Genomic DNA, 40,873 nt, shown 5'->3' on the forward strand with positions numbered 1-40,873 from the left:
GAGAGACGCCCTTACTTTGTTAAAAATATGTGAATAATTTTTTATTGTGCGGTCAGTATAGGAGGGTGTTTTTGCGCTACAATCAAAACATGCCTGGATGTGCACTTAGTGCACAACGTTGTTTTACCTGTAGATTTGTCAACGAATATGAAAAATGACGAGAGTACCGAATACAAAACCGTGCGCGGATTAACCCGCGGGTTAATGTTATTAAATATGTTAAACCGGCTCGACGGTGGGGCCAGCGTTGGTCTGCTGGCAGAGTTGAGCGGCCTGCACCGCACCACGGTCAGACGACTGCTGGAAACGTTGCAGGATGAGGGTTACGTCCGGCGCAGCCTGTCCGATGACAGCTTTCGCTTAACCATCAAAGTTCGCCAGCTCAGCGAGGGATTTCGTGACGAGCAGTGGATTTCCGCGCTGGCCGCACCGCTGCTGGGGGATTTACTGCGCGAGGTCATCTGGCCGACCGACGTTTCCACGCTCGACGTCGATGCCATGGTGGTGCGTGAAACCACCCACCGCTTCAGCCGCCTGTCATTTCACCGGGCGATGGTCGGGCGTCGTCTACCGCTTCTGAAAACCGCCTCCGGCCTGACCTGGCTGGCGTTTTGTCCGGAGAATGAACGTCAGAAGCTGATCGAAATACTGGCATCGCGACCGGGAGAAGAATTCCAGCTGGCGCGCGAACCGCTGAAGCTGGACGCCATCCTGACCCGCGCGCGCAAAGACGGTTTTGGACAGAACTATCGCGGCTGGGATCAGGAGGAGAAAATCGCCTCTATCGCCGTGCCAATCCGCAGCGAACAGCGGGTGATCGGCTGCCTGAACCTGGTGTATATGGCCAGTGCGATGACCATCGAACAGGCCGCGGAAAAACACCTTCCGGCCTTACAAAAAGTGGCGAAGCAGATCGAAGACGGCGTGGCGTCGCAGGAGATTTTGGTTGCCGGGAGGTGAGATGGATCACATTTCCCCTCCCCTTCTGATTAAGAGCCACGTTCACTGCGCAATGTGTCGTCGTTATCTGCCAGCAGAGACGTTCGCGATTTACCGTTTCTGATTTTTCCATCAATACCAGGTTGAGGTTTACCAAACAGATAGCCTTGTGCGAAATCGCAGCCCAGAGCCTGAAGACTTTCCAGTTGTTCCTGCGTTTCAACCCCTTCTGCAACCGCCTTCATATTGAGAGATTTCGCCATACCGGTGATAAGTTTGATGATGTTAAGGGCGTCTTCCTGTGTAGATATCGAATGCACAAAGGACTTGTCTATTTTGATTTTATCGAAGGCAAGCCTGCTCAGCCGCGAAAGCGAAGAGTATCCCGTACCAAAATCATCAATGGAGATTTTCACGCCCAGGGCTCTGAGCCTGTTAAGCGTATTCATCGGCGTATTGCTGTCAGTAAAGAGAGAGGATTCCGTCACTTCCAGTTCAAGACGGTCAGCCGGAAGTCCTGTTTCTTTCAGAATAGACAACACTATTCCGGCAAAGGCTTTGCTGCTTAGCTGGACAGGCGAGACATTGACTGAAATTTTAACCGGAACCGCCCAGGAAGCCGCTTCCCTGCAGGCCATTTCAAGCACCGATTTCCCCATCTCATTAATCATTCCTGTTTTTTCAGCAACAGGAATAAAGCTATCCGGCGACAACAGGCCTTTAAGAGGATGTATCCAGCGGATAAGGGCTTCATAGCTGTAAATTTCCCTGCTGAAAGAATCTACAATCGGCTGGTAATAAACCACAAATTCTTTATTCGCTATCGCCATCGCCATATCATGCTCAAGGGTTCTGCTTTCTTGCAACTTATCTAACATGCGTTGCCGAAAGACTTTTATCTTACCAGACCCTTCTTTTTTGGCTTCATATAGGGCGAGATCGGCAAATTTATAAAGATAGTCGGAGCGGCGTTCAGTTTCGGAAATAACAATGCCAACGCAGGTGGTAATGTTGATAATCGTGTTATAAATCGTGTAGGGCTGGTTGATAAAATCACATACTTTTTGCGCGCGAGAAACAGCATGACTCTCAGTCAGACCTGTCGAGAGAAACGCAAACTCATCCCCACCTAAGCGATAAAGCGTATCTGAAGTCAGGCTCATCGAAACCAGGCGATGGGATATCTGACGTAACAATGAATCACCGACATCATGACCATACGTATCATTGACCTCTTTGAATCGGTCTAAATCGAACAACATCACTGTCACAGAACTACTATTCTTTTCTGCCGTCTCGATGGTTTTATTTAAATCTTCCCAAAAAAGCTGGCGGTTATTCATCTCGGTAAGAGAATCATGGTAAACGTCATATTCCAGTTTTGTATTCTGGATTTGCAGTTTTTCTTTAGATTTCTGCAATTCTTCAGCAAGACGCTTAACCTGAAGATGCGCCTGCAAAATATTTCTGTTCTGATAGAATATCAGCACGCCCAGTATCGCACTCAGTATGATCAGCAGTACTGAGATCGCTGAATAAATATAGTACAGCGCTTGAATTTTGAGGTTTGTACTATTAATCGAGTTAACATCTTTATTTAGCGCACCGGATGAAAGACGACCTAGCGGCGCATCCAGCGCATGCATTTTTTTCAAGTATGTCTGGAGCTCTGGACGATTCATTTTCTCAAGATGAACATCCAGATAGTTAAGTGTGTTTTCCAGTTGTAAAGCCAGTTCACCATGCGCTTCATTATTTTGTATATAATGCCCCAACTCACCTTCTTTCATTAAATCATTCTGGCTGAGCATGATGTCGAGGCGCAGACGTACATCATCGAGGTTCATAGAATCATCGATAGTGTAAAGACCAAGCCATGACTCAAAACGGTAGTATTCTGATACCAGTTGTGCAGCGGACCATGAATCGGTGTAGTGAGTCAGTTTCTGTAACTCTTGTTGCCGTTCATGCACGAGGTAAGAGATATACCCGGTAGATATAAAAAGAGAAAATATGATGCCCGCCAGTATTCTGTTCATGATGTTCTTCTGAACTCCTACTCAATATTCATTCTGCTGACCTGCCATGCTGAGCGTGCATAAAAAACCTGATTATTCAGTTCAGGCATGCTGTCATAGGGGTACACAATGAATAAGGGACCTTTATCACGGACGCGAATGTATTTTTCGTTGATTTTTACAGCAAGGATAACATTATATTTTTTGAAATCACTGAGTGGGATAACCGTGGTGTAGTCATTGAGCGCGGTGACCTTAACCACAGAACCTTTCGCGCCAACATAATCCATCAGCTTTTGCAGTGGAATACCCGTAAAGGTAGTGCGTCCATTATACCAGGGCGAGGTGGTCTGGAAACTGACCATGCCCAGTTTCTCAAGGCTGGCAATATCAAAAACGGCTTTCCCGTCTTCATTTGTATTTTCTATATTACCGGACAACGTTAAAAGGGCTTTACCGGCAGGTTTAGAAAGTTCACCCGCCCAGAGCTGTGTGGAGACGACAAAGCTTAACAACATAACAATTAATCGCATTTTAACCTCGCCTGCCGACCGGATGTAAACGAATTATAATTTAGTTATAATGCTATTTACATATGCTGCCTGGATATTATTGGTGCAGTAAACCCATTCACATTTTAAATCATCAAAATCAACAGGTTAGCCATCACTCCATTTTTATACTAATTAATAGCTCAGACAATGTCCGCCTGCCACCATGCAGGCCAAAAAAAAACCGAAACCCCGCTCATAAAATGAGCAGGATTTCGGCACACGTTCAGCCTGGAGCGCTTTAGACTTTAAGCAGCTTTACCGTTTCTTCGATGTCTATCTCATCTTCCGAGAAGATCAGCGTCGTACCCTGGAAAGTAGTGATGGCCAGCTTTTTCAGCGAACGCATTTCGCCAGGCTTGACGTCTGACTTCGGCTTAATGCTGTTCATCAGCGCGCCCACGGACAGCACCGCATTTTCTTTATCAATGCGGGTTTCAACCGGCACTTCTTCGCTATACACCACCCAGGACTTGATCGCCGTGAGTTTCAGGCGCTCACCCGCGATATAGATGTATTTGCTGTCGGGCACCACTTTCACCGCATAGGCAGACAGGCCTTTGTTGTTAGTGGTCGGCTCGAAGGTCACCGCCGCGTCTTTCTTGATCAGCTCAGGATTAGCAACCTTAATCACATGAAAATAGCGGTTATCGCCGTTTTCATCTTTGATAAATCCAAAGCCTTTATCTTTAAACCACGTTGTGATTGTTCCGTTCATTGCTGTTTCCGCCTGATTAAAACGTCATACTCGTAAAATTTGCGCGCAGTGTAAAACATCGGCCACGTCTTTGGCTACTCGTTGCCCCAGCGGTTGAGGAACCCGGCGATATCATCGATACGCTGTACGTCGATCCCGGCCACGGTTGCCATCTCCTGCTGCGCGTCTTCGCCGATCTCTTCGTTGTTCATCAAACGGACGATCAGCTGCTGGAAGTAGTGCGCCAGCGCGTCGCGTTCTGCGTCGCTAACCTGCTTTGCGGCCTCGGTCGCGTACTCGTCGGCGATATCATAATATTTTAGCGGAATGTCGTTGTTCATCAGGTGCTCCGGGGTGAATGCGTGTGCCAGCAGTTGTCTGCCGCGTCTGGGGTGAATGATAGCATTCTTATTTCACCGTTAGCGATCTGTTTTATTGACTGCAATATGTTTCATATATCCGCAGGTAAAATAGTGTAGTAACGCAGGGACAATCAGATTATTTTAAGTCTAACACTCTCAATAATTCGAGTTGTACGAAGGTGATAAGTGGTCATCCAACGATGAGGCTATTGCGGAAATATCAATAGAACACCAGTAATGAAAGATTGCATTGTTATTATATCAAAATACACGAGAGAATTATCGGGTTACCTTATAGGAGTTAACGTGGTTAATATAAATAACGATTCCTCTGTAGGCCTGATAAGCGAAGCGCCATCAGGCCGTGGCTCGCAGCCTCTCGTTGCCGGATGACGGGCAAGCGCTGTATCCGGCCCGTACACAACTACGCATGTCAGAGATACTGTTTTTTCCCTAACAGATCTCGATTGTAGTTGCACTCCGGTAAAGATTTCATTTCCGGAGAGGCGTCTTTACTCAGATCAACAATTCGAACGTCGTTATTGTCATTACTAATTTCGTACGTATGACCTTTATTAGCAAGGAACGAACCTGAATAGGTTTGTCCCAGGTCGATACCATGCATGCTGCGCTCTTCCCGCTTCCACCATACTTTATAGGTGAACCCAGGTTGGATGGTATATTCCTGATAGCTTTTGGCCGCAAAATCAGCGGAAGGCGGCGCAATGCCATTAACAGCCTTAGAGGTTCTAACTTTAATACCAACAATGGCAACTTTCGATGTTATTCCATACGCTTTTTCTGACTTCCAACAGTTCCCGGCAGGGATCTGTTTTTCTATTCTGTACGGCGTAGGTTGCAACGTATTTTCAACACGTATGTAAGCCGCATCACTGCCGGTATAATCGGGTAGCGTATCAGAAAAATCAACGCTACATCCCGTCAGAACCATGGTCGTTAATAAAATACTTAAGCCTTTAATCATTCGTCATACTCCCTGTTTTTTGAGTACTTCTCTGTCAGTCCTGCAGAAATATACCGACTACAGATTATCGGCAGTAGCCGAAAAATAATTAATTATGATATCACCAGCAATAAGGGTCAGCGATTGGCCCAATCCCATCGCTAGTCGCCCATTTGCCCACATTCATCTTCTGGACAACACTCCAGGATGACACCACTGACCCAACACGTGGAGCAAACACCATGAACATCACGCAAATCCGTAATGCCACACTGCACATCACCTTTGGCGGCAAGACCTTCCTCGTTGATCCAATGCTGGCCCCGAAAGGTGCGTATCCGGGTTTTGCCGGAACGGCGCGCGCAGAGATCCGCAATCCGACCGTGGAGCTGCCCGTTGACATCGACACCCTGCTTAACGTCGATGCGCTGATCGTCACCCATCTGCATGAAGATCACTGGGACGAGGTTGCCGCGCGCGTTGTGCCGAAAGACAAGCCGATCTACGTACAAAATGATCAGGATGCGCAGGTGCTGCGAGGACAGGGGTTCACCCAACTGAGCGTATTGACAGAAAATACCGCGCTGGGGGACATCACCCTGCGTAAAACCGGCGGCCAGCACGGGTCGGATCGCGCCTACGCCGTGCCGCAAATGGCAGAACGCCTGGGTGACGCCTGCGGAGTTATCTTCCAGCATGCAGCAGAAAAAACGCTGTATCTGGTTGGCGATACTATCTGGCGCGATGAGGTAGAGGCCAATATGCAGACCTTCCAGCCTGATGTCGTGATACTGAACGCCGGTTTTGCCCACGTCATCGGCTTTGGGCCGATCATTATGGGCGCGGAAGATGTGCTAAAAACCCACTTTGTGCTGCCTGAAGCGCAGATTGTGGCGACCCATATGGAGGCCATTAACCACTGCCTGCTGACGCGCGCGGCGCTAAAAGAATATGCGTTCGACAACCAGATTGCGCAATTCGTCAACGTGCCTGAAGATGGGGAAACCCTGACCTTTTAATGCCAACAGAGGAATCGTATGCGCCCGCTTACCGTCGCCATTGTCGCCGTGGAAGATTTCAGCCCGTTTCATTTTTCGGTGCCGTGCATAGTTTTCAGTGACAAAATGGCGGCGAAAAAGCACTTTGAGGTGCAGATATGTGCCGAAAAGCCCGGTATCGTCTCTTCGCAGGATGGCTTCTCCGTCACCGCCTCTCACGGTTATGAGGCGGTGACGGCAGCCGATATTGTGGTGGTCCCCTACTGGGGCACTACCGGGCATCGCCCGCCGCAGGGTCTGCTCAATGCCCTCAATTGCGCGCGGCAAAACGGCGCACAGATTGTCGGGCTGTGTCTGGGCGCGTTTGTCCTCGGCTACGCGGGCCTGTTAGACGGAAAGCGGGCCGCGACGCACTGGGAATTTGAGCAAGATTTTCAGACGCGCTTCCCGGCGGCGCGTCTGGATGTCAACGCCCTGTACGTTGATGACGACGGTATTATTACCTCGGCTGGTACCGCCGCTGCACTGGATTGCTGCTTGTACGTCATCCGCCAGCACTTTGGCAGCACGGTAGCGAACCAGATTGCCCGACGGATGATTGTGCCACCGCACCGCGAAGGGGGACAGGCGCAGTTTATTGAGCAGCCGGTGGCGAAAAATACCCAGGATCAGCGCATTAACACCCTGCTCGATTATTTACGCCAGCACCTCCACGAGCATCATAACCTCGACACGCTGGCGCAGCGGGTGATGATGAGCCGTCGCACCCTAACCCGCCATTTTATGAAGGCCACCGGGTCAAGCGTGGCTGAATGGCTTATTACCGAGCGCCTGCGACGCAGCCAGGAGCTGCTGGAGTCCAGTTCGTTGCCCGTCGAACGTATTGCTGAACAGGTCGGTTTTCTCTCTCCGGTCACCTGGCGCCAGCATTTTAAAGCCCACTTCGGCGTCAGCCCGGCTGAATGGCGCAAGACCTTCCGCGGCGTAGCGTAAACAGGCTCAGCCTCTTTTTTGCGCCAGCCACACCGTATGCCCGGTGCACTGTGGGTCTTCCATGATCACGTCAATAACCTCAAAGCCGTGCGCGGACAACAATGCACGGTATTCGTCGGGCGCAAGGCTTGCATGAAACAGCGGCTCACCTTCAAATTGCCCCATTGCGATGCCGTTTCCGGTACCGCTGGTGAACATCAGCGCGCTGCCGGGATGACTGAGCTGGTCAAAGATCGGGAACATCCGGTGTTGGTCCTGCTGGGGTAAATGGAAAAAGCTGTCCCACGCAATCAGGCCATCAAAGGTGTCATCAAAGGTGTCATCAAGCGCGAGCTCGCGCATATCCTGCTCCAGCCAGCACTGGTCGGGAAAAGATTGCCGGGCGCGCGCCAGCATCGCCGCGGAACCATCCACTCCAGTTAGGTGAAAGCCTTGCCGGATAAAATACCCGGCAATCGGCTGACCGTTCCCACAGCCGATATCCACAATACTGCCCTTCCCGCCCAGTACCGCGATGAACTTATCCAGCCACGGTTTTTCAAACAGCGTGCGTGAACGCTGGCTGGCAAAGGCATCAGCATGGCGTCGGTAGATAGACAGAATGTTCTGGGCCGCAGAGTCGCTCACGATTTCCTCACTGTTTTACTCGTTCTGCCATCATGTTAAGCATAAAGACGCCATGCCCGCTATCACGCGTCACTGGCCCTGGAATGCGCCTCGCAGAACCCAACCACAAATACGCCAAAACCCTACGTGCTGTGGCATGATAGCGCGTAGATAACGTAATGAAGGGTGAAGAATGTGAAACCGGTAACGCTATACGATGTGGCAGACCATGCAGGTGTCTCTTACCAGACCGTCTCGCGCGTCGTGAATCAGGCCAGCCACGTTTCCGCCAAAACCCGTCAGAAAGTTGAGGCCGCGATGGCGGAGCTCAATTACATCCCCAACCGCGTTGCCCAGCAGTTGGCCGGTAAACAAACGCCATTGATTGGCGTGGCGACGGCGAACCTTGCCCTGCACGCGCCCTCGCAAATCGTTGCGGCTATAAAATCCCGTGCCGACCAGTCCGGGGCCAGCGTGGTGATCGCCATGGTCGAGCGTAGCGGCGTAGACGCCTGCAAAGCTGCGGTGCATAACCTGCTCTCCCAGCGGGTGACCGGGCTTATCATCAACTATCCGCTGGATGAAGACGACGCAATTGCCGTCGCCGCCGCCTGCGGTACGGTACCGGTGCTGTTTCTGGACGTCTCTGACCAGTCGCCGGTTAACAGCGTGATTTTCTCCCATGATGACGGCGCACGCCTCGGCGTTGAGCACCTGGTCCAGCACGGGCATCAGCGTATCGCCCTGCTGGCCGGACCGCACAGCTCAGTCTCGGCGCGGTTACGGCATGCGGGCTGGCATAAGTATCTGACGCACTATCAGCAGCAACCCGTCGCGGAACTGGAAGGCGACTGGAGCGCAATGTCCGGCTTTACACAAACCATGCAGATGCTGAACGACGGCGTCATCCCGACCGCCATGCTGGTTGCCAACGATCAAATGGCGCTGGGCGCGATGCGGGCCATCAGCGAGTCCGGCCTGCGGGTGGCGACCGATATCTCGGTGATTGGCTACGACGATACCGAAGACAGCTCCTGTTATATCCCGCCACTCACGACCATCAAGCAGGATTTTCCGACGCTCGGGCAAACCAGCGTCGATAAACTGCTGCAGCTTTCACAGGGGGGTGAGAGCCTCGGCAATCAACTCCTGCCGGTGACGCTGGTCGAGCGTAAAACGGTGCTGCCCCCGAACAGACAACAGGCAACGCCGCAGGCGCTGGCGGAGTCGCTGATGCAGCTGGCACGTCAGGTTTCTCGGCTGTAACGTCTCCACAGCGAGCGCTCACATCTGCTGTTACTGAGCTGAATTACTGTGAGTCAGCTCACTGATTACCCACCCCATCCTTTACAGGATAATCTCAATCCTCGTATGTTCAGTTAAATTGTGAGCGGATAACAAATTTACACAGGATACTGCCATGACCCTGAACACGGATTCACTCGCCGCCGTACTGGCACGTCGCGACTGGGAAAACCCCGGCGTCACTCAGCTTAATCGTCTTGAAGCGCACCCGCCGTTTTGCAGCTGGCGTTCTGCGCAGGACGCCCATAACAACCAGCGTTCGGCACAGTTACAGTCACTGAACGGTGAGTGGAAGTTTGCCTGGTTTGCCTCACCTGAAGCGGTGCCGGAAAGCTGGCTTGCGGGCGATTTGCCGCAGGCCGATAGCGTAACCGTACCGTCTAACTGGCAAATGGACGGTTACGACGCGCCGATCTACTCCAACATTACCTACCCGTTCCCGGTCAATCCACCGCACGTTCCAACGGAGAATCCGACAGGATGTTACTCGCTCACATTCAAAGTGGATGCCGCGTGGCGACAGACGGGACAGACGCGCATTATTTTTGACGGCGTGAACTCAGCGTTTCATCTGTGGTGCAATGGCCGCTGGGTCGGCTACGGGCAGGACAGCCGCCTGCCGTCCGAGTTTGATCTCAGTGATTTCCTGAGCGACGGCGAAAACCGTCTGGCGGTGATGGTGCTGCGCTGGAGCGACGGCAGCTATCTGGAAGATCAGGACATGTGGCGCATGAGCGGTATCTTCCGCGACGTCTCGCTGCTGCATAAGCCGGACACGCAGATCCGCGACCTGCGTATCCACACCCGTTTTAACGATGATTTCAGCCGCGCGGTGCTGGAAGCCGACGTCAGAATGGCGGGCGAGCCGCACGATGATTTACGCGTGACGCTGCAACTGTGGCAAGGCGATACGCTGACCGGTGAAGCCACTTCGCCTTTTGGTAGTGAGATTATTGATGAGCGCGGCGCGTATGCCGATCGTACCACTCTGCGCCTGAACGTTGAACGTCCGGCGCTGTGGAGTGCTGAAACCCCGAATCTGTACCGCGCGGTAGTGCTGCTACATACCGCCGACGGCACGTTGATTGAAGCCGAAGCCTGCGACGTTGGCTTCCGCCAGGTCAGCATTGAAAACGGTCTGCTGTTGCTCAATGGGCAGCCGCTGCTGATCCGCGGCGCCAACCGTCATGAACATCACCCACAAAACGGTCAGGTGATGGATGAAGAAACGATGGTGCAGGACATCGTCCTGATGAAGCAAAACAACTTTAACGCCGTGCGCTGCTCGCATTATCCAAACCATCCGTTGTGGTACACCTTGTGCGACCGCTACGGCCTGTACGTGGTGGATGAAGCCAATATCGAAACCCACGGCATGGTGCCGATGAACCGCCTGAGCGATGACCCCACCTGGCTACCGGCGATGAGCCAGCGCGTGACGCGCATGGTGCAGCGCGACCGCAACCATCCGAGCATTATTATCTGGTCACTGGGCAACGAATCCGGGCACGGCGCAAATCACGACGCTCTCTACCGTTGGCTGAAATCCGAAGACCCGTCCCGCCCGGTGCAGTACGAAGGCGGCGGGGCGGATACCGCTGCGACCGACATTATTTGCCCAATGTATGCCCGCGTTGACCAGGACCAACCCTTCCCGGCGGTACCGAAATGGTCTATCAAAAAATGGCTGTCGATGCCCGGCGAGCAGCGCCCGCTGATCCTCTGCGAATACGCTCACGCGATGGGGAACAGCCTCGGCGGTTACGCCAAATACTGGCAGGCGTTCCGTCAGTATCCGCGCCTGCAGGGTGGGTTTGTCTGGGACTGGGTCGATCAGTCGCTGACAAAATATGACGACAACGGCAACCCGTGGTCAGCCTACGGCGGCGATTTTGGCGACACGCCGAATGACCGTCAGTTCTGCATAGACGGGCTGGTGTTTGCCGATCGCACACCGCATCCGTCCCTGTATGAAGCCAAACACGCGCAGCAGTTTTTCCAGTTTACGCTGTTGTCAGGCAACGAGCGCCAGATTGAAGTGCGCAGCGAATACTTGTTCCGCCGCAGCGATAACGAAATCCTGCACTGGTCTCTCGCTCAGGACGGCAATCTGCTGGCCACCGGCGAGGTCACGCTGGATATCGCCCCACAGGGTTGTCAGCGGGTTACCCTGCCGGACCTCCCCATGCCGGACACCGCCGGTCATCTGTGGCTGACAGTGCGCGTGGAACAACCTCAGGCCACCACATGGTCAGACGCCGGGCATATCAGCGCCTGGCAGCAATGGAAGCTGGAAGAGAAACTCAGCCTGACGTTTCCCCCACGCGCCAGCGCCGCGCCACAGCTCACCGTCAGTGACGATACATTTGCGGTGACCGTCAGCGATAAACGTTGGGAATTCTGCCGCCAGTCGGGCCTACTGACGCAATACTGGATCGGCGGTGATACGCAGCTGTTAAGCCCGCTCATTGACCAGTTCACCCGTGCGCCGCTGGATAACGACATTGGCGTCAGCGAAGTGACGCGCATCGACCCTAACGCCTGGGTCGAACGCTGGAAAGCCGCCGGCCACTATCGCGCAGAGCCTCAGCGGGTGTTGTGCGAAGCCGAATCCCTGTCGGAAAGCGTGCTGATTACCACCGCGCACGCCTGGCAGTATCAGGGCGAAACGCTGTTTATCAGCCGCAAGTCCTACCGTATCGACGGCCATGGCAAGATGCATATCACGGTGGATGTCGATGTCGCCAACGGAACGCCGCACCCGGCACGTATCGGCCTCTGTTGCCAGCTGGCGCAGGTTGCCGAACGCGTAAACTGGTTAGGTCTCGGCCCGCATGAGAACTACCCGGATCGCCTGAGCGCGGCCTGTTTTGACCGTTGGGATCTGTCGCTGGATGAGATGTACACCCCTTACGTCTTCCCGAGCGAAAACGGCCTGCGCTGCGGTACGCACGAGCTGCGCTACGGGGCACATCAGTGGTGTGGTGACTTCCAGTTCAACATCAGCCGCTACAGCCAAAAACAGTTAATGGAAACCAGCCATCGCCATCTGCTGTCGCCGGAGGCGGGAACCTGGCTCAATATTGACGGCTTCCATATGGGCGTCGGCGGGGATGATTCGTGGAGCCCTTCCGTTTCCCCGGAGTTTCTGCTGAGCGCAGGGCGTTATCACTACCAGGTTATCTGGGGCTAAACATATTGCCGGATGGCGCGACACGTATCCGACCTACAGGGCATATATTTCCAGCCTTTGGACGGGTACTACTGGTTTAAGTTATGCGGGAAAAAACCGCTTTTATACCGCTATGGTAAAACAGGATGGTAAGCCAGGTCGTAATATGAGCAGAAAGACAAAGATGGTAATGGCGCTACTTATCAGCGTATTACTTTCAGGATGTGGCAGCATTAATGCACGCACGGAAGATGGGGATTCTAATACCTATTACGTCGGTACTCAGAGCGACATTGCGAAAATAAAAAATCCGGGCAGTTATGATTTTAACTATTTCGATTTAGCGCTGTTATTTGTCGATGTGCCGTTATCTTTTGTTGCCGATACGCTATATACGCCGTTTGATTATTATCACGGACCGTATAAGAAAACGCATTAAATCGTAGGCCCGGTAAGCATCGCGCTACCGGGCCGTTTAACGGGGATTATTCTTCGATTGCCTGGCGGATTTGCTGCAACGACGCGGGATCGTCGATGGTGGTCAGATCGCCGGGATCGCGGCCTTCACAGATCGCCTGGATCGTACGCCTCAGCATCTTGCCCGATCGCGTCTTCGGCAGTTGTGACACAAACCAGACATGTGCCGGACGGCCAAAGTTACCAATCTGGCTGTCCACCAGCGCCATAATCGCCTTCTCTTCTGAATGCGCAATGTCGCGGTCTTCCAGACTGTCACTCTGTTTCGGGATAACAAACGCCACCGCCACCTGCCCTTTCAGCGCATCTTTCACGCCGACCACCGCCACTTCCGCGACGTTCGGATAGCTGGAAATACTCTCCTCTATCTCACGGGTGCCTAGCCGGTGTCCGGCCACGTTTATCACATCATCGGTGCGGCCTAAGATGAAGTAATAGCCGTCGGCGTCGCGGATCCCCCAGTCGAAGGTGGCGTAAACCTGGCGGGAGAACAGCGACCAGTAGGTGTTCACAAACCGTTCGTCATCGCCCCAGATGGTCTGAATACAGCCCGGTGGCAGCGGCCCTTCAATCACCAGCATACCCTTTTCGTTCGCTTCGCAGGGTTCACCGGTCACTTCGTTGAGCAACTGCACGTTGTAGCCATACATCGGCACACCGGGGCTGCCCAGACGCGACGGCCTGTCGTCCACGCCACGGGCAATTGCCATAATCGGCCAACCGGATTCAGTCTGCCAGTAGTTGTCGATCACCGGCACGCCCAGCGTTTGGGTTACCCAACTCGCAGTCGGTTCATCCAGCGGCTCGCCCGCCAGATACAGCACCTCCAGCGAGGAGAGATCGTGATTGCGGATCTGCGCGGTCGGGAACTTCTTCAGCACGCGAATGGCGGTCGGCGCAGAGAACATTCTGCTGACCTGATATTTTTCGACAATCTTCCACCACACGCCGCAGTCCGGGTACGTCGGCAGCCCTTCGTACACCACCGTCGCCATCCCCGCCAGCAGCGGGGCATAAACGATGTAGGAGTGTCCGACCACCCAGCCGATATCCGAGGCACAGAAGAACACGCCGCCCGCTTTGCCGCCAAAGATGGTCTCCATCGACGTCGCCAGCGCCACCGCATAGCCGCCAACGTCACGCTGCACGCCCTTCGGCTTGCCGGTCGTACCGGAGGTGTAGAGTATGCAGGAGGTTTCGTTCGACTCCAGCCACACCACCGGCACGCGCGCCCCAAGATGCTGCTGGCGCAGCGCGGCAAAATCGAGATCGCGCCCCTCGACCCGCGCCATTTTCGCCAGCCCACGATCGACCAGTACCACGTGGTGCGGCTGATGCTGCGCCTGGTCAATAGCCTCATCGAGCAGCTTTTTATACGGCAGGATCTTGCCCCCGCGCGCCCCGGCATCCGCCGACACGATGACCTTCGGTCGGGCATCGTCGATTCGCGCCGCCACGCTGTGCGAGGCGAAGCCGCCGAACACCACCGAGTGGATCGCGCCAATGCGTGCACAGGCCAGCAGTGTAATGTGTGCCTCGGCGATCATCGGCATATATACCAGCACCCGATCGCCACGCTGCACGCCCAGCGACAGCAGCATAGCGGCCGTCACGTTGACTTCGTCATACAGCTGACGAAAGGTAAACGTGCGCTCTTCTTCGGTTTCCGAGGAAACAGCAATCAGCGCCAGCGCATCGGGCTGCTTCTCCAGCCAGCGGTCGATGGCGTTATGGCACAGATTGGTCGTCCCACCGCAAAACCAGCGCGCAAACGGCGGATGGCTATGGTCCAGCACCTGAGTGAACGGCTGCTGCCAGTCAATACGCTGGGCCTGCTCGGCCCAGAATGACTCAGGTTGAGTGATAGATCGTTGATAAAACTCGCTAAAAGACATAATGCTCTCCTGTTGAACTTACGCCTAATGAGTCAGGTTTTAGATAATGAACAAATCCATGTACTCATTAACCGGCATCTGTTCCAGGCGAGTTCTGTCCAGGGAAACATCCAGAATGCGCTGTTGTTGGCGGGTCGGGAACTGGCGCGCCAGGTTGATTTTGAATTTCTCAACCAGCTTCGGCATGCCGTCAGTCCGACGACGCGCGTGGCCGATCGGGTATTCCACCACCTCTTCGTCAAAACGGGAGCCGTCGGTAAACTCCAGGGTGATAGCGTTGGCGATGGCGCGTTTTTCCGGGTTGTGATAATCGGCGGTAAAGGCCGGATCTTCGAAGCAGTTAATCTTCTCTCGCAGCGCGTCGATGCGTTTATCCTGCGCCACACCGTCTTCATAATCAGCCGCCGTCAGGCGTCCGAACAGCAGCGGGACCGCCACCATGTACTGGATGCAGTGGTCGCGATCCGCCGGGTTATCCAGCGGGCCTTTTTTGTCGATGATGCGAATGCAGGCTTCGTGTGTACGAATCGTCACTTTTTCGATATCGGCAGCCGTCTTACCGGCAGCCAGCAGTTTTTCATGCAGCGTCATGGCGGCTTCTACTGCGGTCTGGGAGTGGAACTCAGCCGGGAAGGAGATTTTAAACAGCACGTTTTCCATCACGTAAGAGCCGTACGGACGCTGGAAGCGGAACGCTTCTCCTTTGAAGGAGACATCATAGAAGCCCCAGGTTTTCGCCGTCAGCGCAGACGGATACCCCATCTCGCCGGTTTTGGCCATCAGCGCCAGACGCACCGCCCGGGATGTGGCATCCCCCGCCGCCCAGGATTTACGCGTACCGGTATTCGGCGCATGACGATAGGTTCGCAGCGACTGTCCGTCGACCCACGCCAGCGAAACCGCGTTGAGGATCTCATCGCGGGTCAGTCCCAGCATCTCGGCGACTACGGCGGTCGAGGCCACTTTCACCAGCAGAACGTGGTCCAGGCCGACGCGGTTAAAGGAGTTTTCCAGCGCGATACAGCCCTGAATTTCATGGGCCTTGATCATACCGGTCAGCACGGTTTTCATCGTCAGCGGCGCTTTAGCCGCGGCTACCGCATTGCGCGACAGCCAGTCAGCGGTAGCCAAAATCCCGCCAAGGTTATCGGAAGGATGGCCCCATTCCGCGGCAAGCCAGGTGTCGTTGAAGTCCAGCCAGCGGATCATCGCGCCAATGTTAAACGCTGCCTGCACCGGGTCGAGCTGAAACTGGGTGCCCGGCACGCGAACACCGTTCGGCACCACCGTCCCCGGGACAATCGGCCCCAGCAGTTTTTTACAGGCCGGATATTCCAGCGCTTCCAGCCCGCAGCCGAGGGTGTCGAGCAGACAATAATGGGCGGTGTCATACGCCACCGTCGAGGTGATGGCGTAATTCATCACGTAATCAACGATATCAACGATTTCACGGTCAAATTCAGGGCGAACATTCGAAATATGAGCGGACATAGGGTACGTTTCCTGTTTTTATCTTTAGAGGTTTTGCATTAGCAACGCTTTTCAATAGCGACAAATACGCGATCTTCCGGGCCGGTGTAGTTGGCGGAAGGCCGGATGATTTTATTATCCTGGCGCTGTTCAATGATGTGCGCCGCCCAGCCGGTGACGCGGGCGATGACAAACAGCGGGGTGAACATTTCGGTCGGGACGCCCATCATGTTGTAGGAAACCGCCGAGAACCAGTCGAGGTTCGGGAACATCTTTTTGGTATCCCACATCACGGCTTCCAGACGGTCGGCGATGTTGTACATTTTCAGCGAACCGCCTTCCTGGGAAAGCTGCTTCGCCACGCGCTTGATCACCTGATGCCGCGGGTCAGCAAGGGTGTATACCGGGTGACCAAAGCCAATCACCACTTCTTTGTTTTCTACACGTTTACGGATATCAGCTTCGGCTTCATCCGGGGTTTCGTAGCGCTGCTGAATTTCCAGCGACACTTCGTTGGCCCCGCCGTGTTTCGGACCGCGTAGCGCGCCAATGGCGCCGATAATCGCGGAATACATATCCGATCCGGTTCCCGCAATCACCCGTCCGGTAAAGGTTGAGGCATTGAATTCGTGTTCGGCATACAGCACCAGCGAGATGTGCATCGCTTTTTCCCAACTGGCCGACGGTTTTTCGCCGTGCAGCAGGTGCAGGAAATGACCGCCAATGGAATCGTCATCGGTTTCCGGTTGGATACGCTCACCGTTGTGGCTGTAGTGATACCAGTACAGCAGGATCGAGCTGAGCGAGGCCAACAGTTTATCGGCAATGTCGCGCGCGCCGGAGACGGTATGCCCCTCTTTTTCCGGCAGCGTGCAGCCCAGCGCAGAAACGCCGGTACGCATCACGTCCATCGGGTGTGAAGCGGCAGGCAACGCTTCCAGAACGGTACGCACGTTTGCCGGGAGGCCACGCAGCGCTTTTAATTTAACCTTGTAGGCGTTGAGTTCATCGCGGGTGGGTAATTTTCCGTGGATCAGCAGGTGCGCCACTTCTTCAAATTCGCACTGTTGCGCGAGGTCGAGAATATCGTAGCCACGATAGTGTAAATCGTTACCGCTTTTACCTACGGTGCACAGGGCGGTATTGCCGGCGGTCACGCCGGACAGCGCGACCGATTTTTTCGGCTTAATAACATTCGTACTATTTTGCAGGATCGTTGTGTCGCTCATGTTGTCCTCGTTATTTTTATATATAGGGTATTGAGGGTATGCATCGCGTCGTACGTTGTAGGCCGGATAAACGTAGTGCCATCCGGCATTGCCTGATGGCGGCTGCGCCTTATCAGGCCTACGGCTTCGTGGCGTACAACGCGTCGAGTTTCTCTTCGAACTGGTAGTAGTTGATGCTTTCGTACAGCTCGTTGCGCGTCTGCATGATGTCGATAACGTTCTTCTGCGTGCCTTCCTGGCGCAGCACGTTGTACACCTGCTCGGCGGCACGGTTCATGGCGCGAAATGCCGACAGCGGATACAGCGCCATTGCCACGTTCGCACTGCGCAACTCATCGGTGGTGAACAACGGCGTTGCGCCAAATTCAGTAATGTTGGCAAGGATCGGTACCTGCACGGCATCGGCAAATTGGCGGTACATTGCCAGCTCCGTAATGGCTTCCGGGAACAGCATGTCAGCACCTGCTTCGACATACGCCTGCGCACGATCGATAGCGGCATCTAACCCTTCCACCGCCAGCGCATCGGTTCGCGCCATGATGACAAAGTTCGGATCGGTACGCGCATCCACCGCCGCACGGATCCTGTCAACCATCTCTTCTTTAGAGACGATCGCCTTGTTCGGACGATGCCCACAGCGCTTGGCGCCGATCTGATCTTCAATGTGCAGCGCAGCGGCCCCGGCTTTGGAAATCGATTTCACAGTGCGTGCCACGTTAAACGCGGATGATCCGAACCCAATATCGGCATCCACCAGCAGCGGCAGCGGGCAGACATCGGTGATACGGCGGATATCGGTCAGTACATCATCGAGGGTAGAGATGCCGAGATCCGGTAACCCTAGCGACCCGGCAGCCACGCCACCGCCAGAGAGATAAATCGCCTGATACCCAGCGCGCTGGGCCAGCAGAGCGTGGTTCGCATTGATGGTGCCAACAATTTGTAATGGATTTTCTTTAGTGAGCGCAGCGCGAAACGCCAGCCCCGGAGAGTGCAGAGACATATCCCATCCTCTTGTTATCAACTTGTTATCGTTCGTTGATTAACCTAAAGCAAGGGGTATGCCAACGCCTTTATTGAGTGCGTTATTTTTACTTACCTATTTTAAAACAATTAATTACAATTTTACTCTGCATTTTTGTCGCACAAAAGCGTGTCAGCACACGTTTCATGAAACCGGCCTGAACGTTTCATTGCAACATTTATGAAACACAACTAAACCCAATATTCGGTTCTTTAATTTTGGGGTTAGCGATGGCTGAGACACATCTTCCACCACGCATGAATGACGACAAACCGGTTATCTGGACGGTCTCCGTCACGCGCCTGTTCGACCTGTTTCGCGACATCAGCCTGGAGTTTGATCACCTCGCAACCATTACCCCAATTCAGTTGGGTTTTGAAAAAGCGGTGGCCTATATCCGCAAGAAGCTCGCCAGCGAACGTTGCGATGCCATCATCGCCGCAGGTTCCAACGGCGCGTATCTGAAAAGCCGCCTGTCGATTCCGGTGATCCTGATAAAACCCAGTGGATTCGACGTGCTACAGGCGCTGGCGAAAGCCGGGAAGCTAACCTCGTCGATTGGCGTCGTCACCTATCAGGAAACACTGCCCGCATTAACCGCCTTTCAAAAGACGTTCAATTTGCGCCTGGAGCAGCGCAGCTATATCACCGAAGAGGATGCGCGCGGGCAGATCAACGAGCTGAAAGCCGGCGGAACGCAAGCGGTGGTTGGCGCGGGCTTGATTACCGATCTGGCGGAAGAAGCGGGGATGACCGGGATCTTTATCTATTCGGCGGCCACCGTACGTCAGGCCTTTAGCGATGCGCTGGATATGACCCGCCTGACGCTCCGACGCAACGGGCAATACGCCAGCGGCGATACGCTACGCACCCGCTATACGCTGGGTGATATGCGCGGTCATTCGCCGCAGATGGAGCAGGTTCGCCACACCATCATGCTGTACGCCCGCTCGCGCGCACCGGTGCTGATTCAGGGTGAAACCGGGACGGGGAAAGAGCTGGCGGCGCAGGCGATTCATCGGGAATATTTCACCCGTCAGGACTCTCGACGTGGCAAGCCCTCAGCGCCATTTGTCGCCGTTAACTGCGGGGCTATTACCGAATCATTGTTGGAAGCGGAGCTGTTTGGCTATGAAGATGGCGCGTTTACCGGCTCTCGTCGGGGCGGTCGCGCGGGCCTGTTTGAAATTGCCCACGGCGGGACGCTGTTTCTCGACGAGATCGGTGAAATGCCGCTGCCGTTACAGACCCGACTGCTGCGCGTGCTGGAAGAAAAAGAGGTCACTCGGGTGGGCGGGCATCAGCCGATCACGGTCGATGTGCGGGTGATCAGCGCCACCCACTGTCATCTCGAGCAGGAGATGAAACAGGGCCAGTTTCGAACCGATCTGTTTTATCGCCTGAGCATTCTGCGCCTCTCACTGCCGCCACTGCGCGAGCGCCTGCCCGATATCCTGCCGCTGGCAGAGGGATTTTTAAAACAGTCACTGGCGGAACTCGACGCGCCGTTTTCTGATACGGTGCGTAAGGGACTCGGGCTGAGCCAGCAGACGCTGCTCAATTATGGCTGGCCGGGGAATATTCGCGAGCTGCGTAATATGATGGAGCGTCTGGCGCTGTTTTTGAGCGTGGAACCGCAACCTGAACTGAACATCCATTTTTTGCAGCAGTTGTTACCGGAGCTAGCCGTTACCTCCGAAGCTCCTCAGGTGGCATCATCACTGACACCGCAGCAGGTGCTGGCGCAATGTAATGGCGATAAAACCGCAGCCGCACGGTATTTAGGTATCAGTAGAACCACATTCTGGCGGCGATTAAAACAATAACCCGCCGGTCCGATGACCTGCGGGTTGTTTGTCTTTCAGTTCAGCGCGTTATTTTTTCTTGTAAATATTAGCCGTGCCATGGATTTTATTGTCCGTTTGACCGGAGGTTAATACCAGGACGTCTGCGCCTTTCTCATCGGCTTTCTTAATCAGGTCTGCTTTAGCGTCTGCGGCAGACATTTCGTTGCTGGTAGAAATCGTGCCAATCTTGGTGTACTGAGACTCAACCTTATCAAAATCGACCTTCATCATCAGTTCCGCGGCATAGGCGTTGGAAACGACAAAAGCTAACGCACCAATAAGTACTTTAATTCCAGTTTTCATATAAAAGCTCCAAGTTTTTTATATATGCCATCATCGTAATCTCAGAACGGATAACTTGTTCAGATTGATTAAATAATTAGTTGATGTTCAGAAAAAAATCCAGTCGCCCGGACTCATCATTTTAACTATTCTGGCAATACCTGGCCTGGCAAAGCTATGTTAGCGGGTTCGGGCTTAAGACGAACAGCAGGATCACCTAACACGATATAATTACGACAGTCATCGCGCTGCGTTCTCAGTGACAGGATCTGAGCATCGCTCATTGCCATGCCACCATCAATTTTCAGTAGTGCAGTCACAAGCTCACTACTCCAAATACCCCACTGGCTGTTAAACCGATCGACGGCCTGCCCCACCCGCTCCCCGGCCAATAATCGAGAGATAACATCCTTAAAGTCCTGCGTCTGAGCCACGCCTTCGGGTGTCTGAAAACTTGAAGACCAGGCACGATCAATATGGCCCAACGTAGCTAAAACACCGCCTTGAGGAAGGCTCATTAACTTTTGTGGGAGTCGGGCGCTCATCGCCTCAGGAGCAATCGCTCGAGTGGGAGACTCAAAGCTAAAGTCATCAAACTGCGGTGTCCCCGCGCTATAGCAAGCAAAGAAAAAATGTATCGCCCCATGTAAACAAGCCTGTTCGGGCACATCATCCGCTGAAAACCAATGTCGCTCATCAATTTCACCTAGTCCCGGCCAATCCTGACAGACTATCGCCCCCTGACAGATCCGCTGCCGGGGGTCATCAGCATTAAAAGCCATTCCATGTGAACCAGTGAAGATTAACGAAGGTGCACCAGAATCATTGCACATGGATTGTTTCAGTTTATCTTTCGTGGCACTGGCCCCCATCAGGGCATTGATCTGATATCCATATTTTTCACCCAAAGGAGGATATTTTTCTGAACCTGAAGTAAATGGAGCTGCAACCTTGTTAGTAAACAATTGGGTTGCCCGGTCAAAATTATGACACGTGGCAAATAAATCGATAATTCGCCGCGTATAGCGACTGGCGTCACGTTCCCAGTTAACCACACTTGAGGCATAGAATTGATACTCGGTGATACTCGCGAAATCAATTCTGCCAACGGCAGCCACAATATCCAGCGAATATTGAAAACTAAATGGCACCTGCGTGGGAGGCCCAATAATTGTCAAGTAATAAGGTACTCCCTGTGCAGGGTCGATCATCATTAACGCAGCACCGTGTCGATTCAACCAAGCGCTGGCACTTTCGCCTTTACGGTAGCCATGTGAGCCAGAGAAGAGTTGAAACCGATCGCCGGCCTCAAGCCGGCGCTGCGTAATCAGTGGCTCCAGAGCATCTAACCATGGTTGAGGATCAACATCGGCAGCAAAGATAATTCCCCAGCCTGCTTCGCTCAGGTCCTGATGATTAACATCAAAAGGTACCCCAAAAACATCCATGCCCGGTACAATATTTGTGCCTATCACCTGTCTAAGGATTTTTTCCTGAGTCAACATTTGGGAGATATACTCTGCACCTGGCTTCAATTCCAGGGTTTTTCCGGTTGTCGCATGAACGCCAAACGTCAGCGGTAGTTGTTGGTTTTCACTCATTATCAACCTCCGGATAAGCCGTTTGCCAAATCAGATGCGCAACCTCTGGTCCGCCAATATCGCTGTGAGCGCCTGAAATACCGTCAATTTTGCGGATGTATTTTCCACCATCAATATTGTAGACAGAGGAAGAATTTCCCCATGTATATCTTGTTGTTACCTCCAGCATCGGACTCGGCTTATCATTAGCCATCCCCTGAATCCCCCACGTACCAATCCCAGCATAGCGAGGCTTTTTGCTTGGTTGATCAAATGCTATTTGATTCGCAACCCCCGCAGCCCAGGGATACAGACGTCCCACAGCATAGTCAAAAGCAGAAAACGTGCTGACTAAGGGACCAGACAACTTTTTGTCCGCAATGATGGAATGAAAGTACCCACATGTATTTGGGGTATACGCATTGGTAGGTGCAAAGGCCCAAATTGACATAGCTCCCTGCACCAATACGCAAGATTGAATGCTGCGGAGCAATGGGGTATTACCTCCCGGCCCAGCGATTCCCGCACTCGCGACAATACAGCCAAAGCTATGCCCCATCAGGTGTATACGTAGCGCAGGCGCGGCGCGTTGAAGGGCAATGATGAACGGATACAATCCATTTTCACCCACTACCTTCGCACGTTTTTTCATCGACCAGAATGTCAGTTGCCTAAGCGGCAGCAGAATAGCATCGCCTATACCCCCGATTGCGAAATTATCAAACTCAGACGTCGAGTTAACGGTTGCTCGTGGATCAAAAGTATGACGATCCGCAGCACCATCGCCGTCACAACCCTCTTCCCCCAGGGCTAACGCCTCATTAAGTTCAAGATACGCACGGCAAACGTCATCTGGTAAGGTATCCATCCACATATTGATACTAATGACGTTAAACAGGTTTTCGATTGCCTGACGAACACCCGGTGCATTCCCCAGCATTTGCGCATACTGTTCAACCCATATCGCTTTAGACAACCCCTCCGTACCACCAAAAGGCACTGTTTTTAGCGACTCATTAGCCCAGGCCAGACTGGGCCAATGGAACCCAACATGCAGCGCCCGAAAACGAGGAACTGTCGCTTCTACCCGCAGGCGATCCGGCGAGCAGGTATTAAATGCCTCAATCCACGAGTCAAATTGGCTACTTGCCCGCTCAGGATCTTGCTGCCAACCATGTGCCCAGAGAAAAAGATCGGTGATCGTCTCATATTTAACTGTATTGAGAACTTGTACAGAAACGCATTCTCCTTTGTTGTTAACATCAGATGCTGCTTCCTTACCCTGCTCATCCACCGAAAGCAGAAAATAACCTGTTTGCGAATTATTAATATTTTGCCAGGGCATGATTGTTCTCCAGCTGAAACTTAGTCATCTTTTCGCCACGGTTTTCACAGGGCGATACCGTTTTATTTAGCCCCGGAAAATAGATGCTATTTTGGGCGTCTGAAAATGTTTTTTCAGGTACAAGCTCGCACGCCCGTTGAATCCAGGTATCAATTCGTAGATCCCACAGAGCAATACCTTCTTGTGAACCCGATGCCATCCAGCGACCATCAGATGAAATAGCAAGAGCGGTAATCTCTGAATGATGGAATTGCTGTTTAATTTCAATAGGTAGCATGGTGTTGGATGAATAAAGCCAGAGCCGCCCCTTACTATCCCCCATTGCAACCGTATTCTCTAATGAAACTGCCAGGGTCCTGGAGATAGAAGTAGAGTCATCCTTAATTAATTCGCGACGCTGTGGTCCCTCTTTAATAGCTATAGGGTAAATCTGGCCAAGATAATTCCCCTGATAAACTCGTTCTCCGGAAGGGCTAAAAGCAAAGTTAAGCGTATATTTTGGTAAGGGGAAAGCCAAAGGAGGAGAAGCAGCATTCTGCAGTGAAGTATTCTCCACATATTTTGGACACCCTTGTGCATCAGATGCCGTTGCTTGCCACAACGTTATTTTATCATTCGTTGTATCTATAGAGAGGAAATCCTGACTGTGTGGACGAAATCCAGAAAATTGCTCCCTGGCACGAAATCCAGTAGGAATAGAATGCAAACACTCCACGGCACTCATCGTATCAGGAGATAAAACCCATAAGCGCGGTAGTTTATTATTATTATTCACTTGACGATCGATCATAAAAAGAGATGCAGAATCATTCACTTTCATCCACAGAACTTTTTCATCCGGCGAAAAGTTAACCCCTTTAACAACCTGAGGTGTACTGCTGTCACGGCGCAAAGCCATTAATACCTCACCACGACGGATGAAAATAATCCCCGCCTGATTGGCACTAGCAAAGTGTTCAACATCAGTTAAGACTGCACGTACCTGAGGTTTTAAACCATTTTTCTGTGCGCCCTCTGGCTGGATGGATTCCAGTCGTCCACTCGTAATCCAGTTAAGCTGAGTACCATTTTTAGTCTCATCAAATCCGACCAAACGGCCACTATTTGGATAAAACACCCCAAAAGGATGATGCCCATCTGCAAGCGTAATTTTTAATACACTACCTTTCTCTGTGGTAACAAATGCTTCCCGCTCGTCCGTACGAATGGCAATACTGGTAATCTGGTGCGGTAGTCCCAGTAATGTTTCCGCCTGAGGTAATGATGCAGATTTATCTGCTAACGACAACCCTGACCAGCGCTTCAATTGGCCATCCCACCCCGCAGAAATAAGTGAATAATCTTGCAGGAATTTAATTTGCGACACCACATCCTCATGCGCATTTTTTATAGTATTAATATATTTTGGTTGCGACAGTGTAGTCACATCCCAAAAATGAATATTTCCCGCACGATTCCCTGCAGCAACAAACCTACCATCATGACTAACTGCAATTGAATAAATTATCTCCCCACCCTTTATCGAACTTATCACCTGACGCGGAGGAGGTGGTAATATCTTGACGTTGATATTTTCACCATCCACATTAAGTATCTTAATACTTTGCGAAGAATGTCCAGCATCCAAAATTGATGATTTTCCGGGAATAAACGTTAAAGCATTAATTATTGATTTCGCAGAATCCTTTTTATCCCGCTTATTAATAGATATCAATGACAAATTGTTCTGGGTATTCAAACGCCATACAGAAATGGTAGCATTTGCATAACTGACAACCAGAAGATCATCGGAAAAGGACATCCCACGAATCGTTTCATTAACAGGCTTCTGTTCTGGTGTTTCCAACATTAATGCAACGCATTCTTTGAGACGAATATCACATAGCGCAACCTTCCCTTGCGTATCGCCAATTGCCAGGTAATGTGCTCGCACTAAAGCGATAACACGGGCATCACTCACAGGCAATGTTGAAAATGATATCGAATTAATGCCCCACAATAAATGGTCAGTTTTATCAAAAATCTGAATATTTTTTCTTGTTTCGCCAATCTGGGCGATAACACGATAATTTTCATTTATAGCGGCCACTTTGCTTTTATCATTATCTGGAGATTCGACGGATAAAATATATCGATTATCAAATAATATATTTGCTAAAAGTCCCCGATACTCAGTTCGTACGCCATCGGGTGATGCCTGTTGGAACTGAGCCCCTGTAGCCGCAGCCAGAGCCCGTAACTCCAGACTGGTTCGTCCACCCAATATGTTCAACAACCCCGTTTGCAAGGTATCTTTTTCTCTTTGCAATGCGATTTTCTGTTGTTTATTGAAAATTTCCTGTTGAGCTTTAAATCTATCTTCTGCTGCCGATAACTGACTATAATGTTTATCAATTGCAAACCATATCGTAAATCCCAGCGCCAGGAATAATACTGCTATTTTTGACCACCAGGAATATGAATAATCCTGGTAAGCATCAATAAATGCACTCTCTATCTCCGATGGCTTTTCTGTATTATTAGAATTTGATGATAGAATCCGCATTCGCCGGGGAAATAATCTCAACTTCCCAGGTAACGCTGAGAAAAAGTCCTTACGCCGCCCCTTCATATGCCATTGCGATGCAAGACGCTGCCACTCAGCAAGATGCTCTTGTCGCCATTTTTCAATACTGTGTTTAATCGGCAAACTCAAGCTGTCATGAGATAACTCATACCAGTCACCATCTTCCCTTATTTGCCTTCGAATCAAGTGGTGAGATACTAAATGTTCCAGTTCATCAGGTTGAGGGGCATTTATATCACTAGACTCAATCATTGCAGGCGTGCGTAACCCCCCTGGCGTTAACAGTTTGTGTTCGATCCACTCACGTAAACATCTACCACGAGTTAGGTTGCTGGCGGCATATTCCAGAACCTCTTCACAATAGTTCTGTAAAATAGCATCAAGTTGAATCTGTCGTACGTCGGCGATTCGTATTTCTTGAATCGACCTCCCCCCAACACTGAGGTCATTCCAGATTTCAGTACACACAACCTGAAGTAATACCGGTTCAATAGTCCCTTGGTAAACTGCTATTTCACCGTCCATACGCTTACGAAACTTACTAAGTTCCTCGACAATATATTCCGCGGCATCCTTTCCATCATCCTCAGGCAACATAATGCCACACATTTTGGCTGGTTCGCGTATTGCTTCAATCGCCTGTTCAAAGGATAAAAGTGACAATCGAACTCTGCATTCAAGTCCTGTCGGAATTAAATCACGATAATCATCCAGCCATGAATAATACTCCTCACGCATACTAAGTATAAGCCATACATTTTTACTATAGCGACTTAAAACATTCCCTAAATCGGTAAAAAAAGCCTCACGATCCCTCTCCGCTATCTCTGATAAAAATACCTCTTCGAATTGGTCAATGACCATTAAAACTCGTTTTATTCCATCCCCACCATTAAGCAATCGTTCAAAATAGGTTTCAAGCGAGTCACCGTCACTACATTCACCATATCCGCTAGCACTAAGCTGTTCCAGAATCCCCTTTACAGGAGAATGATGTACGCCACCGGAGATTCGCAGAATAGGGAGAAGATGAAACCGCTCCTTAAAACGCTGAAGCAATCCATTCTTCGCTTGTAAAAGTGAGGTCTTACCCGCCCCAGAAGGCGAATACAAAACAATTATACGGTCGGCAATCAGGCGATTATGCAGTTCTTCAATTTCATTATCACGGCCAAACAGCATCTGTTCTGGCCCAAAAGGTCCAGGCCCCACGTACGGTGATATCATGATGGCCTCCGGTAATTTTTATTTAATTCCCGAATAAATGTTTCAGTGTCCCCCCAATACAATCGTAATGATGCTTTCGTCTGAAGATATTTCTCAATATATCGTCGAGCACTTACGGCATCTAAAAGACTATTAGGATCAAGCTGTACTGAAAAATGCTGGTAATCGTCACGTAAGTCTTTACCTTCCAGCTGTAACAAGCTACGAAAAAGGACGCGAAACTCCCATGAATCAACTTGTAAACCAATAAACAACAGGGCGCTATCATTTAACCGACTGCGAACAATTGAAGGTAAACTAACATTGCTGGTCGATGCTTTTGCAAGATGATCGAAATAGTGATCTTCTGTCATTACCAACGTCCCGGGCACATCTAAAGTACCAAATAGTTTCAACACGATAGGTGCATCAACCGTAGCTTTATTTGCAGTAGCACGACCATCTCTTTTTTCATTATTTTTATCCCATACTTCAGCAGCATGGTTCCAGCGGAATAACCTAACTTTAGGTGTTTTACCTTCCTCCCTCAGCGCATCTATCAACAAATCACTGGGGTCGGTCGTGATATAAACGGGTAGTGGATAACCGGCCAGAACACGATGTGGATCGTCCGGATTATTTTGTCGAAAGCGTTTCCCGACAAGCGAGATAATGCTGTTAAGCTTTTCCAGTATCTGTGCATCACTCAACCGCCTTAACTGGTCGGGAATTTCAGAAGCATGTTGTTTGAGAATAAAACGATAGATTGACTTATAAAATTCATGCTGAGGGAATTTTCCCTGCCGCGTCACCGCCAGAAATTGAGCAACTTGAGGTAAGTCATCAAGATCATGGTCGTCCAGCGGGTAACCATAGGTTTCTCCCCAGTTACGTGCAAGCTCTCTACGAGAACCAAATAATGCTTCATTCAGTGTTGACCCCAGAATCGGTGTACATTTCTCATCTCTTAAATTATCAATAATAGGATCCCATGCCTGTTGATTTTTATCATCGCCGCCAAATCCGGGTGGATACCATATTCTCGCATTGTCTAGTCGGGTAAATACCACAGGCATCCACCAATCAGGCTCATTAATAATTTCAGCGCGTGCAAACGCCACTGCCCGATCAACCTCACCGTGCTTCTTGAGTTGAGAAAAAAATGTAGGCATAAACTTTGCGGCTGTGTTTAACAAAAAATTACCCTGCATAGCCAGTACAGCAGGGATGCCTTTACTGGCTAATAAGGGTCCTACTGCCATCAACGCATCACTTTCTGCAGAACCGCTCCCCGCACTCAGACATGAACAGAGCACCACTAACGTCGGCGGTTTTTCCAATCCGGCAATACAGTGCGAAAAGGTTTCCCCTGTAACCCTCGCCGCATTTCCCTGTTCATCCTCAAGCCATAAAATAGCTTCCCCCTGGCTGCGAGAACCGTGGCACGCCAGATAGAGAATATCAACGGCATGCGTCTCCATCATATTAGCAAGGGCGTTCAGCGTCGCAGGTTGATCTGTTGGCAGAGTGTGTACTTTGAGTGGGCTCATCGCATCCCGAGCGACATCTATGATGGCACTGGCGGCTATTGGGGCAAATGTTTCATTTAGCCCTACTGGATTTGCAGCGATAACTAGGGCATTTGTTCCCTGTTGGCTACGTAGCTTTGGTAAACGAAAATCACGGCTAAAAAGGTAACGTGAAAAAACACATTTACTTTCACCTAAAAGCGCATGTTCTTCAGTGCCAAACGGCGTATCTGGATCGGTCAATGTTTCCCATGCAATTCCATGTAATCGCTCTGCTGATGGCTCAATCCGGAGACGAATTCTTAACGGTAGTCCTCGTTCTTTGGAAAGTTCCCGCGCTTTAATGAACTCGCTACGTAATTCAATAGGGGAGAATAATGCCTGACACAGAAGTGCCCCACACTTGCGAGGATCCCTGAACCTTGGATCCGCAGGTTCCAAAGCAATGGAAACAATTGGTGTAATGCTATCGCCTTCTTTCAGGCGTCTCCTCGCATGTGCAAGAAAACTCCCATTGAAGGCCTGCTGAATAACTAATTCTAATTCTGAGTAATCAGCCATTATCCACCTTTAACATTATTTTATAAATATCAGAACGGATGTAATAACTTTTACCCGCATTTATTCGGGCTGATGTATCTTTTAATTATGATGTAACTAAGCATTCTTTCCATCTATACCCGTCATACTTCAAACTGCATGTGCATCAACTACGTTCCTTCATGCAACTCGAATTATCTTAGGAATAAATAACAAACTGACTATTTACACATAAAATCATACCAAAGCATTAAGGAAAAAATAATTTAACAATCTTTCTTAAGAAAGAATAAATATTATCCTTACTAATTATTTAGCTGCTGTGTGATTTTTTGTCTACTCTTTCAGAAAATATTTAAAGAAAGATAAATAGTGGTTTGAATTTACAGCATTTATCATATTATTCTCAGACAGGAAATGATAATGCCTTTTATGGAAGATCATACGAAAAAGAACAATACTGATTCTTTGTGAGCAATATCTCAACTTTATAAAATTAGTATAAATATTATAACATTGTTGAATAAAACGTAGGATATGTTGCTTATGGAACCTCTTCACGCCGTCGTACTGACCGTCAGTTTGTTCGTATTAACCTTTTTTAATCCCGGTGCAAATCTGTTCGTGGTGGTGCAAACCAGTCTGACATCGGGACGCCGCGCGGGTGTGATGACCGGTTTGGGCGTGGCGCTGGGCGATGCATTCTATTCTGGCCTCGGACTGTTCGGCATGGCGACGCTAATTACCCAGTGTGAAGAGATATTTTCACTGATTAAAATTGTCGGCGGCGCCTATCTGCTGTGGTTTGCGTGGAACAGCATACGACATCACGCGACGCCACAGATGCCAACGTTACAGCAACCGCTCAGTGCTCCCTGGTATGTCTTCTTCCGTCGCGGGCTATTAACGGATTTATCCAATCCACAAACCGTGCTGTTTTTTATTAGTATTTTCTCGGTCACGTTAAGTGCAGACACGCCAACCTGGGCAAGACTGATGGCGTGGGCGGGGATTGTGTTGTCTTCCATTATCTGGCGTATTTTTCTCAGCCAGGCGTTTTCTTTACCCACCGTGCGCCGTGCGTATGGACGGATCCATCGGGTTGCCAGCCGGGTGATCGGAGCCATTATCGGTGCCTTCGCCCTGAGGCTGATTTATGAAGGCATCACCCCTCGTTAATGCACCTGAAGCACAGTTTCGCTTGACCATCGTGACGTAATTGTCCGTAATACCGCCTGAATTTTTTAACTGTATTTTGAGTGGCTGTGAGATGGAACAGGTTGCCCCTGCAAACGACACATTACTTCTGACTGAATGGCAGGCGCTGTTGCGCCAGACGTCTCCTGAGGTCCATACCCTTCTGACCTCGTTAAGCGATGAGGAGATCCGCCATTTAGTCACCGTGTTTTATGACTATATGCTCTCCCATGTCGAGAGCGCATTGTTCCTGAATACCGAACAAGTCAGCACGCGGCTTAGCGGCAGTATGTTTGACTGGCTGCGCAGCGTGCTCGGCAGTGCGCAGGAAGACCTCTCACAGTTACTGGCCAAACAGCGCGAGATCGGCGTGGTGCATGCGCGCATCGGCCTGCCCATCGATCTGGTGAATCGCGGCGCACGCAAGCTAAAGGATGAACTGTATCGGGTCTTGAAAAAGAAAGCAGACTACCCACCTCACCTGCTGAGTGACGCTATCTGTTTCAGTAGCCTGGCGATGGATACCGCACTGGAGGCGATGACCGTCTCCTATTCGCCTGGCTATCAAAACTCCCTGAACACGCAAGAACAGTATCGCCTGCAAACGATTTATGACGACGTCAACGTCGAGCGCGAGCGGCAAATCCGCTCGTTTACCGACTGGGAAAACCAGTTCATCTACAACATTGCTACCGGATTACCCGTTGGAGATCTGGTTTTTCTGGCGAACTCCGATTTTGGGATGTGGTTCTCCCATAAAGGTAAACACATTTTCGGCAACAGCAATCTGCTTGCCGAAATGGAATCGGCGATTGCAGAAATCGATGGCCGTCTGACCCAGACGCTGTTGAATCTACAACAACCCGCAGAAGCCGTACGGATGAGCTTACTGCAGGACGTGCGCCAGCTGTCGGCAAAAATTCATTACCTTCTGGCTTCGATGTTTGAAGCGCTGGTCAAACAGGAAAATGGTAAAGACTCGCTGACCCAACTGCTTAACCGCCGTTTTATCCCAACCATTATGCGCCGCGAAATTTCGCTGGCATTACAGGCGCGCAAGCCGTTCACCCTGGCCATGTTAGATATTGATTACTTCAAACAAATCAACGACAACTATGGGCATAACACCGGCGACATGGCGCTGAAAAGCGTGGCGGCGGTGATTTATGAGCATATCCGCAGCAGCGACTACGTTTTCCGCTACGGCGGTGAAGAATTTATGATCCTGCTGGTCGAGTCAGAGGTTTCACAGGCCAGTATTATTCTGGACACCCTGCGTAAGAAGATTGCCGACCTGCGCATGGCGGCCTCGGCGACGGAATCCTTCTCAATTACCGTCAGTATCGGTATCGCCGAATATGACTACCATCCGGACTACAAACAGTTGGTGGATAAAGCCGACCGTGCGCTGTATCTGGCAAAAAGCCGTGGCCGTAACCGCGTCGAAACCTATCAGGAATAACTTTTCCCTTTCCGCAGAAATAAATACCCCCTTCAGGGTATTTATCTGACCCGTGTTAATACTCGTGCTGTTATTTTTAATAGGGCTTTTGCCTGGCGCAAAATAACAGCCGCCGAATAAGATGCAAATCAAATACATGATATCTTTATCGCGTTAGCATATCCCGGTGATGCGTCCTCCTGAATGCGGGAAGGAAACGATGAGGGATAATAAAATCATGAACGGGAATAAGAGAACACGCTGGCAGCGCCGTCCAGGCACCACCGGAGGAAAACTGCCATGGAATGACTGGCGGAATGCCAGCACCTGGCGAAGAGCCACCCAGTTTCTTCTGCTGGCGATTAATATCTATATTGGCGTGACCTTTTATTACTGGGTCCGCTATTTTGAGACCGGCGGCACCAGCGTGTATATTCCCAGACCGGGAGGGATTGAAGGGTGGCTGCCTATCGCCGGGCTGATGAACATCAGGTATACGCTGGAAACCGGATACCTTCCGCCGATCCACGCCGCTTCCATGCTGCTGCTCGTCGCGTTTATACTGATAAGTCTGCTGTTAAAAAAATCATTCTGCTCGTGGCTCTGTCCGGTGGGGACGCTGTCAGAGTTGATTGGCAATCTGGGTAAAAAACTTGTTGGCCGCCATTTCACACTGCCGCGCTGGCTGGATCTGCCGCTGCTGAGCCTGAAATATCTGCTGCTGAGCTTCTTTCTGTATATTGCCCTGTCGATGCCCGCGCAGGGGATCCAGTACTTTTTGATGTCGGCCTACGGCATGATTATCGACGTCAAGATGCTCGATTTCTTCCGCCATATTGGCTCGGCGACGCTGGTTTTCGTGGCGATTATCAGCATCATGAGCCTGTTTATTCGTAACGCCTGGTGTCGCTATTTATGCCCGTATGGTGCCCTGCTCGGCCTCTTCTCCCTGCTCTCTCCATTTAAAATCCGCCGTAATGCAGACAGCTGCATCGACTGCGGAAAATGTGCGAAGAACTGCCCGTCAAACATTCCGGTGGACAGGCTTATTCAGGTTCACACCGTTGAATGTACCGGCTGCATGACCTGCGTTGAATCATGCCCGGTCGCCTCAACGTTGACGTTTTCACTGCAGAGACCGACCGGCAACGCCGCACCTAAACCGTGGTGGCAACGCGTCGCTTTACCAGGATGGGGAATGACGCTACTGCTGCTCGGTATTTTATTTGCCGTCATTGGTTATGCGATGTATGCCAACGTCTGGCAGACGCCGGTACCGGAGCACATGTATTTCCAACTGATACCGAAAGCCAGGATGATCGGGCATTAACGTTTACCGATCACCCACTATTTTTGATAAGCACACAGAATACCCATGCAATTGCACATAGTGTTATCTTATGCAAAACAGGATCTTGTCCGCGCAAAAAAGGTTTGAAAATGCCGCTGAGCCAACTCCTCGCGCAAACCCGACCAAGGGTAGAGCAATTACATCATACCGCGCTCGCTGCCCCCTTTCCGGGTTACGTAATCTTTTTTAGCGTCAGTACTGGTTATGAGCGCGCGCATACCGAAATAGCCCGCGGTCACTCGCTGGATGACGCCTGGCTTATCGGTGCCCAGGCGCTCCAGCGCTGGTGTCAGAAGGCATCTATCGATCCCATCTGGCTCCGTGTAGATGTCGTGAACAACATTGAAACATTGCGCTGGGACGCGCTGCAAAACACCTTACGCAAAACAAAGCGCAATTACTTCCGCTTTGGGCTGAGCTTCACCCCGACGTTTGAACAGGCGATCCTGGAGCAAGAGATCGCCGCCCACGCGCTTCTGTATATGGGTACGGAGGGCGTGGCGACCCCGAATGACAAAAATCTGGCGAACTATTCCCGAAAACGCTTTGGTATCGATCTGCAATGGCCTGACGATTCGGCTCAGGAGATTTGGCGTTTTACTACCCGCAGCGTTTTTAGCGATGGCCAGCAGGTTCTGCCCATTGAGTCTCGCGGCAAACATTCCGGGTATCGCCAGCTCCCGTCATGGCAAGATGCACTGGACCCGATGATCCAGTCAGCAAGTCGCTATCTGGCACACCAGGTGCAGAAATCTGGCCGCTACCATTACGGCTGGTTCCCCTGCTTCGACCGCGCGATCCCAACCTATAATGCCCTGCGCCATGCCAGCTCAACCTACGCCCTGCTTGAAGGCTGGGAGATCACGCAAAGTAAAGCGCAGTTTGACGCTATAGAGCGTGCGCTGCGCGACCTTACGACAACGTTAATTCGCACCTACCCTCTGCCCGACGGCAGTGAAGCGGATTTTCTGGTTGATACCGGTGACGAAATTAAGCTCGGCGGGAATGCCGTGTGTATTCTGGCTATGGCGAAATATACCGAGTTGACGGGAAACCGGCGTTATATCCCGCAAATGGAGCGGCTGGCCAACGGTATCTGCTTTATGCAGAACAGCGACACCGGCGGTTTCTGTCATGTTCTGCACGCTGCGGATTTATCCCTGAAGGCCGAACACCGGATTATTTACTATGACGGAGAGGTCGTTTTTGCGCTTATGCGTCTGTATGGTCTGACGAAAGCGCCCCGCTGGCTGGAAACCGTCGAGCGGGCAATGGACTATTTTATCGCCCAAAAACACTGGCAGGCGCATGACCACTGGCTAAGCTATTGCGTCAATGAGCTGACGCTTTATCGCCCTCAGGAGCGCTATTATCGCTTCGGACTGGAGAACGTTCGTGGACACCTCGATTTTGTGCTGAACAGAATCACCACCTACCCGACGCTGCTCGAGCTAATGATGGCGGCACAGCAAATGATCGCTCGCATGGCTGCGGATGACGCCTACCAGCATCTGCTGGCGGATTTTGATTTGCAGACGTTCTACCGCGCGCTGGAGTCCCGCGCACGTTATCTGGCAAACGGTTTTTTCTGGCCTGAACTGGCAATGTTCTTCAAAAACCCGCAAAAAATTGTCGGCAGTTTTTTCATACGTCATCACAGTTATCGGGTACGAATTGATGACGTCGAACACTACCTTTCGGGGTATGTGGCTTATCGAAAATATTTACAGAGCGGCGCACAAAAAACAGCCCTGCCAGCCCCAACACGCAAGCAGCAGTTGGTCTTTCTCGGTGGTAATTTCCGCCACGAAGGGAATGGGATTGAAATCTCAACAATACGCCGCTGCGCATTGTTCATACGTGAGCTCGCCATCAAGCCGATGGTGATTATCTCAAGCTGGAACCCCTCATTAGCTTCCACCGTCACCGCGTTATATCAGACAGGAAAGCTGCCAGAACCGGTTGCGGCGCTGACCGTCTATGACTGGTTACCCGACATGCTGGCACGCGCGGAGTTACGCCCACTTCCCAACCACCTCCCGGGAACATTGATTAAAACCCGCCGGGACACCGCAGGCAGAATTGAAGCGCGACGCTACGCCGATGCTCAGGGTCAAATCAGCCATGAAGACTTTGTCCATCCACAGACCGGTCAGATCATGTTGCGCCGAACCTACCGCACCGTCGAGGGCGCAGCATCCCTCACCGGGCTCCAGCTCTGTTTTGCTCATCATGAGCAGCATTATGCGTCTGAAGGTGAATTTGCGGCGGCGATGCTCAAACACAATCTGGACAAGGAAACGACCTGGCACTTCCTGGTCGATAAGAATCTGGCGTGGCGAGAGTTTGTCTGTTCTGCGCCCAAAAAGACCCTGCGTGCCACTATGACCGCCGTCATTCACTCAACCCATCGTCTGGACAATGGGCGCTATAAACAGGCATACCGTCACCTGTGGGAAGATGAAACACGGCTCGATCGTATCCTGGTTTTGACGCAGCAGCAGCATGCTGACCTGGCCGAGGACATCACCGGCGCACACCGACTGCGGACAATCCCCCATCATCTGGACGGCGCGCTGACGAGCACGCAGTGGGAAAAAAGTGCATCGCAGCAGGTGCTCTTTATGGCGCGCTACTCAGCGGAAAAGCAGCACCAGTTGCTGTTTCGCGCCTTTGCTCTCGTCGTGGAAAAAGTACCCGCGGCAACGCTGCACACCTGGGGAAACGGACCGTTAAAAGAACCACTCTCGCGATGGGTAAAACAGCACGGCCTGGAACGTCATATTCATCTACATGGTTTTTCTGCCGATCTGGCTGAGATCCATCGCCGGTCCAGTTGTTCTGTTCTATGTTCTAACCATGAAGGCTTTTCTCTTTTTGCGCTGGAGTCGTTAGCTTATGGTACGCCGCAGGTCAGTTTTGATATTAAATATGGCCCACGCGATCTCTTGCAAGACTCCGGGGCTGGCATTCTCGTCAAGCCGGATGATGAACAGGCGCTGGCGGATGCCCTGGTAACCCTGTTGAGCGATCCGCAAAAATTACAAGCGATGCAAAAAAATGCCCAACGTCACGCGGCCCATTTTTCCGAAAAACAGGTGGCCCGACTCTGGCAAACATGGTGGCAGGAGATTCAGTCATTAGGCGAAGATACCCCACGGCAAGATAGGCCATAAATGCTGACGAAATTATTGTGCAGGAGAGAGCCATTCGTTCAATATTGTACTGTATTCCAACGGGCTGACGGACGCGCGTGAACGATCGTCCTGGCAGGCGTACACTCTGGCAACGCTGGCTGACTATCGGCCTGGCGCTGCTGTTTGCGTGCTCTGCCGGGCTGAGCGCTGGATGGAATTTTAATACTATCAATGCCCGCAGCCAGCAGCTTTATGGTCCGGCAACGGCCACGGCACAACGTCAGATCGATGCGTGGGCGGCATTGCTAAAAAGTCCACCGCAGGGTGACATTAAAGATACGCTCAACCGCGTAAACCAATTTTTTAATTCCCGGATGCGTTTTCGCGATGATATTACCGTCTGGGGTCAACAAGATTACTGGGCGACGCCCATTGAATTTTTACGTAAAGGCGCTGGCGATTGTGAAGATTATGCACTGGCGAAGTATTTTTCCTTGCGTGAAATGGGAGTGCCTGCCCGCCAGTTACGCATCATCTACGTAAAAGCATTGCAGTTAAATCAGGCGCATATGGTTGTTGCCTGGTATGCCACGCCTGATGCGACGCCCCTGATTCTGGATAATTTAAAAACCGCCGTTTTGCCCGCAACGCAGCGAAACGATCTGCTCCCGGTTTACTCTTTTAATGAACAGGGATTATGGATTCCGCAAGCGGGAAAAAGTAAACGCGTCGGCGACAGTAAAAGACTTTCACGCTGGCAGGATCTTCTCACCAAAATGCGTGCAGAAGGATTTGAAATTAATGAATAGGAAGTAGCCATGTCTCTTTATAAACAGCTACTCATTGGTATTTGTCTGTTTACGCTGGTTATCTTTTGCGGCAGTTTTTATGTCACGCTGGAGAGTTCACGCGATCAGTATCATAACCAACTGAGTGCGCACGCACAGGACACCGCGACGGCTCTGGGATTATCGCTGACCGCCAATATTGACGATCCTGTCATGACGGAATTGATGGTCAACTCCATTTTTGACAGTGGCTATTTTTACCGCATCCAGGTCATTGATCTCAAAACAGGCAAGCCGTTGATTGAAAGAAAAAATACGCCGCAAAGCACCGATGCTCCCAACTGGTTTGTGCGCCTGGTACGCCTGAATCCAGGCCAGGGCGAAGCCGTCGTGATGCGGGGCTGGACACAGGTTGCCCGCGTTGAAGTGGTTAGCCATCCCGTTTTTGCGCTAACGCGCTTGTGGGACAGTCTGGTCGCCAGCTTTCTGCTGCTCAGCGCGTGCAGCCTGCTTTGCCTTCTGGGCGCCATGTTCATGTTGCGTCGCCGTCTGCAGCCGCTGAACTACATTGTCGGGCAGGCAACGGCCATCAGCCGCCGCGAATTCCTCAATCTTCCGGCCTTGCCAAAAACACCAGAGCTTCGTCGGGTGGTTGAAGCCACAAACATGATGGTCACGCAGCTTAAAGCACTGTTTAGCGAACAAGCCGCGCGTACAGAAATCCTGCGCCAGGAAGCCTACAGCGATAGCCTGACCGGATTGAACAACCGTCGCGCCTTCGATATTCAGTTGCAATCGCGCTTGAGCGATGAAGAGCATCTGTCGGGACACCTGATTCTGTTACGCGTCCAGGATCTTATCGGCCTTAACCAGCGCCTCGGCGGTAACAACGCCGACCAGCTGTTAATCGCCATCGCCGGTATTCTGAATGATCTGCAACAACAGTTCTTTCGCCACGAAGGGTTTCTTGCCCGCGTTCGCGGAGGTGAATTTGCAATTATCGCGCCCCTTATCCTGCCACAAGAGATGGATAGCCTGCTCGCTCAAGTCAGCGCACAATTAAAAACGCTGTATGAAACCGGCATGAGTGACGTCACGCCTGTGGCACATATGTCACACATCACCTTCAACGTTGGCGATACACCACAGGCTGTGATGTTACAGGCGGATCTGGCGCTGACGAGGGCGGAAAACGCAATGGGTCTCTTCGTCAATAACCAGACCTCGCTCGCGGTAGAAAACGACGACGATCGCTATCACTGGCGCCAGCGCCTGGAAACCGTTCTGGAAAATAACGCTTTTGTGCTGTTTTCCCAGCCCGTTTTTCAATGCAACGATAAAAAGCGTATTCTGCACCACAAAATTCTGGCGCGGATCGCCACGGAGGACGGAGAGACCATCGCTGCGGGTCGTTTTATGCCCTGGGTTCACCGCCTGGCGCTCAGTCGCCGGATGGATATCGTGATGCTTCAACAAACGCTTAGCGCCATGGAAAAAAGCCCTCAGGCAATGGCGCTCAGTATCAGTGGTGAAAGCGTTGCAGATGAAGAGAGTATTAATGTGTTGCTGCAACCGCTGAAAAATGCCCGCCATCTTGCAGAGCGACTGACGCTGGAACTGGATGAAAACGAGCTACCGAATTCTGAGCTCGTCAGTATTCTGGTGCAAAAATTAAACGCTCTGGGCTGTCGTTTGGGGATCCAGCACTTCGGTGGACGCTTCCACCTGGTCGGTAACCTGCCGCAATGGGGCCTGGCGTGGATTAAAGTTGATGGCGGATATATTCGCAATATCGATCGGGAAGAAGATAAGAAACTCTTTATTGAGGCCATCTATTGGGCGACCCGCCAGGTGAATCTGCCGTTAATCGCCGAACGCGTCGAGACGGAAGGCGAACTCGCCGTGTTGGAAAAAATGGGTCTGCATGGCGCAATGGGACGTTATTTCAGCGATGCCATCGCCCTCACCAAATAATCTTCAGGAGAACAGCCATGCTTTTTATTGAACGTGACAGTGAGGGACGGATCGTGCGAGTCGAGCAGGCTTCGTTTCCTGAAGCGACAGAGCAAACGGCAGAAACAACCACCGAGATAGCGGAATGGTTGAAAGCGAATACCCTGCGTACCGCTACGCTACACCAGCTACAGCAAAGCGATCTCGATATGGTGCGAGTCCTCGAAGACCTTATCGATGTCCTGATAAGTAAAGGGGTGATCAGTATTACCGATCTTCCGCCAGCAGCGCAGAACAAAATGTTCAACAGGGCTAAAGCACGTCGCCAACTCGGCGGCCTTGAAGATTTGATTGGTGATGACGAAGACCGGTTAATTTAACGCATTTTCTTATACACCACGGAGCTATTCAGGCGGATATATTATATTTCGCCTGAATGCAAGATAATGAACTACTAACCGGGCATTCTCGTTCTGGTGGATTAATAAGCACCTACAAGAAATAGTAGTTTCTCATATATAAAGAGCATAGCTGGCCATATGCAAATGATTTCAATGATAAAATATCGATTTTATGTTGTATGAAAAACTAACAAAAACTTGTTAACATCAATGAATATGCCTCGCCATCATATTATTATATCGTCTGTATAATCGTTGAATTGTCGGACAATAATACGCGTTCTTTATCATTCTCTATAAACTCCTGCACACAAGCTATTTGTGGACATTGTTGTTTTAGACAGTCCAAAGAATCAAACCGGGCTAATAAGGTTCCACCCGGCCAGCGCGTTAATAGCATCAACGAACATGAAACAATCAAGTCGATGATCGGGATCGCGTAAAGATTAAGGGGAAGTACCATGAGTGCTATAGTCGGAACAATAAAAACAATAATTGGACAGGTTTTCGCTATCGCACCAGATGGAAGCCGGCGCGTCCTTGTCGAGGGGGATCATATCCTCGCAGGCGAACAGGTTAAGACCGGTGCCGCCGGGGCCGTTTCGATTTCTCTGACGAATGGCAAAACGCTTGCTCTGGGTCGCGACACTCACTGGGACAGTTCCAGCCTTTCTCCTGATACGCATCCTGACGCAGATCATACCGACATCGCCGCGATACAACAGGCCATTGAGGACGGTCAGGACCCGACGCAGATTCTGGAAGCAACCGCAGCAGGCCCACAACCCGCAGGACAACCCGGATCAAGCGGCGGAGGTTCGCATACACACGTCATCCTTGATCTTACGGGCGAAATTCTCGATCCCACTGCAGGCTACCCAACGACCGGTATTGATTTTCCTGATACCGACCCTCGCGAAGAACTCACTCTGTTAGACAGAGATTCAGACTCGGACGGTGACTCGGATTCTGACAGTGATGCCGACAGCGACTCGGATTCCGACAGTGAC

At 51.3% G+C, this 40,873-nt stretch carries 30 protein-coding genes; 15 read left to right on the plus strand and 15 right to left on the minus strand.

Annotated features, from left to right (window positions below):
• Window positions 1-147: 147 nt before the first annotated feature.
• Entirely contained in the window at window positions 148-960 is an 813-nt protein-coding gene (locus FDW98_RS03870; RefSeq protein ID WP_212726257.1) for a DNA-binding transcriptional regulator, read from the plus strand.
• A 29-nt stretch (window positions 961-989) separates the two neighbouring features.
• Here the strand turns inward: FDW98_RS03870 and FDW98_RS03875 are convergent, their stop codons facing one another.
• From FDW98_RS03875 to FDW98_RS03895, 5 genes are all read right to left on the minus strand, one after another.
• Window positions 990-2,978, minus strand: coding sequence for a bifunctional diguanylate cyclase/phosphodiesterase (locus FDW98_RS03875; RefSeq protein ID WP_096758141.1), 1,989 nt, complete (start codon window positions 2,976-2,978; stop codon window positions 990-992).
• Window positions 2,979-2,995: 17 nt separating this feature from the next.
• Window positions 2,996-3,490, minus strand: coding sequence for a molybdopterin-dependent oxidoreductase (locus tag FDW98_RS03880; RefSeq protein WP_096758142.1), 495 nt, complete (start codon window positions 3,488-3,490; stop codon window positions 2,996-2,998).
• A gap of 259 nt (window positions 3,491-3,749) precedes the next feature.
• Entirely contained in the window at window positions 3,750-4,226 is a 477-nt protein-coding gene (locus tag FDW98_RS03885) for a cold-shock protein (protein ID WP_096758143.1), read from the minus strand.
• 74 nt (window positions 4,227-4,300) lie between these two features.
• Window positions 4,301-4,546 (minus strand): DUF2543 family protein, encoded by a 246-nt coding sequence (locus tag FDW98_RS03890; RefSeq protein ID WP_096758144.1) that lies wholly within the window; start codon window positions 4,544-4,546, stop codon window positions 4,301-4,303.
• Between the two features lie 454 nt (window positions 4,547-5,000).
• Window positions 5,001-5,552 carry a hypothetical protein gene (locus FDW98_RS03895; protein WP_096758145.1) on the minus strand — a complete coding sequence of 184 codons (552 nt, stop codon included), beginning with the start codon at window positions 5,550-5,552 and terminating at the stop codon, window positions 5,001-5,003.
• Window positions 5,553-5,773: 221 nt separating this feature from the next.
• On the opposite strand from FDW98_RS03895, the gene FDW98_RS03900 reads away from it, so the two are divergent.
• Together FDW98_RS03900 and FDW98_RS03905 are read left to right on the plus strand one after the other, a co-directional pair.
• On the plus strand, window positions 5,774-6,550 hold the full coding sequence (locus tag FDW98_RS03900; protein WP_096758146.1) for an MBL fold metallo-hydrolase: 777 nt from the start codon (window positions 5,774-5,776) through the stop codon (window positions 6,548-6,550).
• An 18-nt stretch (window positions 6,551-6,568) separates the two neighbouring features.
• Complete coding sequence (locus FDW98_RS03905; protein WP_096758147.1) at window positions 6,569-7,522, plus strand: GlxA family transcriptional regulator; 954 nt, start codon at window positions 6,569-6,571, stop codon at window positions 7,520-7,522.
• A 6-nt stretch (window positions 7,523-7,528) separates the two neighbouring features.
• Here FDW98_RS03905 and FDW98_RS03910 read toward each other — a convergent pair whose 3' ends face one another.
• Entirely contained in the window at window positions 7,529-8,149 is a 621-nt protein-coding gene (locus FDW98_RS03910) for a class I SAM-dependent methyltransferase (protein WP_096758148.1), read from the minus strand.
• A gap of 165 nt (window positions 8,150-8,314) precedes the next feature.
• Between FDW98_RS03910 and FDW98_RS03915 the strand changes: the two genes are divergently transcribed.
• The 3 genes from FDW98_RS03915 (at window position 8,315) to FDW98_RS03925 (ending at window position 13,044) form a co-directional block, all read left to right on the plus strand.
• Window positions 8,315-9,394 carry a LacI family DNA-binding transcriptional regulator gene (locus FDW98_RS03915; protein WP_137398736.1) on the plus strand — a complete coding sequence of 360 codons (1,080 nt, stop codon included), beginning with the start codon at window positions 8,315-8,317 and terminating at the stop codon, window positions 9,392-9,394.
• A 154-nt stretch (window positions 9,395-9,548) separates the two neighbouring features.
• The gene (locus tag FDW98_RS03920) at window positions 9,549-12,626 is read left to right on the plus strand and encodes a beta-galactosidase (RefSeq protein WP_096758150.1); all 3,078 of its coding nucleotides are present in this window, start codon (window positions 9,549-9,551) and stop codon (window positions 12,624-12,626) included.
• Window positions 12,627-12,771: 145 nt separating this feature from the next.
• Window positions 12,772-13,044 carry a YceK/YidQ family lipoprotein gene (locus FDW98_RS03925; RefSeq protein ID WP_096758151.1) on the plus strand — a complete coding sequence of 91 codons (273 nt, stop codon included), beginning with the start codon at window positions 12,772-12,774 and terminating at the stop codon, window positions 13,042-13,044.
• 46 nt (window positions 13,045-13,090) lie between these two features.
• Here FDW98_RS03925 and prpE read toward each other — a convergent pair whose 3' ends face one another.
• The 4 genes from prpE to prpB form a co-directional block, all read right to left on the minus strand.
• On the minus strand, window positions 13,091-14,977 hold the full coding sequence (prpE, locus tag FDW98_RS03930) for a propionate--CoA ligase (RefSeq protein WP_096758152.1): 1,887 nt from the start codon (window positions 14,975-14,977) through the stop codon (window positions 13,091-13,093).
• 39 nt (window positions 14,978-15,016) lie between these two features.
• Window positions 15,017-16,468, minus strand: a complete 1,452-nt coding sequence (locus FDW98_RS03935) for a bifunctional 2-methylcitrate dehydratase/aconitate hydratase (protein WP_096758153.1) — start codon at window positions 16,466-16,468, stop codon at window positions 15,017-15,019.
• A gap of 38 nt (window positions 16,469-16,506) precedes the next feature.
• The gene (prpC, locus tag FDW98_RS03940; RefSeq protein ID WP_096758154.1) at window positions 16,507-17,676 is read right to left on the minus strand and encodes a 2-methylcitrate synthase; all 1,170 of its coding nucleotides are present in this window, start codon (window positions 17,674-17,676) and stop codon (window positions 16,507-16,509) included.
• 118 nt (window positions 17,677-17,794) lie between these two features.
• The gene (prpB, locus tag FDW98_RS03945; RefSeq protein WP_096758155.1) at window positions 17,795-18,679 is read right to left on the minus strand and encodes a methylisocitrate lyase; all 885 of its coding nucleotides are present in this window, start codon (window positions 18,677-18,679) and stop codon (window positions 17,795-17,797) included.
• Window positions 18,680-18,930: 251 nt separating this feature from the next.
• On the opposite strand from prpB, the gene prpR reads away from it, so the two are divergent.
• Window positions 18,931-20,526 (plus strand): propionate catabolism operon regulatory protein PrpR, encoded by a 1,596-nt coding sequence (prpR, locus tag FDW98_RS03950; RefSeq protein WP_096758156.1) that lies wholly within the window; start codon window positions 18,931-18,933, stop codon window positions 20,524-20,526.
• A 48-nt stretch (window positions 20,527-20,574) separates the two neighbouring features.
• Here the strand turns inward: prpR and yahO are convergent, their stop codons facing one another.
• The 5 genes from yahO to FDW98_RS03975 all read right to left on the minus strand — a co-directional run bounded on the left by yahO (window position 20,575) and on the right by FDW98_RS03975 (window position 29,616).
• Complete coding sequence (gene yahO, locus FDW98_RS03955; protein ID WP_096758157.1) at window positions 20,575-20,850, minus strand: DUF1471 family periplasmic protein YahO; 276 nt, start codon at window positions 20,848-20,850, stop codon at window positions 20,575-20,577.
• Between the two features lie 125 nt (window positions 20,851-20,975).
• Window positions 20,976-22,430, minus strand: coding sequence for a C25 family cysteine peptidase (locus FDW98_RS03960; protein WP_096758158.1), 1,455 nt, complete (start codon window positions 22,428-22,430; stop codon window positions 20,976-20,978).
• Entirely contained in the window at window positions 22,423-23,754 is a 1,332-nt protein-coding gene (locus tag FDW98_RS03965; RefSeq protein WP_096758159.1) for a hypothetical protein, read from the minus strand. The genes FDW98_RS03960 and FDW98_RS03965 overlap by 8 nt, the downstream gene beginning before the upstream one ends.
• A complete protein-coding gene (locus tag FDW98_RS03970) occupies window positions 23,735-27,547 on the minus strand; it encodes a hypothetical protein (RefSeq protein WP_096758160.1) in 3,813 nt (1,270 codons plus the stop codon). Before FDW98_RS03970 ends, FDW98_RS03965 begins: the two co-directional genes overlap by 20 nt.
• Complete coding sequence (locus FDW98_RS03975; protein ID WP_197737704.1) at window positions 27,544-29,616, minus strand: CHAT domain-containing protein; 2,073 nt, start codon at window positions 29,614-29,616, stop codon at window positions 27,544-27,546. Before FDW98_RS03975 ends, FDW98_RS03970 begins: the two co-directional genes overlap by 4 nt.
• Window positions 29,617-30,141: 525 nt before the next feature.
• Between FDW98_RS03975 and FDW98_RS03980 the strand changes: the two genes are divergently transcribed.
• The 8 genes from FDW98_RS03980 to FDW98_RS04015 form a co-directional block, all read left to right on the plus strand.
• Window positions 30,142-30,774: a LysE family transporter gene (locus FDW98_RS03980; protein ID WP_137398737.1), complete on the plus strand. Its 633-nt coding sequence runs from the start codon at window positions 30,142-30,144 to the stop codon at window positions 30,772-30,774.
• Window positions 30,775-30,865: 91 nt separating this feature from the next.
• Window positions 30,866-32,254 carry a diguanylate cyclase gene (locus FDW98_RS03985; RefSeq protein ID WP_096758163.1) on the plus strand — a complete coding sequence of 463 codons (1,389 nt, stop codon included), beginning with the start codon at window positions 30,866-30,868 and terminating at the stop codon, window positions 32,252-32,254.
• 217 nt (window positions 32,255-32,471) lie between these two features.
• A complete protein-coding gene (locus FDW98_RS03990; protein ID WP_096759465.1) occupies window positions 32,472-33,563 on the plus strand; it encodes a 4Fe-4S binding protein in 1,092 nt (363 codons plus the stop codon).
• 110 nt (window positions 33,564-33,673) lie between these two features.
• Complete coding sequence (locus FDW98_RS03995) at window positions 33,674-36,760, plus strand: glycosyltransferase (protein ID WP_137398738.1); 3,087 nt, start codon at window positions 33,674-33,676, stop codon at window positions 36,758-36,760.
• 77 nt (window positions 36,761-36,837) lie between these two features.
• Window positions 36,838-37,530, plus strand: coding sequence for a cysteine protease LapG (lapG, locus tag FDW98_RS04000; protein ID WP_096758165.1), 693 nt, complete (start codon window positions 36,838-36,840; stop codon window positions 37,528-37,530).
• Window positions 37,531-37,539: 9 nt separating this feature from the next.
• A complete protein-coding gene (locus tag FDW98_RS04005; RefSeq protein ID WP_096758166.1) occupies window positions 37,540-39,483 on the plus strand; it encodes a LapD/MoxY N-terminal periplasmic domain-containing protein in 1,944 nt (647 codons plus the stop codon).
• 17 nt (window positions 39,484-39,500) lie between these two features.
• Window positions 39,501-39,842, plus strand: a complete 342-nt coding sequence (locus FDW98_RS04010; RefSeq protein WP_096758167.1) for a tryptophan synthase subunit beta — start codon at window positions 39,501-39,503, stop codon at window positions 39,840-39,842.
• Window positions 39,843-40,324: 482 nt separating this feature from the next.
• Window positions 40,325-40,873, plus strand: a 549-nt coding sequence (locus FDW98_RS04015; RefSeq protein ID WP_137398739.1) for a retention module-containing protein, incomplete at its 3' end; no start/stop codon positions are given.

Source organism: Citrobacter sp. wls711 (genome assembly GCF_005281055.1).
In the GTDB taxonomy this organism is placed as follows: Bacteria; Pseudomonadota; Gammaproteobacteria; order Enterobacterales; family Enterobacteriaceae; genus Citrobacter; species Citrobacter gillenii.

Excerpts from the sequence above, each read along its gene's own strand:
- FDW98_RS03870 (WP_212726257.1), top strand. The coding sequence starts at position 148 with ATGAAAAATGACGAGAGTACCGAATACAAAACCGTGCGCGGATTAACC.
- FDW98_RS03875 (WP_096758141.1), bottom strand. The coding sequence starts at position 2,978 with ATGAACAGAATACTGGCGGGCATCATATTTTCTCTTTTTATATCTACC.
- FDW98_RS03880 (WP_096758142.1), bottom strand. The coding sequence starts at position 3,490 with ATGCGATTAATTGTTATGTTGTTAAGCTTTGTCGTCTCCACACAGCTC.
- FDW98_RS03885 (WP_096758143.1), bottom strand. The coding sequence starts at position 4,226 with ATGAACGGAACAATCACAACGTGGTTTAAAGATAAAGGCTTTGGATTT.
- FDW98_RS03890 (WP_096758144.1), bottom strand. The coding sequence starts at position 4,546 with ATGAACAACGACATTCCGCTAAAATATTATGATATCGCCGACGAGTAC.
- FDW98_RS03895 (WP_096758145.1), bottom strand. The coding sequence starts at position 5,552 with ATGATTAAAGGCTTAAGTATTTTATTAACGACCATGGTTCTGACGGGA.
- FDW98_RS03900 (WP_096758146.1), top strand. The coding sequence starts at position 5,774 with ATGAACATCACGCAAATCCGTAATGCCACACTGCACATCACCTTTGGC.
- FDW98_RS03905 (WP_096758147.1), top strand. The coding sequence starts at position 6,569 with ATGCGCCCGCTTACCGTCGCCATTGTCGCCGTGGAAGATTTCAGCCCG.
- FDW98_RS03920 (WP_096758150.1), top strand. The coding sequence starts at position 9,549 with ATGACCCTGAACACGGATTCACTCGCCGCCGTACTGGCACGTCGCGAC.
- FDW98_RS03925 (WP_096758151.1), top strand. The coding sequence starts at position 12,772 with ATGAGCAGAAAGACAAAGATGGTAATGGCGCTACTTATCAGCGTATTA.
- prpE (WP_096758152.1), bottom strand. The coding sequence starts at position 14,977 with ATGTCTTTTAGCGAGTTTTATCAACGATCTATCACTCAACCTGAGTCA.
- FDW98_RS03935 (WP_096758153.1), bottom strand. The coding sequence starts at position 16,468 with ATGTCCGCTCATATTTCGAATGTTCGCCCTGAATTTGACCGTGAAATC.
- prpC (WP_096758154.1), bottom strand. The coding sequence starts at position 17,676 with ATGAGCGACACAACGATCCTGCAAAATAGTACGAATGTTATTAAGCCG.
- prpB (WP_096758155.1), bottom strand. The coding sequence starts at position 18,679 with ATGTCTCTGCACTCTCCGGGGCTGGCGTTTCGCGCTGCGCTCACTAAA.
- prpR (WP_096758156.1), top strand. The coding sequence starts at position 18,931 with ATGGCTGAGACACATCTTCCACCACGCATGAATGACGACAAACCGGTT.
- yahO (WP_096758157.1), bottom strand. The coding sequence starts at position 20,850 with ATGAAAACTGGAATTAAAGTACTTATTGGTGCGTTAGCTTTTGTCGTT.
- FDW98_RS03960 (WP_096758158.1), bottom strand. The coding sequence starts at position 22,430 with ATGAGTGAAAACCAACAACTACCGCTGACGTTTGGCGTTCATGCGACA.
- FDW98_RS03965 (WP_096758159.1), bottom strand. The coding sequence starts at position 23,754 with ATGCCCTGGCAAAATATTAATAATTCGCAAACAGGTTATTTTCTGCTT.
- FDW98_RS03970 (WP_096758160.1), bottom strand. The coding sequence starts at position 27,547 with ATGATATCACCGTACGTGGGGCCTGGACCTTTTGGGCCAGAACAGATG.
- FDW98_RS03975 (WP_197737704.1), bottom strand. The coding sequence starts at position 29,616 with ATGGCTGATTACTCAGAATTAGAATTAGTTATTCAGCAGGCCTTCAAT.
- FDW98_RS03980 (WP_137398737.1), top strand. The coding sequence starts at position 30,142 with ATGGAACCTCTTCACGCCGTCGTACTGACCGTCAGTTTGTTCGTATTA.
- FDW98_RS03985 (WP_096758163.1), top strand. The coding sequence starts at position 30,866 with ATGGAACAGGTTGCCCCTGCAAACGACACATTACTTCTGACTGAATGG.
- FDW98_RS03990 (WP_096759465.1), top strand. The coding sequence starts at position 32,472 with ATGAACGGGAATAAGAGAACACGCTGGCAGCGCCGTCCAGGCACCACC.
- FDW98_RS03995 (WP_137398738.1), top strand. The coding sequence starts at position 33,674 with ATGCCGCTGAGCCAACTCCTCGCGCAAACCCGACCAAGGGTAGAGCAA.
- FDW98_RS04005 (WP_096758166.1), top strand. The coding sequence starts at position 37,540 with ATGTCTCTTTATAAACAGCTACTCATTGGTATTTGTCTGTTTACGCTG.
- FDW98_RS04010 (WP_096758167.1), top strand. The coding sequence starts at position 39,501 with ATGCTTTTTATTGAACGTGACAGTGAGGGACGGATCGTGCGAGTCGAG.